The organism is Pseudomonas sp. E1MeOHC2, assembly GCF_058745025.1.
Genome location: NZ_CP196675.1, coordinates 2,920,602 through 2,976,992, shown reverse-complemented (window position 1 = coordinate 2,976,992; position 56,391 = coordinate 2,920,602). Strand labels below are relative to the sequence as shown.

Sequence of the window (56,391 nt, the reverse complement as noted above, 5' to 3'; positions counted from 1 at the left end):
AATCCTCGACACCGAAAAAATCGCCGATGCGCTTGAGGTTGAAAGCCGTCGGACGGCTCTGGCCGCTGAGGTACTTGTTGAACTGCGCGCGGTTGATCGACAGCTGTCGGCAAACTTCCGAGATAGAGCGGTAGTGGCTGCAGGCCAGTTTGAGGTTGGTAGCGAAATGATCGCTCATGCGGGACTTCCAGGTGACGCGAATGACGCAAGTGTAGCATCAAGTCGCATCAACTCAGAACAAAACGCGAAATTGTAACCACTCTTGTCATGGCCAACCATGCGCCCCAACGAATAGCGGTGCGCCTGCCGCCCGCTGTCTTTCCACACGAAGAATAAGAATCGAGGTCATTTCCCAATGCTCGAAGCACTCAACGATTTCCTCTCGGGGAAACTACTCATCGTGCTGATCGTCGGACTCGGCAGCTACTTCACCATTCGCTCGCGGTTCGTGCAATTCCGTCATTTCGCCCACATGTTCAGCGTGTTCAAGGAATCGCTGCACGGCCAGGCAGGCCAGTTGAGCTCGTTCCAGGCCCTGATGCTGAGCCTTGCCGGCCGCGTGGGCGCGGGTAACATCGCCGGTGTCGGCATCGCCGTGACCCTCGGCGGCCCAGGCGCGGTGTTCTGGATGTGGGTCACCGCACTGGTGGGCATGTCCAGCAGCTTCTTCGAATGTACCCTGGCCCAGGTCTACAAGCGCGCCGATGGCGATGGCCTGTACCGTGGTGGCCCGGCCTACTACATTCTGCACGGCCTGAAGCTGAAAAGCATGGCAGTGGTGTTCTCCATTCTGCTGCTGGTCACCTACGGCTTCGCCTTCATGGGCCTGCAGTCGTACACCGTGACCCACTCGCTGCAAAACGCTTTCGGCTTTGCCCCGAGCCACACCGGTATCGCCCTGGCGGTGCTGCTGGCAGTCGTGTTCATCGGCGGCATCAAGCGTATCGCCGCAGTGTCCGACCTGCTGGTTCCGATCAAGACCCTGGCCTACATCGGCGTGACCCTGTACGTGATCGGCACCCAGATCGAGCACGTGCCGGCCATGCTGGAAACCATCTTCAAGAGCGCCTTCGGCCTTGACCCAGCCTTCGCCGGCCTGCTTGGCAGCGCCATCGTCATGGGCGTGAAGCGTGGCGTGTTCGCCAACGAAGCAGGCCTTGGCAGCGCACCGAACGTTGCGGCTGTGGCTGCGGTGAAACACCCGGGCGCCCAAGGCGTGGTACAGGCCTTCAGTGTGTTCCTCGACACCTTCGTGATCTGCACCTGCACCGCGCTGCTGATCTTGCTGTCGGGCTTCTACACCCCAGGCTTTGAAGGGGACGGCATCGTCCTGACCCAGAACTCGCTGGCCGCCGTGGTCGGTGACTGGGGCCGCCTGTTCGTCAGCGTCGCCCTGTCGTTGTTCGTGTTCACCTGCATCCTCTACAACTACTACCTGGGCGAAAACAGCCTGCAGTTCCTCAGCCGCAACCGCGTGGTCCTGCTGGCCTTCCGCGCTGCAGTACTGGCACTGGTGGTATGGGGTTCGGTACAGGACCTGTCGACCGTGTTCGCCTTCGCCGACATCACCATGACTTGCCTGGCCTTCGTCAACCTGGTCGCCCTGGCCTTGCTGTTCAAGGTCGGCCTGCGCGTAATGCGCGACTACGACGAGCAGCGCAAAGCAGGCATCAAGCAGCCTGTGTTCGATTCTGCGAAGTTCGCCGACCTGGACCTAGACCGCGATGCCTGGCCTGCCAATCCGCAGGCGGAAACAGCCACTGACAAAGCCGTTGGCCAAGCCCAGCCGCAGCGCTGATATCCTCCCCTGCCCAGCCGCCCCACCCGTGGGCGGCTCTTCTTTCTCCGCTCACCGCTACGGATGTTCTCCATGCGCGCAGTAAAGAATCTTCTCGTCCTGTACACCGGCGGCACCATCGGCATGCTCGAAACCCCTGAAGGCCTGGCGCCAGCGGGCGGTTTTGATGCGCGGATGCGCGAGCACTTCGCCCAACTGACCGATGCACCACAACTGCACTGGACACTGCAGGAAATGAACCCGCTGCTCGACAGCGCCAACATGCAGCAGCACAACTGGCTGGCCATGCGCGATGCCATCGTCCAGGCAGTGGACGTTGCCGGCCATGATGGCGTGCTGGTTCTGCATGGCACCGACACCCTGGCGCACAGTGCCGCAGCGTTGTCGTTCCTGCTGCTTGGCTTGCCGGCACCGGTGCTGCTGACCGGCTCAATGTTGCCGGCCGGTGCACCGGGCAGTGATGCCTGGGACAACCTGTGCGGCGCCCTGCGCCAGTTCGAGCAGGGCCTGGAAGACGGCGTGCAGCTGTACTTTCACGGGCAGTTGCTGCACGGCTGCCGGGCTTCGAAACTGCGCAGCGAGGCCTTCGATGCCTTTGCTGCCCTGCCGCGTCATCGCGACAGTGAGCGTGCCAGCGCCCTTCCCGCCGAGCTTGGCTACACGCACCCGCGCCAGCCGGTCAACCTGGCGGTGATGCCGGTGTTTCCTGGCTTGCAGGCCGAGCATCTGCGGGCACTGCTCGACAGCGGCGTGCAAGGGTTGCTGCTGGAGTGCTACGGCAGCGGCACCGGCCCATCGGATGACCAGGCATTGCTGGACGTGCTGCAGGCCGCTCGCCAGCGGGGTGTGGTGCTGGTTGCAATCAGCCAGTGCCCGGAAGGGTCGGTGGTGTTCGATACCTATGCAGCAGGTAACCGCCTGCGTGGCGCTGGCCTTGTCAGTGGCGGCGGCATGACCCGTGAGGCGGCGCTGGGCAAATTGTTTGCGCTGCTGGGGGCTGGGTTGGGGGCAGAAGCTGCAGAGCAGTGGTTTGCACTGGATCTGTGTGGTGAGCGGGCTTAAGCGTCGCGCTTTCGGGCCTCTTCGCGGGCAAGCCCGCTCCCACAATGTGGGTGTCGCAGTTCATCCTTGAAAAGAGAGGCCTGGACTGCGGCAGGAAGTGGCGGAAGGCAGCGGGAGTCGAACCTGCCCGGGAACGGCTGCCGTCCCCAACCGGGTTTGAAGCCCGGCCGCGCCACCGGGCGCGATTGCCTTCCTTGAACTCAGTGCCTGGCCTGCTGCTGGGCCAGGGCGCTGTCGGCGCGGATGTAACGCTGATCGGCAACCCTGCGGGTCAGGCCGATGCGGTCGAAGTACTCGAGAATCTGCACACTGCGCTTGCGACCGATGCCCAACATATCGCGAAACGCTGCCACCTGCACTACCGACGCTTCACTTGCCTGGCCAAGCAACAACGCGGCCATGTGCTGCACCGTCGCTGCAGGGTAGAACAGATCACGCACCACCTGGTGCACCACCCCCAGCCTGGCCAACTTGCGCAACAGCAGGCGGATATCCGCCTCGGCGCAGCCCGCTTCGTTCGCCAAGGTCCTGACCCAGGGTGGATCGTACTGCCCCTCCAGCAAACGTGGCTCCAATCGCGCCCACAAGGCGTTATCGGCCTCACTCAACTGCACCTTGTGATCGGGTAGATGCAACCAAGGGCCGCTGCTGGAAACCTGCCCCTCATCGAGCAACTCATCCAACAGGCTGACGAACGCCGGACGCTCCAGCGCCAAGGCCGCAAAGCGTCGCAAGCGGTCGCGATCCGGGCCGAGCTGGTCGGGTTCCTGCTGGTGAAACAGCGCCAGTTGCTCCAGCAACTGTTGCTTCAGCGCGCCCCACGTCGCGCGAGCAAACAACAACGGCCCCTGACGCGTGGCAATCACCACGACATTCGCCGGCAACTGCCAGCCCGCACGCAAGCGATTGAACTGCCGCTCCAGCCGCTGCGGGTCGAGCCCGGCGGGCGCGGTGTCCAGCAAGGCGGGTAACGCCTGCTCCAGGTCCTCGGCATCACGCAGCACCTGGAGCTGACACAACCGCGCCTCACTACGGCGCTGCCGACTCGGCGCAAACGGGTCAAGCACCCGCCCGCCCCCCAGCGTGCGCTGGGCGCGCTGATCGCGCAGCACTAGCCGGTCGCCATGCACGGCTTGCAGCGGCGCGTTGAGTAACAACTGGGCAAACATGCGCTGGCCTGCCAGCAGCACCTCACCTTCGAGCAACGCCACGCGGGCGGTCACATCCTGGGTGCCAAGATGGACGTGCACAGCGCTGAAGTGCTCGAACGGGCGGGGTTCACCGGCAAGCAGCGTCAGTTCGATATCGACCCGAACGCTGGGCGCGTGCAGCCACTCGGGCACCAGCCAGTCACCCCGGTGCACCTGCTCGACCGCCAACCGCTCGGCGGCGATGTTCAACGCCACCCGCTGGCCCGCTTCGGCCATCAGCGCTGCTTGGTTCTGCGCATGCAGGCCGCGCACCCGCACAGGTTTGCCTGCCTTGCCCAACAACAAGGTATCGCCCGCACGGACCTGGCCGGCCAATGCCGTGCCGGTGACCACCACGCCGGCACCGGATACGGCAAAGGCGCGGTCGATGGCCAAACGAAAACCGCCGCGCACGCTGCGCTGCCGCACGCGCCCTTGAGCCTGCAACAGCGCCTGGCGTAACGCATCCACCCCCTCGCCCGTGATGCTGGACAGTGCAAATTGCGAGGCCCCTGCATAAGGCCCCGGCGCCAGCAGCGCGGCAATCTGCGCCTGCACCTCGGCCAAGCGCGACGGCTCTACCCGGTCGCACTTACTGACTGCCACCAGCGCCTGAGGGATGCCGAGTAACTCGATGATCGCCAGGTGCTCACGGGTCTGCGGCATGACGCCGTCGTCCGCCGCCACCACCAGTAACACCAGGTCGATGCCGTGGGCCCCCGCCAGCATGTTGTGGATAAAACGCTCGTGGCCAGGCACATCGATAAAGCCAGTCAGTGGCGCGCCTGTGGCCAGCGCTGCATAGCGGTAGCCCAGATCGATGGTCATGCCGCGCTCGCGCTCTTCCTGGCGATGGTCGCCAGCCTGCCCGGTCAAGGCCCGGAGCAGAGCGGTCTTGCCGTGGTCGATATGGCCCGCAGTGCCGACAATCACTGCACAGGCCCCAGCTGCAGGGCCGGCAGTTGCGCCAGCCACTGGGCTTCGTCATCCAACTGGCGCAGGTCGAGCCACAGCGCATCGCCGTCGATACGCCCCAGCACCGGCACCGGCAACTCGCGCAAGGCGCGCTCCAGCACATGCAGGCTACGCCCGCGCAGCTTCTTCGATACCTGCGGGCGCAGGCACAGCGCGGCGCTCGGCAGGCGAGCTACCGGCTGGCTGCCGCTGCCGATCATGCCCAGCGCCGGCTCCACGCTGACGGCCCATTGAGTGTCGAGATGGGCCCTGAGTTCGGGTGCCAGGCGCTCGGCCTGGGCCTGGATATCGGCCTGGCTGCGGGTCAGCAGGCGCAGGCTGGGCAGGCGCTCGGCCAGCCGGTCCGGGTTGCGGTACAACGCCAGCACCGCTTCGAGGGCGGCAAGGGTGAGCTTGTCGACGCGCAGTGCGCGTTTGAGCGGGTTCTTCTTGATCTTGGCGATCAGGTCTTTGCGCCCAACGATGATCCCAGCCTGCGGCCCGCCAAGCAGCTTGTCGGCGCTGAAGGTCACGATATCGGCGCCGTCGGCCAGCGCCTGGCGCACGGTCGGCTCGGCCGGCAGGCCCCAGCGGGTCAGGTCGAGCAAGCTGCCGCTGCCCAGGTCTTCGAGCAGCGGCAGTTCATGTTGATGGGCGATGCACGCCAACTCGGCGGTAGGCACCTGGGTGGTGAAGCCCTGGATGCTGTAGTTGCTGCAATGCACGCGCATCAACAGGCCAGTGCGCGGGCCGATGGCGGCTTCGTAGTCACGGGCGTGAGTGCGGTTGGTCGTGCCGATTTCGTGCAGGCGCACCCCAGCGCGGGCCATGATGTCGGGGATGCGAAAAGCACCGCCGATCTCGATCAGCTCGCCACGGGAGATGATGCCCTCCTTGCGCGCGCCCAGGCTGTTCAGCGCCAGCAGCACGGCCGCTGCGTTGTTGTTGACCACGGTGACGGCTTCGGCGCCGGTCAGCTCGCGGATCAGGCCTTCGATCAGGTCGTCACGGTCGCCGCGCTTGCCGGTGGCCAGGTCGAACTCCAGATTGAGCGGGTAACGGGCGGCGGTCTGCATGGCTTCGATGGCCTCTTCCGGCAACAGCGCGCGGCCGAGGTTGGTGTGCAATACAGTGCCGGTGAGGTTGAACACGCGGCGGACCTGGCTGCGTTGCTGGCTGGCCAGGCGCTCGCCGGTGCGGCCGAGCAGCACTTCGGCGGCCAGTTCGGCGGAGCTGAGTTGGCCCTGGCGGGTGGGTTCGCGCAGGTCGTCGAGCAGTTGGCGCAGGGTGGCGAGCACGGCGTCGCGGCCATGGCGGTCGATCAGCGGGAGGCAGGCTGGGTGGCGCAGGAGGGTGTCGATGGAAGGCAGGCGTGGGGTGTCGTTGGCGAGGCTTGAAGACATCAGGTACTACCCTTCAGCTGATCCGTTGTCTGTTCTGGCCCTTTCGCGGGCAAGCCCGCTGCCACAGGCTTTGCACAGGCCTTGAAGCTGGTGTACCTGTGGGAGCGGGCTTGCCCCGCGAAGGGCGCGACTCGACTTGCAGTGTAGACACTCACCCGCCACCCGGCGCCAGCATCAGGTTCGGCGCCAGCCGGTGAAACCCCTCCTCATCCAGCCGGATATCCAGCGCCAGGCTGGCCAGGTCATCAGCCAACGGCTCGGCTGCCGCATCGTTCTCCAGGTAACTCTGCTTCAGGTAGCTGTCGCACTCCGGGCAGCACTCCGCCCGCAGCGGCGCCTTGCCCGGCGCATGGCGGTCATCCTCCAGGCTGGTATAGCGCAGCCCCTTGCTCGACGCGCAGTACACGCACTTGACCCGCACCACGTGCCATTCGCAGGCACACAGCGAGCAGGCCAGATACCGTAGGCCGTTGTGCTTGCCGCGGTTACGTACCACCCCGGCCATGGCCTGCGAGCCGCAGGCCGGGCACTGGGCAAGGCTGCCGGAGGGCTTGAGCTCGGTTGCCGGCAGCGCCAGCAGCCAGCTGAACCACGCGGCCTGTAGTGCGGCGCCAAGAAACGGCACCAACGCCGCCGGCACGGCGTCGAACTGCCCGGCGAGCAGCGCGATACCCCATACCTTGCGCTGGCTGTCGTCGCTGTCGCGCAGTGCCTGTAACGCCGTACCTAGTGGGCCGCTGGCCTCTTCATCGAACTGCTCGATCAACGCCTGCATCCAGACCAGCCATGGCCCTTCGCGCACCAGGCTGTCGGCCGCAAGGGGAGGCAAACCATGGCTTATGCACAGGCGCTGACGCGCTTCGGCCACCGGCAAACCACTCGGCGGGTTATCCACAAGTTGCTGCTGGCAGCGACACAGCCACGCGATAAGCCGCAAGTAATCGCCAAGGGCATTGCCCTCGGCCAACCGCTCCAGCCGCTCGGCACGCAGGGTGAACAGGTCTTTGGGCGGTAGGTGCAGAAACGGCGGCGCCACCGCCGACGCTTCGATCTGCCCGGGTTGGAGTATCGTGCTCACGCGCTCATCCTTTTTTACGTCCGTGATCGCCCGGCGTTTTGTCACCGGTCACTTCGCGGTACCACAACTCATGGTGCTTGCGCGCCCAGGCGCGGCTGACCCAGCCATGCAGCATGGCGCCGATCGAACCCTTGATCCAGATACCGGCGTAGATGTGCACAATAATGCTGAGGATGAGCACAAATCCCGCCAGCGCATGGAGCAAGGTGGCCAGGCGAATGGAACCGATATCGAAGAAATGGCTGAAATACGCGCGCCAGATCACCACACCACTGAGCAACAACACCAGCATGCACAACAGCAGCGTCCAGAACAGCAGCTTCTGCCCCGCGTTGTACTTGCCAATGGGCGGCACACCGTCTTCCCGGTTGACCATCACCCGATCGATGCGGCGCAGCCACAGCCGGTCATTGGCGGTAATGAAGTTGGCGCGCCAGAAGCGCACCACCAGGCCGAGGAAGAACACGAACATCGCCACGCCCATGAACGGGTGCAGGATGCGCGTCCACGGCCCGCCGCCGAACAGGTGGCTGAGCCAGAACAGCGCCGGGTGAAACAGCGCCAGCCCGGAAAGCCCGGCCATGACGAACAGAATGGCAACGATCCAGTGGTTGGTCCGCTCGTTGGCGTTGTACCGCAAGATGGGTTTGTTGTCGTTCATGGCCGCTGCTCCCCTTGCCCACCGGGCTGCTTCGGATCGTAGACATGCACCGCCGGGTCCACCTGGTGCACGCTGTCATCAGGCGGTGTGGGGTGCTCATCCTCTTCGACCCGCTGCGGGCCAACTCGCACATAGTGGAAGAACCCGGCCAGCACCGCCGCGCCCATGGCCAGCAACGCCAGCGGCTTGGTAAAGCCCTTCCACAAGCCCACCAGCGGGCTGATCACCGGCTGGTCCGGCAGGCCGGCGTACAACCTGGGCGTGTCAGCATGGTGCAGCACGTACATCACGTGGGTGCCGCCGACGCCATCGGGGTCGTACAGCCCGGCGTTGTCGTAGCCGCGCGACTTGAGGTCGACGATACGTTCGGCGGCATGCACCTTCATCTCATCCTTGCTGCCGAACACAATCGCCCCGGTCGGGCAGGTCTTCACGCAGGCCGGCTCCAGGCCCACGGTCACCCGGTCGGAGCACAGCGTGCATTTGTACGCCTTGTGATCCTTCTGCGAGATGCGCGGGATGTTGAACGGGCAACCGGTGATGCAGTAGCCGCAGCCGATGCAGTGGTCCTGGTTGAAATCGACGATGCCGTTGGCGTGCTTGATGATCGCCCCCGGGCTTGGGCAGGCCTTCAGGCAACCGGGGTCGGCGCAGTGCATGCAGCCATCCTTGCGGATCAGCCACTCCAGGTTGCCGTCGTCGCGCTCGTGCTCGGTGAAGCGCATCAGGGTCCAGGTCTCGGCCGTGAGGTCCTGGGGGTTGTCGTAAGTACCGTGGTTGTGGCCGACCTCGTCACGCAGTTCGTTCCACTCCGAACACGCCACCTGGCAGGCCTTGCAGCCGATGCACTTGGTGGTGTCGATCAGCTTGGCGACTTCCTGCTGCTGGCGTACCGAGGGCGGCACGGTGGTGGTGGCCGAGCGGGCAATGATGTCTTGGCTGGCCATCAGAGTTTCTCCACTTTGACGAGGAACGACTTGGACTCCGGCGTCTGGGTATTGCCATCACCCAGGAACGGCACCAGGGTGTTGGTCAGGTAGCCGTGCCGGGTCGCCCCGGTGAAGCCCCAGTGCAGCGGGATGCCGATCTGGTGAACGGTCTGGTTGTTGACCTGCAGCGGGCGAATCCGCTTGGTCACCACCGCCACTGCATCGATATGCCCACGCTTGCTCGACACCCGCACCCGGTCACCCGCCTTGATGCCCTTCTCGTTCGCCAGCACCTCGCCGATCTCGACAAACTGCTCGGGCTGGGCGATGGCGTTGAGCCGGCAATGCTTGCTCCAGAAGTGGAAGTGCTCGGTCAGCCGGTAGGTGGTCGCCGCGTAGGGGAATTCATCATGGGTGCCGAGGGTGTCCCACACCGAATCGAAGATCCGCCCGGCCGGGTTGCTGGTGGCCTTCTTGTTCTGCGGGTGCAGCGGGTTGATGCCGATCGGTGTTTCGAACGGCTCGTAATGCTCGGGGAACGGGCCTTCGGCCATCTTGTCGATGGCGAAGAACCGCGCCACGCCCTCGGGGTTCATGATGAACGGGTTCATCCCGGCTTCCGGTGGCGAATCGACCTTGAAGTCGGGCACGTCGGTGCCGGTCCAGGCCTTGCCGCTCCACCACACCAGGCGCTTTTTCTCTGGGTCCCAGGGCTTGCCTTGTGGGTCGCAGGAGGCACGGTTGTAGAGAATGCGGCGGTTGGCCGGCCAGGCCCAGGCCCAGTTCTGCACCTGGTGCATGCCGTACGGGTCGCTGTTGTCACGGCGGGCCATCTGGTTGCCCTGCTCGGTCCAGCTGCCGGCGAAAATCCAGCAGCCCGACGCGGTGCTGCCGTCATCCTTGAGCTGGCCGAAGCCCGACAGCTGTTGCCCAGCCTTGAGCACCGCCCCCGTTGGGTCGGTGACGTCGGTCACGGCCCAGCCGTTCATTTCTTTGGCCAGCTCCTCCGGAGACGGCTCTTCAGGGATCTTGTACGGCCAGCTGATGTTCATCAGGGCATCGGGGTAGGCGCCACCCTCGGCCTGGTAGCGTTGGCGCAGGCGCAGGAACAGCTCGCTCATGATGTGCACGTCGGTGCGGGTCTGGCCCGGGCCGTCAGCGCCCTTCCAGTGCCACTGCAGCCAGCGGCTGCTGTTGACCAGCGAACCATCCTCCTCGGCGAAGCAGGTGGTGGGCAGGCGGATCACTTCGGTCTGGATGTTGGCCGTGTCGACATCGTTGAACGGCCCGGCGTTGCGCCAGAACTCCGAGGTTTCGGTGGCCAGCGGGTCCATGATCACCAGCCACTTGAGCTTGCCCAGCGCCGCGGTGACGCGGTTCTTGTCCGGCAGCGCGGCAATCGGGTTGAAGCCCTGGCAGACGTAACCGTTGACCTTGCCCTGGCTCATCATCTCGAACATGCGCAGCACGTCGTAGGCCGGCACATCGAGCTTGGGCAGCCAGTCGTAGCCCCAGTTGTTTTCCGCCGTGGCATTGGCGCCATACCAGGCCTTCATCAGGCTGACGTGGAACTTGCCGTAGTTCTGCCAGTAGGAAAGTTGCCCAGGCCGCAGGGGCTTGGAGGCGCGTTTGTCGATGAAGGCGGCGTAGTCCTGCTCGGCATCGCCGGCCAGGGTCAGGTAGCCCGGCAGCGAGTTGGACAGCAGGCCGAGGTCGGTCAGGCCCTGGATGTTGGAGTGCCCACGCAAGGCGTTGACCCCGCCGCCCGGCATGCCAACGTTACCCAGCAGCAGCTGGACCATCGCCGCACTGCGGATAATCTGCGCACCGATCGAATGCTGGGTCCAGCCCAGCGCGTAGAGGATCGTCATGGTCTTGCCCGGTACCGAGCACGTGGCGATCTCTTCCCAGATCTTCATCATGGCGTCCTGCGGCATGCCACAGGTCATACTGGCGAGTTCCGGGGTGTAGCGGCTGTAGTGCTGTTTCATCAACTGGAACACGCAACGCGGGTGCTGCAGGGTCGGGTCGACCTTGGCGAAGCCGTCCTCACCCAACTCGTAGCCCCAGCCGGACTTGTCGGCGTACACGCGCTTGGCCGCGTCGTAGCCGCTGAACAGCCCGTCCTCGAAGCCGTAGCTTTCTTTGACGATGAACGACACGTCGGTGTAGTTGCGCACGTACTCGTGCTGGATCTTGTCAGTGCTGAGCAGGTAGTTGATCAGCCCGCCCATGAAGGCGATGTCGCTGCCGGTGCGGATGGGCGCGTAGTAGTCCGCCACCGAGGCGGTACGGGTAAACCGCGGGTCGACCACGATCAGCCGCGCCTTGTTGTGCGCCTTGGCCTCGGTCACCCACTTGAAGCCGCACGGATGCGCTTCTGCTGCGTTGCCCCCCATCACCAGGACCAGATTCGCGTTGGCGATATCGGACCAATGGTTGGTCATGGCACCACGGCCGTACGTCGGGGCAAGACTTGCCACCGTCGGGCCATGTCAGACACGTGCTTGGTTATCGAACCCCAGCATGCCGGTTGCGCGGACGACCTTGTGGGTCAGGTAGCCAGCCTCGCTGGAGGCGGCGGAGGCAGCGAGAAAACCGGTGGTGAGCCAACGGTTGACGGTGTGCCCCTGGGCGTTTTTCTCGATGAAGTTGGCGTCGCGGTCCTGCTTCATCAGATCAGCGATGCGGTCGAGCGCTTCGTCCCACTCCACCCGCACCCACTCGTTGCTGCCTGGCTTGCGCACTTGTGGGTACTGCAGGCGGCTCGGGCTGTGGATAAAGTCCAGCAGGCCCGCGCCTTTCGGGCACAGGGTGCCGCGGTTGACGGGGTGGTCAGCGTCGCCTTCGATATGGATGATGCTCTGCTTGACGTTCTTGCCCGCATCGCCCTGGCTGTACATGATCAGGCCGCAGCCGACCGAGCAGTAGGGGCAGGTGTTGCGGGTTTCGAGGGTGTGCGCCAGCTTGAAGTGACGCACCTGCTCGGCGAATGCCGGCGTCGGGGCCATGCCCAACGCCGCCAGGCTCGAGCCTCCAAGGCCGACGGCGGCGACCTTGAAGAATTGCCGACGGTTAAGGTCCATCGTGCACTCCTGATCAGGTTTTGAGCACCTGGCACGTGGCCGGCGCCTCTAAGTCATCACGGCGGTGGCACAGAAGCTGGCCACCAATGAATAACTGTAGTCAAAGAATCCCGATCAGGAGTGACGCCCACACCTGCCTATCCGGCGGACGCCCCTTCTCGCGGCAGATTGCGCACCACATTCAGCGCCCCACTGCTTTGCGCCACCGGCATGATCTCGATGGTATTGATGTTCACATGCGCGGGCTGGTCTGCAATCCACGCCACCGTGGCAGCGATATCCTCCGGCAGGATGGCCTCTACGTCACGGTACAGCGCCTGCACTGCCTCCAGATCGCCTTTGAGGCGCACCACCGAGAAGTCAGTGCCCGAACACAGGCCCGGTTCGATATTGCTCACCCGAACGCGAGTACCGGCCAGGTCGGCACGCAGGTTCAGGCTGAACTGGCGAACGAAAGCCTTGCTGGCGCCATACACGTTGCCGCCTGGGTAGGGGTAAGTGCCGGCGATGGAGCCTATGTTGATGATCATCCCGCAGTCCGCCGCCACCATCTGCGGCAGGATCTTGTGGGTGACCATGGCCAGGCCGGTGACGTTGGTGTCGATCATCCGCTGCCAGTTTTCGGCGCTGCTGGCCTGGGCGCGATCGACGCCCAGCGCCAGCCCGGCGTTGTTGACCAGCAAGTCGATCTGCAGCGAAGCATCACGGATCTGCTCGACCGCCGCCTCAAGCGACACAGGGTCGGTGACATCGAGGGCCAGGGGGATGAAATTGACCCCAAGTTCACCTTCCAGTGCCAGCAGTTTGTCCATGCGCCGGGCGCCGCCGATCACGCGGTAGCCCTTGGCAACCAGGGTACGACAAATGGCACGGCCGAACCCCGAGGAGGCGCCGGTTACGAATGCGGTTTTCATCAGTTATCTCCGGTTGGGTAAGTCAGACCAGGTACTTCACGCCCAGGCTGGTGAACAGGCACAGCATCGAGAACACCAACACTTTGCGCACCACGTCGTTGCCTTTGCGCAAGGCCAGGGCACTGCCCATGTGGTTGCCGAGAATGTTGCAGGCCACCAGTGGCAGGGCGAGCAGGTACACAACCTTGCCAGCCATGATGAAAGCCACCAGCGCGCCGATGTTGGAGGCGAAGTTGAAGGTCTTGGAGTTGGCCGAGCTGGAGACCAGGTCCATGCGCAGCAGGTAGTGGAAGGCGATGATGAACATGCTGCCGGTGCCGGGGCCGAAGAAGCCGTCATAGAAGCCGATGGTCAGGCAGGTCAGCGGCACCACGGTGTACAGCATGCGCGGTGACAGCTCGCGCTCCTCGACCGGACGGTCCTTGGGGGTGAGGAAGATCAGGATGCCGAACGGGATCAGCGCCAGGATGATCTTGCCCACGGTCTCCTGGGAGATCGACACGATCAGGTGCGCCCCCAGGTAGGCGCCGAGCAACGAGAACGGCACCCCGACCAGCGCCACTTTCCAGACCATCTTGCTGTTGGCCAGGAAGTTGCGAATGGCCGCCAGCGTGCCGAGGGTGCTGACCAGTTTTTCCTGACCAAGGGCCACCTGGGGCGGCATGCCTACCAGCAGAAAACCAGGTACCAGAAACAGCCCGCCGCCGCCGGCAATACTGTCGACGAAACCTGCAATGAACGCGATCGCCCCCAGCATCAGGATCGCCAGCAGCCAGTGTTCCGCCCAGAAAGCGCCTAACAGTTCCATATCGTTACTTCCATCGAGTCATTGAGTGAGATCAGGAGCGCACTTCGTAGAGGTGATCGGCGCGAGCGAAATGCACACGGTTCAGGTCGTTGACCGCGAACAGGCGCAACAACCAGCGGTCGGCACCGTCGTTCTGCGGCTCGAAGCCATCCCGGGCATGCAACACGCGCTGATTCTTGAAAATCATGAAATCGCCCGGCAGCAGCAGGTGCGGCTCATCGAAGCGGCGGGTCTCAAGCACGCCGCGCAGGCTAGCCAGGGCTTGCTCGGCACGCAGGTTCAGGCCGTGGGTGTTCTCGCTGTCGAAACGGCACAACCACTCGCCCGCATTGCCACGTGCCAGCACGGGCAGTTCGGCGGTGCATCGCCGATTGGCGGTGAACGAGTCGGGGCGACGGATTTCGAACTGTGGCAGGCAAAGTTCGCGCACGGTGGCAGAGGGCAGCGACGCCACTACCGCATCGAGGTTGACCAGCGTTGTGCTGATACGTGGGTCGCAGCGCATACCGAAGAACGACAGGTACTCCGGGCAGCAGGATGCCGTGCCCAGGGGTTCGGATGACAACGGCAAGTCCGGGTTGTCGACGTGGTAGGAAAAACGCAGCCGCGAGCCGTGGGAGCTCTTGTGGCTGGACGAGGTGCGCGCCGGGATGACATGGCGGAACAGGCGCCCGTCGTTCTCCCCTTCATAAACGATCGGGTTTATCCCCATCAGGCTCTGCATGGTCAGGCTGACCAGGCAAGCTATTGGCGTGCTGCGCGGGCTGAGTACCCCGGAGTACGGCGTGGGGGGAACGTCACGGTCGCGTGGGCAGTTGCGCACGATCATGCAGGTCAACTGCGGGTCTTCGACGAAACCACGGATCTGCTGACAGAGTGCCTTGCCCAGCACCTCCTGTGCCTGATCCTTGAGCTGAGGGTAGAGCTCTTTGCTGGTTTCGAAATCGAGGGGGGTATTGTTCAGTAAGGTTTGCCAGGCACTTGAGGTAACCCAAGGCAGGCGGATCTCCAGTGAGGTCTGAGGCTCGGCTCCTTGTTGCAGGTGTGCGCTTTCCATTTCGAGTGATATTCCATTGAGCTAGCTTGAGGCCATTCGGTGTCGTGCTAAGCCGGGCAGAGGCGGCAGACGTTGTCTTTTTTTGAAGCCGTTCACAGCTGTGCGATGGGAATGGCGGGGGCATCTCAGGCACCCGCGAATTGCATCGACTCAATCATTGTAATTACAAAAATAGAATCGACTCAATCCATTTCATCAAGAAGGAAGATCATCGATTGAATCGATTCAATCAACTCATTGATTTCAAAAGATTTCTAACAATCAGAATCTGGATACTGGAGGAACAGGCCAAAATCTGCAGAAAACAACACCTTTAGCCCCCTGAGCTTGCGAGCGAAAATCATCTAAATCGATGCAATTTGCCTACAAGAAAACACAATTACTCCTATCCGACCTTTCGTGCTAGGCTTCCGCGTTCTTGCAGCTTTTGGTGCCATTTCTATGTGGGTTCCTCACTACAGCGACCTGGCGCAGCCGGTCTATCTGATGATCGCCGACGCCCTTGAACAGGACATCGGCAGTGGCCGGCTGGTCGCTGGCGAACGCCTGCCGACCCTCAAGGACCTGGCCGAGTCATTGAACGTGACGCCTGGCACCATCGGGCGAGCCTATGACGAAGCAGCCAAACGTGGCCTGGTGGTGGGCGAGGTCGGGCGCGGAACCTTCGTGCTGCAGCAACGCCAGGCACATGCCCCAGCCTCGGCAGCCCGCCCCGCGCCTGCGCCAGCTGAGCGCGAGAGTGGGCAGATCGACCTTTCGATCATCAAACCCAATGACGCTCACATGACTGACTGGTTGCGCGGGGCGATAAACGAGCTGGCCGATTCACCCGATCTGGGCCAGGTGCTCGACTACGTCACCGAGGGTGGCCATGCGACGCACAAGCAGGCCGGAGCGGCGTGGATTCAACGCTGGTTACCCGAAGCCAACTGGCAGCAGGTGGTACTGACCTCAGGTGCCCAGCACGGCCTGTTGGTGGCCATCAGCAGCCTGTCCAAAAGCGACGACGTCATACTGTGCGAGTCATTCTGCTACCCAGGCATCATTTCGCTGGCCCATAGCATGGGGCGCCGACTGCGCGGCGTGGCCATGGACGAACATGGCCTGATTCCAGAGGCCCTGCGCGCGGCGTGCCTGGAGCACCGCCCTTCCCTGCTGGTGTGCGTGACCACCCACCAGAACCCGACCAACTCGATCATGCCCCACGCGCGCCGTGAAGCCATCGCTGCCATTGCCCGCGAGTTCGACCTGTTCATCGTCGATGACGATATCTATGGTTTTCTTGAGCCGGCACCTGGCTACAAGCCTTTGGCGGCCTATGCACCTGAGCGCTCGGTGTACCTGACCAGCCTGTCCAAGAGCGTGCTCCCAGCGTTGCGGATCGGTTACCTGTATGCCCCGCCACAGACCCTCTCGCGGCTCTCGTCGATGGTGCGCAGCAGCGTCTGGATGCCATCGCCGTTGATGGCGCAACTGGCCAGCAACCTGATCAACAGCGGCATGGCCGACCAACTGGTGCAGGTGCAGCAGGACGAAGCAGCCGCGCGCCAGCAAATGGCCCGCGAAATCCTCGGCAAGTACAAGATCCGCAGCCAGCCCAACAGTTTCCATATCTGGCTGGAGCTGCCCGAGGCCTGGACCAGCGACGAATTTGCCAACCTGGCCCGCAACAATGGCGTTACGGTGGTCAGTGGTAGCCAGTTCTTGCCGGAGCGCAGCCATGCCACCTGCGGCGTGCGCATCGCCCTGATGACGCCAAGCCGCGCGGAACTAGGCTTTGCCCTGACCAAGCTGGTCAGCCTGCTGGACTCGCCGGAGCCTCGGCTTTTTTACTAGCGACGGTGATATCCAACACCGGATTCTTGATAGCTGATGACGCCATGCCCGCTTACTGGCGTAGCGGCATCAGCCGTCTGTCTCGGGTCGGCATTAATTTCAGAAGCGGACTACATCCACAAACAACAATCGCCTGCTAGGTTGCCGAAAAATCCTCGACTTCCGCCCGCTTCCCGCTTTCGTCCAGCACGCTTGCAGAACGAAGCGCCGCCCTTCCAGCAACCCCCTATGCGTCACTGCCAGGCTTCACATTACTGGGGGGTGGCCTGCCCATCATGGATGCTAACGGCCAGCATATCGGCGGCATTGGTATCAGCGGCGCAACGCCGGAACTCGACGCGCAATTTGCCCAGGCAGCGCTGGATGGCGATGCATGAACCTGCAACATCAACGCCTCCGTCTCCCGACCATGATCATGTCTTGCACATAAAAAAACCCAGAGCAAATGCCCTGGGTTTCGGTGTAGCAACAACGTTTACCGCTCTGGTCAGAACGGAATATCGTCATCAAAGCTGTCAAAGTCAGCAGCCGGCTGCGGCGCTGGCTGCTGCGGCGCAGGACGCTGTGGCGCCTGCTGCGGGCGCTGGGCCTGCTGACGTGGCGGGGCCTGGTTGTACTGTTGCTGCTGGCCACCCTGGTTGTAGTTGTTGCCACCACCCTGGTTGTACTGGTCGCCGCCACCTTGCTGGTTCTGCGGACGGCCGCCCAGCAGCTGCATGGTGCCGTTGATGTCGACGATGATTTCGGTGGTGTAACGCTTGATGCCGTCTTTTTCCCACTCGCGGGTCTGCAGCTTGCCTTCGATGTACACCTGCGAACCCTTGCGCAGGTATTCACCGGCGATTTCGGCAACCTTGCCGAACAGCGACACACGGTGCCACTCGGTACGCTCGACCTTCTGGCCCGACTGCTTGTCGGTCCACTGCTCGCTGGTAGCCAGGCTCAGGTTGGTCACGGCGTTACCGTTGGGCAGGTAGCGGACTTCGGGATCCTGGCCACAGGTGCCGACCAGAATGACTTTGTTAACCCCACGGGCCATAACGTTCTCCTAGGCTTCGCACGCCGATGAGGCTGGGTTTACCAGACGCTCGAGGGTCGTACGGTCCAAAATTTTCGTATCCAGTTTGATATAGATGGCGGCTTCTTCTGCCACCACAACGGCGTCGGTTACACCCGGCACGGCCATCAGGCGTTCGGTCAACCCGGCTTCCCGGACTGCCTCGGGCGTCAGCGGCATGCGCAGGCTGGTCACATAGGGCGGCTCGTTCATGCGCAATGCGACGACCAGCCAAACGGCACACAGCACCGCGCAACCCAGGAACACCGTGTTCAGCCCACCGTGCTGGAACAACCAGCCGCCAAGGATTCCTCCAAGGGCAGCACCCAGGAACTGGCTAGTGGAGTACACCCCCATTGCCGTTCCCTTGCCGCCCGCAGGCGACACCTTGCTCACCAGCGAAGGCAGCGAGGCTTCCAGCAGGTTGAATGCAGTAAAGAATACCACGGTGCCAATCACCAGTCCGCGCAAGTTGTCAGCCCACTGCCAGAAGAACACCTCGACCAGCAGCAACACACTGACCGCTCCAGCCAGCACGCGTTTCATCTTGCGCTTTTTTTCGCCGTAGATGATGAACGGGACCATTGCAAAAAATGAGATGAATAGCGCGGTCAGGTACACCCACCAATGCTCTTCCTTGGGCAGGCCGCCCCGCTCGACGAAGGCCAGGGGTAACGCGACGAAGCTGGCCATGAGGATGGCATGAAGGATGAAGATACCGATGTCCAGGCGCAGAAGGTCGGGATGACGCAGCGTTGGGCCGAGCGCCTGGCGTGCGACACCCGATTCGCGATGCTGCAAGGTGCTATGGGTGTTGGGTACGACGAAGGCGATCAGCAGAATACCGACCAGGGCAAGTCCTGCCGTGGCCAGGAACAATCCTGACAAGCCGAAGGCACTGGTCAACAGCGGGCCGACGACCATGGCTACGGCGAACGACAGGCCGATGCTCATGCCGATCATGGCCATGGCCTTGGTGCGGTGCTGTTCGCGGGTAAGGTCGGACAGCAGCGCCATGACGGCGGCGGAAATCGCCCCCGCGCCCTGCAGAATCCGCCCGGCGATTACCCCCCAGATAGAGTCGGCCTGTGCCGCCAGCACGCTGCCCAGCGCGAAGATCACCAGCCCCAGGTAGATCACCGGACGGCGGCCAATGCGGTCGGACACCATCCCGAACGGGATCTGCAAGAACGCCTGGGTCAGGCCATAGGCGCCAATGGCCAGGCCGATCAGCGCGGGCGTGGCGCCGGCCAGGTCCATGCCGTAGGTGGCCAGCACCGGCAAGACCATGAACATGCCCAGCATACGAAAAGCAAAGACCAGGGCCAGGCCGCCTGCGGCGCGGGTTTCGCTGCCACTCATGCGCTCGTTGTGGGTGTCGTGCATGGATTAACCTCGTGTGAACCGGCGGCGATTCTATCAGTCCGACAGCTTGACGGCATATACGCGACGCTTTGCCGCGTAATGGCAGCGCGCCGTATACTTCCTTGTTTATGCCCGCCGAGCGAGGCCGCAGTGGACAAGATCCTGATTCGTGGGGCACGTACCCACAACCTGAAGAACATCGACCTGACCCTGCCGCGGGACAAGCTGATCGTGATCACCGGCCTGTCCGGATCCGGCAAGTCCTCCCTGGCGTTCGACACGCTGTACGCCGAAGGCCAGCGCCGCTATGTGGAATCCCTGTCGGCCTATGCCCGGCAGTTCCTGTCGATGATGGAAAAGCCCGACGTCGATACTATCGAAGGCCTCTCCCCGGCCATTTCCATCGAGCAGAAGTCGACGTCGCACAACCCGCGCTCCACCGTCGGTACCATCACCGAGATCTACGACTACCTGCGTCTGCTTTACGCCCGCGTCGGCACCCCGCGCTGCCCGGACCACGACATCCCGCTGGAGGCGCAGACCATCAGCCAGATGGTCGACCTGGTACTGGAACGCCCCGAAGGCAGCAAGCTGATGTTGCTGGCCCCGGTTATCCGCGAGCGCAAGGGCGAGCACCTGGCGGTGTTCGACGAACTGCGCGCCCAGGGCTTCGTCCGCGCGCGGGTCAACGGCAAGCTCTACGAGCTCGATGAGCTGCCCAAGCTGGATAAACAGAAGAAGCACAGCATCGATGTGGTGGTAGACCGTTTCAAGGTCCGCGCCGACCTGCAACAGCGTCTGGCCGAGTCGTTCGAGACCGCACTCAAGCTGGCCGACGGCATCGCCCTGGTGGCGCCGATGGACGATGAAGAAGGCGAAGAAATGATCTTCTCCGCCCGCTTCGCCTGCCCGGTCTGTGGCCATGCGATCAGTGAGCTGGAACCCAAGCTGTTCTCCTTCAACAACCCGGCAGGTGCCTGCCCGACCTGTGATGGCCTGGGGGTCAAGCAGTTCTTCGATACCAAACGCCTGGTCAACACTGAGCTGACCCTGGCCGAGGGAGCGATACGCGGCTGGGACCGGCGCAACGTCTATTACTTCCAGATGCTCGGTTCGCTGGCTGCGCATTATGGGTTCAGCCTGGAGGAGCCGTTCGGCGAGCTGTCGGCCGAACACCAGAAAGTGATCCTGCAAGGCAGCGGCAAGCAGAGCGTCGACTTCAAGTACCTCAACGACCGCGGCGACATCGTCAAACGCTCGCACCCGTTCGAGGGCATCGTGCCGAACCTGGAGCGGCGCTACCGTGAGACCGAGTCGGCCACCGTGCGTGAAGAACTGGCCAAGCTGCTCGGCACCCAGCCCTGCCCCGACTGCCGCGGCACCCGCCTGCGGCGCGAAGCGCGTCACGTGTGGGTGGGCGAGAAAACGCTGCCGGCGGTCACCAACCTGCCCATCGGTGAGGCCAGCAGCTACTTTGGCGAGCTGACCCTGACCGGGCGCCGTGGCGAAATTGCGTCGAAAATTCTCAAGGAAATCTGCGAGCGCCTGCAGTTTTTGGTCAACGTTGGCCTGGATTACCTCACGCTGGACCGCAGCGCCGACACCCTGTCGGGGGGTGAAGCCCAGCGCATCCGCCTCGCCAGCCAGATCGGCGCGGGCCTGGTCGGGGTGATGTATATCCTCGATGAACCGTCCATCGGTCTTCATCAACGCGACAACGACCGCCTGCTGGCCACCCTCAACCACCTGCGCGATCTGGGCAACACGGTGATCGTGGTCGAGCATGACGAGGACGCTATCCGCCTGGCCGACTATGTGGTGGACATCGGCCCGGGTGCAGGCGTGCATGGCGGCCAGATCGTCGCAGAGGGCACGCCCGAGGAGGTCATGGCGCATCCCGACTCGCTGACCGGCAAGTACCTGTCCGGGCGCAAGAAGATCGTCGTGCCGGCCAAACGCACACCGCGTGACAAGAAACTCTCGCTGAAGCTCAAGGGCGCCCGCGGCAACAACCTGCAAAACGTCGACCTGGAAATCCCGATCGGCCTGCTGACCTGCGTCACGGGCGTATCCGGGTCGGGCAAATCGACCCTGATCAACAACACCCTGTACCCCCTCGCCGCTACCGCGCTCAACGGTGCGAGCAGCCTGGAAGCCGCGCCGCACAGCAGCATGGATGGCATGCAGCACTTGGACAAAGTGGTGGATATCGACCAGAGCCCGATCGGTCGTACCCCCCGCTCCAACCCGGCGACCTATACCGGCATTTTCACGCCGATCCGCGAACTGTTCTCGGGGGTTCCAGAATCGCGCTCACGCGGCTATGGCCCCGGTCGTTTCTCGTTCAACGTCAAGGGTGGCCGTTGCGAGGCCTGCCAGGGTGACGGCCTGATCAAGGTCGAGATGCACTTCCTGCCGGACATCTACGTGCCGTGCGATGTGTGCAAGAGCAAGCGCTACAACCGCGAAACCCTGGAGATCAAGTACAAGGGCAAGAACATCCACGAGGTCCTGGAAATGACCATTGAGGATGCCCGCGAGTTCTTCGACGCGGTCCCGGCGCTGGCGCGCAAGCTGCAAACCCTGATGGACGTGGGCCTGTCGTACATCAAGCTGGGGCAGTCGGCGACTACCTTGTCTGGGGGTGAGGCACAGCGGGTGAAGCTGTCTCGCGAGTTGTCCAAGCGCGATACCGGCAAGACCCTGTATATCCTCGACGAGCCGACCACCGGCCTGCACTTCGCCGATATCCAGCAGTTGCTCGACGTGCTGCACCGTCTGCGCGACCACGGCAATACCGTGGTGGTGATCGAGCACAACCTGGACGTGATCAAGACGGCGGACTGGCTGGTGGACCTGGGGCCGGAGGGTGGCTCCAAGGGTGGCCAGATCATTGCCAGTGGTACGCCGGAAGAACTGGCCAAGATGAAGCAGTCTTACACCGGGCACTACCTCAAGCCGTTGTTGGAGCGTGACCGGGCCTGATCTGCCTGTGCATGAAAAAGCCCCTGGTACCGTAAGGTGCCAGGGGCTTTTTCGTGGACTGTGGATAACTTACATCTGCGACTGCAGGTAGTTTTCCAGGCCGATGGCCTTGATCAGACCCTGCTGCTTCTCCAGCCAGTAGGTGTGATCTTCTTCAGTGTCGGCCAATTGCACGCGCAGGATGTCGCGGCTGATGTAGTCCTTGTGCAGTTCGCACAGCTCGATGCCTTTGCACAGCGCGGCACGCACCTTGTATTCGAGCTTGAGGTCAGCTTCGATCATTTCCGGCACGGTGCTACCCACTTCGAGGTCATCCGCACGCATGTCGGGGGTGCCTTCGAGCATGAGGATACGCCGCATCAGCGCATCGGCGTGCTGCGTTTCCTCTTCCATCTCGTGGTTAATGCGCTCATAGAGCTTGGACAGGCCCCAGTCTTCATACATACGCGAGTGAATGAAGTACTGGTCGCGCGCTGCCAGTTCGCCCTTCAGCAACGTGACGAGGTAGTTGATTACGTCCGGGTGACCTTGCATCGCCCTGCTTCTCCATGTGAAAACATCAATGGACATAGTGTGAACCACGATTTGCTCGCGGTCACTGAAAAACGCGCAATTAGATGCAAAAAATCGGTTAAACAGTAGTGATATTCATTGAAAAACCGCCCAAATGAGGGCGGTTCTTCTTATCACTTCGACTTAGGCGAGATAGACGCCCAGCGCCTTGGCAATGCCCTCACCGTAGGCCGGGTCGGCCTTGAAGAAGTACTGCAACTGGCGCTGGATCACATCTTCGCTCACACCGGCCATGGCGCCGGCGATGTTACTGATCAGCAACGCCTTCTGTTGTTCGTCCATCAGGCGGAACAGTGCACCGGCGTGGCTGAAGTAGTCGTTGTCCTCGCGGTGATCGTAGCGATCCGCCGAACCATTCAGGGCCAGCCCAGGCTCGGCATGGCGTGGAGACTGCTTGGGTGCGTCAACGTAGCTGTTTGGCTCGTAGTTAGGCGCGCTGCCGTAGCTGCCAATGGCCATCGAACCATCACGCTGGTAGCTGTTGACCGGGCAGCGCGGTGCGTTGACCGGCAACTGCTGGTGATTGGTGCCCACGCGGTAGCGGTGCGCATCGGCGTAGGCGAACACCCGGCCCTGCAGCATGCGGTCAGGCGACAGCCCGACACCAGGGACCATGTTGCTCGGGCCGAACGCCGCTTGCTCGACCTCAGCGAAGTAGTTGAGCGGGTTGCGGTTGAGCTCCAGTACGCCCACCTCGATCAGTGGATAATCCTTCTGCGACCAGGTCTTGGTCACATCGAACGGGTTCTCGTCACGGCTGGCCGCCTCGGCCTCACTCATCACTTGGATGCATACGGTCCAACGTGGGTAGTCGCCACGCCCGATGGCTTCGAAGAGGTCGCGCTGGGCGTAATCCGGGTCCGTGCCGGCCAGACGCGCAGCGTCGGCAGGGGCGAGGTTCTTGATGCCTTGCTGGGTCTTGAAGTGCCATTTGACCCAGGTGCGCTCACCCGCAGCGCTGAGCAGGCTGTAGGTGTGGCTGCCAAAGCCGTGCATGTGACGGTAGCCGTCCGGAATGCCGCGGTCGGAGAACAGGATGGTAACCTGGTGCAGCGCCTCAGGCGAGTGCGACCAGAAGTCCCACATCATTTGCGCGTTCTTCAGGTTGGACTGCGGGTGGCGCTTCTGGGTGTGGATAAAGTCCGGGAACTTGAGCGGGTCACGGATGAAGAACACCGGCGTGTTGTTGCCAACGATGTCCCAGTTGCCTTCCTCTGTGTAGAACTTGACTGCAAAACCACGAGGGTCACGCTCGGTGTCGGCCGAGCCACGCTCGCCGCCGACCGTGGAGAAGCGCAGGAACGTTTCGGTCTGCTTGCCGACCTGCTCGAACAGCTTGGCGCTGGTGTAAGCGGTAATGTCCCGGGTGACGGTGAAGGTGCCATACGCGCCCGAACCCTTGGCGTGAACACGACGCTCTGGAATGTTTTCGCGGTTGAAGTGGGCGAGCTTCTCGATCAGGTGGAAATCGTCGAGCAGCAGCGGGCCGCGCGGGCCGGCAGAACGGGAGTTCTGATTGTCAGCTACAGGTGCACCGCTGGCGGTGGTGAGAATCTTGCTCATGGGCTCTCCTTATCGGTCTTGAACTGCCGGCTAATCGGCTTGGATAGGAGTATTGACCAGCGGTTGTTTCAGAACAAATTCATTACATGACTTGTATCAATAGAAATTAACAATACCTGCAGACACAAAAAACCGGGCACAAGGCCCGGTTCTTTGTAGCAGACAGAACGTCTTACTCGGCAGCTTCTACAGCACCACCGACTGGACGATCAACCAGCTCGACGTACGCCATAGGCGCGTTGTCGCCAGCGCGGAAACCGCACTTCAGGATGCGCAGGTAGCCGCCCTGACGGGTGGCGTAGCGCTTGCCCAGATCGTTGAACAGTTTGCCAACAGCGGACTTCGAACGGGTACGGTCGAAGGCCAGACGACGGTTAGCAACGCTGTCTTCCTTGGCCAGGGTGATCAGCGGCTCGGCAACGCGGCGCAGTTCCTTGGCTTTCGGCAGGGTGGTTTTGATCAGCTCGTGCTCGATCAGCGACACAGCCATGTTCTGGAACATAGCTTTGCGGTGAGAGCTGGTACGGCTCAGGTGACGTCCACTTTTACGATGACGCATGATTCATTCCTTACCAAACACTACGTTCGGTGATTACGACGATCAGGCGGTCGCCTTGTCGTCTTTCTTAAGACTTGCAGGCGGCCAGTTGTCGAGGCGCATGCCGAGAGACAGACCACGAGAGGCCAGGACGTCCTTGATTTCGGTCAGGGACTTCTTGCCCAGGTTAGGAGTCTTCAACAACTCTACTTCGGTACGCTGAATCAGGTCGCCGATGTAGTAGATGTTCTCCGCCTTGAGGCAGTTGGCCGAACGTACAGTCAGTTCCAGGTCGTCAACCGGACGCAGCAGGATCGGATCGATCTCGTCTTCCTGCTCGACTACGACAGGCTCACTGTCACCTTTGAGGTCGACGAACGCGGCCAGCTGCTGTTGCAGGATGGTCGCAGCGCGGCGGATAGCCTCTTCAGGATCCAGGGTGCCGTTGGTTTCCAGATCAATGACCAGCTTGTCCAAGTTGGTACGCTGTTCAACACGGGCGTTTTCGACCACATAGGCGATACGACGCACCGGGCTGAACGAAGCGTCCAACTGCAGACGGCCAATGCTACGGCTTTCGTCTTCGTCGGTCTGACGGGAGTCGGCCGGCTCGTAACCGCGACCACGAGCTACAGTGAGCTTCATGTTCAGGGCGCCATTCGACGCCAGGTTCGCGATTACGTGATCGGGGTTGACGATCTCGACATCGTGATCCAGCTGAATATCGGCAGCGGTAACCACCCCCGAACCCTTTTTCGACAAGGTCAGCGTAACTTCGTCACGACCGTGCAGTTTGATAGCCAGGCCTTTCAGGTTCAACAGGATTTCAATTACGTCTTCCTGAACACCTTCGATCGCGGAGTACTCATGGAGTACGCCATCGATCTCGGCCTCGACTACTGCACAGCCAGGCATGGAGGACAACAGGATGCGGCGCAGCGCGTTGCCCAGGGTGTGGCCGAAGCCACGCTCGAGAGGCTCGAGCGTGATCTTGGCGCGGGTCGGACTGACTACCTGCACATCAATGTGGCGGGGAGTCAGGAACTCATTTACCGAAATCTGCATGGATGCACCTATTTTCTAGCCCTTACTTGGAGTAGAGCTCGACAATCAGGTTTTCGTTGATGTCGGCAGACAGATCGCCACGAGCAGGAACGTTCTTGAAAACGCCCGACTTCTTAGCAGTATCAACGTCTACCCACTCAACGCGGCCACGCTGGGCGCACAGTTCAAGGGCTTGAACAATGCGCAGCTGGCTCAGCGACTTCTCGCGAACCGCGACCACGTCACCCGGACGAACTTGGTAGGATGGAATGTTTACAGTCTTACCGTTGACGCTGATCGCTTTGTGCGAAACCAGCTGACGGGACTCGGAACGAGTCGAGCCGAAGCCCATACGGTAAACGACGTTATCGAGACGGCACTCGAGCAGTTGCAGCAGGTTCTCACCGGTTGCGCCTTTTTTCGAGGCAGCAGCTTGGTAGTAACCGCGGAACTGACGCTCCAGAACACCGTAGATACGACGGACTTTTTGTTTCTCGCGCAGCTGGGTACCGTAGTCGGACTGACGGCCACGGCGCTGGCCGTGGATACCTGGGGCTGCTTCGATGTTGCACTTCGATTCCAGAGCGCGAACGCCGCTCTTCAGGAACAGATCGGTGCCTTCACGACGAGACAGTTTGCATTTTGGACCAATGTAACGTGCCATTCTTCTGTCTCCTGATTACACGCGGCGCTTCTTCGGCGGACGGCACCCGTTATGCGGGATTGGCGTCACGTCGGTGATGCTGGCGATCTTGTAGCCGCAGCTGTTCAATGCACGAACGGCGGACTCACGACCTGGACCTGGACCCTTGACGTTAACGTCGAGGTTTTTCAGACCGTATTCCAGCGCAGCTTGACCAGCACGCTCAGCAGCGATCTGGGCTGCGAACGGGGTGGATTTGCGCGAACCACGGAAACCCGAACCACCGGAGGTCGCCCAGGACAAAGCATTGCCCTGACGGTCGGTGATGGTCACGATGGTGTTGTTGAAAGACGCATGGATGTGGGCGATGCCATCAACCACTGTCTTTTTGACTTTCTTACGAGGACGAGCAGCAGGTTTTGCCATGTCTATATTCCTGGGCGGTTACTTGCGGATCGGCTTACGCGGGCCCTTACGGGTGCGTGCGTTGGTCTTGGTGCGCTGACCGCGAACCGGCAGACCTTTACGATGACGCAGGCCGCGGTAGCAACCCAGGTCCATCAAGCGTTTGATCTTCATGTTGATGTCACGACGCAGGTCACCTTCGGTGGTGAACTTCGCGACTTCCCCACGCAGGGTTTCGATTTGCTCGTCGCTCAGATCCTTGATCTTAGCGGCTGGGTTTACACCAGCGTCTGCACAGATCTTCTGTGCAGTTGTGCGACCGACACCATAGATGTAGGTCAGCGAGATAACAGTATGCTTGTTATCTGGAATGTTGACGCCTGCAATACGGGCCATTCAGTGGGACTCCAATTGACAGCTACCTACGCCCCGGAAGCCAAGAAATAGGGCGCGAGATAATATCGCTGTAGAAACGAATAATCAACCCAGCAGCACACTAGCTGCTGGGTTTGAAGCAACGATCACACTCAGCCTTGGCGCTGTTTGTGACGCGGTTCTGCGCTGCAGATCACTCGAACGACGCCTTCGCGACGGATGATCTTGCAGTTACGGCACAGCTTTTTCACCGATGCACGAACTTTCATTACCGACTCCTCGAACCTTAGGGGCGTATCAGCGCAGCAAACCGCTGCCACCGTAGCCTTTCAGGTTGGCTTTCTTCATCAGGGATTCGTACTGGTGCGAAACGAGGTGCGATTGTACTTGGGACATGAAGTCCATCACAACCACTACCACAATCAGCAACGAGGTCCCGCCAAGGTAGAACGGCACATTTGCTGCCACCACCAAGAACTGGGGCAGAAGGCAGACGGCCATCATGTAAAGAGCACCGAACATGGTCAAACGGGTCAGAACGCCATCAATGTAGCGCGCCGACTGTTCGCCAGGACGGATACCCGGAATAAAGGCACCGGACTTCTTCAGGTTTTCCGCTACGTCTTTCGGATTGAACATCAGCGCTGTGTAGAAGAAGCAGAAGAAAATGATCCCTGCACTAAACAGCAAGATGTTCAACGGCTGACCAGGAGCGATCGACTGCGAGATGTCCTGCAGCCAGCCCATACCTTCGGACTGACCGAACCAGGCACCCAGCGAAGCCGGGAACAGCAAAATGCTGCTGGCGAAAATGGCCGGGATTACCCCTGCCATGTTCACCTTCAACGGCAAGTGGCTGGTCTGCGCAGCGAAGACCTTGCGGCCCTGCTGACGCTTGGCGTAGTGAACGGCGATACGACGCTGACCACGCTCAATGAACACCACGAAACCGATAATCGCTACTGCCAGCAAACCGATAGCGACCAGGGCGAAAATGTTGATATCGCCTGTGCGCGCAGACTCGAAAGACTGCCCGATTGCTCTCGGAAGACCGGCAACGATACCTGCGAAGATCAACATCGAGATACCGTTGCCCACACCGCGCTCGGTGATCTGCTCGCCCAGCCACATCATGAACATCGCGCCGGCCACGAACGTGGAAACCGCGACGACATGGAAGCCCAGGCCGACAGAAAACGCCACGCCCTGGTTGGCCAGACCAATGGACATGCCAATGGCTTGGACCAGCGCCAGAATAACGGTGCCGTAGCGGGTGTACTGGCTGATCTTGCGACGGCCAGCTTCACCTTCCTTCTTCAACTGCTCCAGTTGCGGGCTGACCGCCGTCATCAGCTGCATGATGATCGATGCCGAAATGTACGGCATGATCCCCAGTGCAAAGATGCTCATGCGCTCAAGCGCGCCACCGGAAAACATGTTGAACAAGCTAAGAATGGTCCCCTCATTCTGCCGAAACAGATCCGCCAGACGGTCCGGATTGATGCCTGGAACCGGGATATGCGCACCTATCCGATAGACGATGATCGCCATGAACAGAAAGCGCAGACGAGCCCAGAGTTCCGACATCCCGCCCTTACCGAGCGAAGAGAGAGCACCTTGCTTAGCCATTTATTCCTCGAATTTGCCGCCAGCTGCTTCGATAGCCGCACGCGCACCCTTGGTGGCTGCGATGCCCTTGATGGTGACTGCGCGAGTAACTTCGCCAGACAGCATGATTTTCACACGCTGAATGTGCTGGTTGATCACGTTGGCATCCTTCAGGGACTGCACGGAGATCACGTCGCCTTCCACTTTGGCCAGCTCGGACAGACGCACTTCTGCGCGGTCCATGGCTTTCAGGGAAACGAAGCCGAACTTCGGCAGACGACGGTGCAGCGGCTGTTGACCGCCTTCGAAGCCCGGAGCGATCGAACCACCCGAACGGGAGGTCTGACCTTTGTGGCCACGGCCGCCGGTCTTACCCAGACCGCTACCGATACCACGACCCGGACGATGCTTTTCGCGACGGGAACCCGGCGCTGGACTCAGATCATTGAGTTTCATCGATTAACCCTCGACGCGCAGCATGTAGTAAGCCTTGTTGATCATCCCGCGATTCTCGGGAGTATCCTGGACTTCTACAGTGTGACCGATGCGACGCAGACCCAGACCTTTAACGCACAGTTTGTGGTTAGGAATGCGGCCCGAGACGGACTTGATCAGCGTTACTTTAACGGTTGCCATGATCAGAAGATCTCCTCAACGCTCTTGCCGCGCTTGGCAGCAATGGACTCAGGAGATTGCATGGCTTTCAGACCCTTGAAGGTGGCGTAAACCACGTTCACTGGGTTGGTCGAACCGTAGCACTTGGCCAGGACGTTCTGAACACCAGCAACTTCCAGGACAGCACGCATGGCGCCGCCGGCGATGATACCGGTACCTTCCGAAGCAGGCTGCATGTAAACCTTCGAGGCGCCGTGGGCAGCCTTGGTGGCGTACTGCAGGGTGGTGCCCTTCAGGTCAACCTGGATCATGTTGCGACGAGCAGCTTCCATGGCTTTCTGGATCGCGGCAGGTACTTCGCGCGACTTGCCACGGCCGAAGCCGACACGACCTTTACCATCACCAACCACGGTCAACGCGGTGAAGGTGAAGATACGGCCGCCTTTTACGGTCTTGGCAACGCGGTTAACTTGAACCAGCTTCTCGATGTAGCCTTCGTCGCGCTTTTGATCGTTATTTGCCATAACTTAGAACTCCAGCCCGCCTTCACGAGCAGCATCAGCCAGCGCTTTGACGCGGCCATGGTACTTGAAGCCGGAACGGTCAAAGGCAACTTGAGATACACCGGCGGCTTTCGCACGCTCAGCTACCAGCTTGCCAACCTTAGTGGCCGCGTCGATGTTGCCAGTGGCGCCATCACGCAGGTCTTTGTCCAAGGTCGAGGCGCTTGCCAGAACCTTGCTGCCGTCGGCCGAAATGACCTGGGCATAGATGTGCTGCGAGGAGCGGAACACGCACAGGCGCACGACTTCGAGTTCGTGCATCTTGAGGCGTGCTTTGCGAGCGCGACGCAGTCGAGTAACTTTTTTGTCGGTCATTTGCTAGGCCCTACTTCTTCTTGGCTTCTTTACGACGGACTACTTCGTCCGCGTAACGCACACCTTTACCTTTGTAAGGCTCTGGCGGACGGAAGTCGCGGATTTCAGCGGCCACCTGACCTACCAGCTGCTTGTCGATACCCTTGATCAGGATGTCGGTCTGGCTAGGCGTTTCAGCGGTGATACCGGCTGGCAGTTCGTAGTCCACTGGGTGCGAGAAGCCCAGGGCCAGGTTCAGGATGGTGCCCTTGGCCTGTGCCTTGTAACCAACACCGACCAGCTGGAGCTTGCGCTCGAAGCCTTGGCTTACGCCCTGGACCATGTTGTTGACCAGAGCGCGGGTAGTACCGGCCATGGCGCGAGCTTGCTGGTCACCATTGCGAGCGACGAAACGCAGCTCACCAGACTCTTCGGTAACTTCAACAGACGAGTGAACGTTCAGTTCGAGAGTGCCTTTAGCACCCTTCACCGAAAGCTGCTGGCCGGCGAATTTGACTTCGACACCGGATGGCAGCTTAACGGGGTTCTTAGCGACGCGAGACATGTCTATCCCCCCTTAGAACACTGTGCAGAGAACTTCGCCGCCGACACCGGCAGCGCGCGCAGCGCGATCAGTCATCACACCTTTGTTGGTGGAGACAATAGACACGCCCAGACCGCCACGAACTTTCGGCAGATCGGTGACGGCCTTGTACTGGCGCAGGCCTGGACGGCTGGAGCGCTTCAGTTCCTCGATGACCGGACGGCCTTCGAAGTACTTCAGTTCGATCGACAGGGAGGGCTTGGCTTCGCCACTGACTTGGTAGCCAGCGATGTAACCTTCATCCTTCAGAACTTTGGCAACCGCGACCTTCAGGGTAGAGGAAGGCATGCTTACGACGGACTTTTCAGCCATCTGGGCATTACGGATGCGAGTTAGCATGTCCGCTAACGGGTCCTGCATACTCATGGGCTAGATGCTCCTGATACAAGAATTATTAGCCTTGCGGCTATCACAACCACCCGAGCGGATTGGGTAAAAAACCCAGGCTCAGGTGAGCCGGTCATTCTAGACACAAGGCAGAAACGAAACAAGCCCCATATAGGGGCTTGTTTGTTGGTGAGGTCACCGGCGGTCGGAAGATTGCTCCCCTTGCGCCGGGATCACACCTGCAGCGATTACCAGGAGGCCTTGACCAGACCTGGTACGTCACCACGCATTGCCGCTTGACGCAGCATGTTACGGCCCAGGCCGAACTTACGGTATACACCGTGAGGACGACCGGTCAGGCGGCAACGGTTGCGCAGACGCGCAGCGCTGGCATCACGTGGCTGCTTCTGCAGAGCGACAACGGCAGCGAAACGCTCTTCTGGAGAGGCGTTCAGGTTGACGATGGTCGCTTTCAGCTCAGCACGCTTTTTGGCGAACTTGGCTACCGTGAGCTGACGCTTCAGCTCGCGGTTTTTCATGCTCTTCTTGGCCATTTTCCTACTCCAATCAGTTGCGGAACGGGAATTTGAAAGCACGCAGCAGAGCGCGGCCTTCGTCATCCGAACGAGCAGTGGTGGTCAGGGTGATGTCCAAACCGCGCAGAGCATCGATCTTGTCGTAATCGATTTCCGGGAAGATGATCTGCTCTTTCACGCCCATGCTGTAGTTGCCACGGCCATCGAAGGACTTGGCATTCAGGCCGCGGAAGTCGCGAACCCGAGGCAGGGAGATCGCCAGCAGGCGGTCCAGGAATTCGTACATCTTGTCGCTACGCAGGGTCACCTTGACGCCGATCGGCCATCCTTCACGGACTTTGAAGCCCGCGATGGATTTACGAGCGAAAGTCACGACCGGCTTTTGACCGGTGATCTTTTCCAGGTCGGCAACAGCGTGCTCGATGACTTTTTTGTCGCCGATCGCTTCGCCCAGACCCATGTTCAGGGTGATTTTGGTAACGCGCGGAACTTCCATCACGTTCGACAGCTTAAGTTCTTCCTTAAGCTTGGGAGCGATTTCGTTCCGGTAAATCTCTTTCAGTCGTGCCATGGTCTTCTACCTAGCAGTGTTCAAGCATCAACCGCTTTTTGGGTCGACTTGAAGACACGAATTTTCTTACCGTCTTCTACTTTGAAACCAACGCGGTCAGCCTTGTTGGTTTCGCCGTTGAAGATGGCAACGTTGGAAGCGTGCAGAGGCGCTTCTTTCTCGACGATACCGCCCTGAACGCCCGCCATCGGGTTAGGCTTGGTATGACGCTTGACCAGGTTCACGCCACCGATAACCAGACGGTCATCAGCGAGAACCTTCAGCACCTTACCGCGCTTACCTTTGTCTTTGCCGGCGATCACGATGATCTCGTCGTCACGACGAATCTTTTGCATGTCGGATCTCCTTACAGCACTTCAGGGGCGAGCGAGACGATCTTCATGAACTTCTCAGTACGAAGTTCACGGGTCACTGGCCCGAAGATGCGAGTGCCGATCGGCTCTTGCTTGTTGTTCAGCAGAACAGCAGCGTTGCCGTCGAAACGAATGATGGAACCGTCAGCGCGACGTACACCGTGACGGGTACGGACGACAACAGCAGTCATCACCTGGCCTTTTTTGACCTTACCGCGCGGAATTGCTTCCTTGACGGTTACTTTGATGATGTCACCGATGCCGGCGTAACGGCGGTGCGAACCGCCGAGTACCTTGATGCACATGACGCGACGAGCGCCGCTGTTATCGGCCACATCGAGCATGGATTGAGTCTGAATCATAAAATTTCTCCGACCCCTAGCCCTTAGACTTCAACAGCGCGTTCGAGGACTTCAACCAGTGCCCAGGACTTGGTCTTGGCCAGCGGACGGGTTTCGGTAATCGAAACCTTGTCGCCGATCTTGCACTGGTTGGTTTCGTCGTGCGCGTGCAGCTTAGTCGAACGCTTAACGTATTTACCGTAGATCGGGTGCTTTACGCGACGCTCGATCAGAACGGTGATGGTCTTGTCCATTTTGTCGCTGACGACACGGCCAGTCAGCGTACGGACGGTTTTTTCAGCTTCAGCCATGATCACTTACCTGCCTGCTGGTTGAGCACAGTTTTCACGCGAGCGATGTCACGCTTAACTTGCGAGAGCAGGTGCGACTGCCCCAACTGGCCAGTTGCTTTCTGCATACGCAGATTGAACTGGTCGCGCAGCAAGCCGAGCAGTTGCTCGTTCAGCTGCTGTGCCGATTTTTCACGAAGTTCATTCGCTTTCATCACATCACCGTCCGCTTAACAAAGGAGGTGGCGAGAGGCAGCTTTGCAGCAGCCAGGGCGAAAGCTTCGCGCGCCAGCTCTTCAGAAACACCCTCGATCTCGTACAGGACTTTGCCTGGCTGGATCTGGGCAACCCAGTATTCCACGGAGCCCTTACCTTTACCCATACGAACCTCGAGAGGTTTTTTGGAGATCGGCTTGTCCGGGAAGACACGGATCCAGATCTTGCCGCCACGTTTAACGTGACGGGTCAGAGCACGACGTGCCGACTCGATCTGGCGGGCGGTGAGGCGACCGCGAGCAACAGCTTTCAGGGCGAACTCGCCGAAGCTGACTTTGCTACCGCGCAGTGCCAGACCACGGTTGTGGCCAGTCATCTGCTTGCGGAATTTTGTACGCTTTGGTTGCAACATTTGGCGTACCCCTTACTTAGCAGCTTTTTTACGAGGCGCTGGTGCTTGTGGTTTCAGTTCTTCTTGGCGACCACCAATAACTTCGCCTTTGAAGATCCAAACCTTCACACCGATCACACCGTAAGTGGTGTGAGCTTCGTAGGTGTTGTAGTCGATATCGGCACGCAGGGTGTGCAGAGGCACACGACCTTCGCGATACCACTCGGTACGAGCAATCTCGGCGCCGCCGAGACGACCGCTCACCTGGATCTTGATGCCCTTGGCACCAATACGCATGGCGTTCTGTACGGCGCGCTTCATGGCGCGACGGAACATTACGCGGCGTTCCAGCTGCTGAGCTACGCTCTGCGCAACCAGCATAGCGTCGAGTTCCGGCTTGCGGATCTCTTCGATGTTGATGTGCACAGGCACACCCATCTGCTTGGTCAGGTCCTGACGCAGCTTCTCGACATCCTCACCTTTCTTACCGATAACGATACCGGGACGAGCAGTGTGGATGGTGATGCGTGCTGTTTGAGCCGGACGATGAATATCGATACGGCTTACGGACGCGCTTTTTAGTTTGTCTTGGAGGTACTCACGCGTTTTCAGATCCTTCAACAGGTAATCTGCGTAAGTAGCACCGTCTGCGTACCAGACGGAGGTGTGCTCCTTGACGATTCCCAGGCGAATGCCAGTGGGATGTACTTTCTGACCCATCTGATCGACTCCGTTACTTGTCCGCAACCTTGACAGTGATATGGCAAGACCGCTTGACGATGCGATCAGCACGGCCTTTGGCACGTGGCATGATGCGCTTCAGCGAACGCCCTTCGTTGACGAAGACGGTGGAGACCTTCAGGTCATCAACGTCTGCGCCTTCGTTGTGTTCGGCGTTGGCAACGGCCGACTCGAGGACTTTCTTCATGATTTCAGCGGCTTTTTTGCTGCTGAAGGCCAACAGGTTGAGCGCTTCGCCCACCTTCTTCCCGCGGATCTGGTCGGCGACCAAGCGGGCTTTCTGGGCGGAGATGCGAGCGCCCGACAACTTAGCGGCTACTTCCATTTCCTTACCCCTTAACGCTTGGCTTTCTTGTCAGCCACGTGCCCGCGATAGGTGCGGGTACCGGCGAACTCGCCCAGTTTGTGGCCGACCATGTCTTCGTTCACGAGAACTGGAACATGTTGGCGACCGTTGTGAACCGCGATGGTCAGACCGACCATTTGTGGCAGGATCATCGAGCGACGCGACCAGGTTTTAACTGGCTTGCGATCGTTCTTCTCCACCGCCACTTCGACCTTCTTCAACAGGTGAAGATCGATAAAAGGACCTTTTTTCAGAGAACGTGGCACTGTCGTATCCCTCTAGTTACTTGCGACGACGGACGATCATGTTGTCGGTACGCTTATTACCACGGGTTTTAGCACCCTTGGTTGGGAAGCCCCATGGCGATACCGGATGACGACCACCGGAGGTACGACCTTCACCACCACCATGTGGGTGGTCAACCGGGTTCATGGCAACACCACGAACGGTTGGGCGAACGCCGCGCCAGCGTTTGGCACCAGCTTTACCCAGCGAGCGCAGGCTGTGCTCGGAGTTCGAGACTTCGCCCAGGGTCGCACGGCACTCAGCCAGTACTTTACGCATCTCACCGGAGCGCAGACGCAGAGTCACGTAGACGCCGTCACGAGCGATCAGCTGAGCCGAAGCACCAGCGGAACGAGCGATCTGAGCACCTTTACCCGGCTTCAGTTCGACGCCGTGAATGGTGCTACCTACTGGAATGTTGCGCAGCTGCAGGGAGTTACCGGCCTTGATTGGGGCCAGTGCGCCTGCGATCAGCTGGTCGCCAGCGCTCACGCCTTTAGGGGCGATGATGTAGCGACGCTCACCGTCTGCGTAGCACAGCAGGGCGATGTGAGCAGTACGGTTTGGATCGTATTCGATACGCTCGACAGTGGCTGGGATGCCATCTTTGTCGTTGCGACGGAAGTCGACCAGACGGTAATGCTGCTTGTGACCACCACCAACGTGACGAGTGGTAATGCGGCCATTGTTGTTACGACCACCAGACTTCGATTTCTTCTCGAGCAGCGGTGCGTGAGGAGCGCCCTTGTGGAGCTCCTTGTTGACCACCTTGACCACGAAACGGCGGCCAGGGGAAGTCGGTTTGCATTTAACGATTGCCATGATGCACCCCTTCCTTACTCAGCACTGCTGCTGAAATCGAGATCTTGGCCTGGCTGAAGGGAGACAATCGCCTTCTTCCAGTCATTACGCTTGCCCAGACCACGTGCGGTACGCTTGGTTTTACCCAGAACGTTAACAGTCGACACGTTTTCAACTTTTACGTTGAACAGGCCTTCGACAGCTTTCTTGATTTCCAGCTTGGTTGCGTCGGTAGCAACCTTGAATACGAACTGGCCTTTTTTCTCAGCCAGAACGGTAGCCTTCTCGGAAACGTGCGGGCCAAGGAGGACTTTGAATACGCGTTCCTGGTTCATCCCAGCAGCTCCTCGAATTTCTTCACGGCCGAGACAGTGATCAACACTTTCTCGTATGCGATCAGACTGACCGGGTCGGAACCTTGAACGTCACGTACATCGACGTGCGGCAGGTTGCGAGCAGCCAGGTACAGGTTCTGATCAACAGCGTCCGAAACGATCAGAACGTCGCTCAGACCCATGCCGTTCAGCTTGTTCAGCAGATCTTTGGTTTTCGGTGCTTCAACAGCGAAGTCCTGAACCACGACCAGACGGTCGCTACGCACCAGCTCAGCGAGGATGGAGCGCAGAGCTGCGCGATACATCTTCTTGTTGAGCTTCTGCGAGTGATCTTGAGGGCGAGCTGCGAAGGTAACACCACCGCCACGCCAGATCGGACCACGAGTGGTACCAGCACGAGCACGGCCAGTACCCTTCTGACGCCATGGGCGCTTACCGCCACCAGCCACGTCGGAACGGGTCTTTTGCTGCTTGGTGCCCTGACGGCCGCCGGCCATGTAGGCCACGACTGCTTGGTGAACCAGCGTCTCGTTGAATTCGCCACCGAAAGTCAGTTCGGAAACTTCGATCGCCTGAGCGTCATTTACATTAAGTTGCATGTCAGTTTCCCCTTAACCGCGAGCCTTGACAGCCGGACGTACAACCACGTCGCCGCCAGTAGCGCCAGGAACGGCACCCTTGATCAGCAGCAGGTTGCGTTCAGCGTCTACGCGAACTACTTCCAGGGACTGAACAGTCACGCGCTCGGCGCCCATGTGACCGGACATTTTCTTGCCCTTGAACACACGACCAGGAGTCTGGCACTGGCCGATGGAGCCTGGGACACGGTGCGACACGGAGTTACCGTGGGTGTTGTCCTGACCACGGAAGTTCCAGCGCTTGATGGTACCGGCGAAGCCTTTACCTTTGGACTGACCAGTAACGTCTACCAGCTGGCCTGCAGTGAAGAGTTCAGCTTTGATCGAGTCGCCAGCCTGGAACTCGCCTTCTTCAAGGCGGAACTCCCAGACACCGCGACCAGCGGCAACGTTCGCTTTAGCGAAGTGACCAGCTTGAGCAGCAGTCACACGCGAAGCACGACGCTCGCCGACAGTGACTTGCACTGCACGGTAGCCATCGGTTTCTTCAGTCTTGAACTGGGTGACGCGATTCGGCTCGATCTCAATGACCGTGACCGGAATGGAGACACCTTCTTCGGTGAAAACGCGGGTCATACCGCATTTACGACCGACTACACCAATAGTCATGTTGTAACCTCATGAGTGTACGGGGCTTTCACCCGCTATGGCCGCCCATTTCAGAGCGTTACACGGACAAGACCGAAGTCTTAGCCGAGGCTGATCTGCACTTCCACACCTGCCGCGAGATCAAGCTTCATCAGCGCGTCAACGGTTTTATCCGTTGGCTGGACGATGTCCAGAACACGCTTATGAGTGCGAATCTCGTACTGGTCACGCGCGTCTTTGTTGACGTGCGGGGAGACCAGAACGGTGAAACGCTCTTTGCGGGTAGGCAGTGGAATTGGACCACGCACTTGTGCACCAGTACGTTTCGCGGTTTCCACGATTTCCTGGGTGGATTGGTCGATCAGGCGATGGTCGAAAGCCTTCAACCTGATTCGGATTTGCTGATTTTGCATTGGATTTCAGACTCCAGGCTGTTCCCAACGGACGCACTACGCCCGCTAAAAGGAGGCGTGATTCTATAGACGGCTCAATTTAGTGTCAACCCAATAAAAAAAACCCCCGCTGAGCGGGGGTTTTTTCAATCGATCGAGTGATTACTCGATGATTTTGGCTACGACGCCGGCGCCGACGGTACGACCGCCTTCACGGATAGCGAAGCGCAGACCGTCTTCCATTGCGATGGTCTTGATCAGGGTGACTTCCATCTGGATGTTGTCACCTGGCATTACCATCTCAACGCCTTCCGGCAGCTGGCAGTTACCGGTCACGTCAGTGGTACGGAAGTAGAACTGAGGACGGTAGCCTTTGAAGAACGGAGTGTGACGACCGCCTTCTTCTTTCGACAGAACGTAGACTTCTGCGGTGAACTTGGTGTGCGGCTTGACCGAACCTGGCTTGACCAGAACCTGGCCACGCTCAACGTCGTCACGCTTGGTACCACGCAGCAGGACGCCGCAGTTCTCGCCAGCACGACCTTCGTCCAGCAGCTTGCGGAACATCTCAACGCCGGTGCAGGTGGTGGTGGTGGTGTCACGCAGACCAACGATTTCCAGCGGATCCTGAACGCGGACGATGCCACGCTCGATACGGCCGGTAACAACAGTACCACGACCCGAGATCGAGAATACGTCTTCGATTGGCATCAGGAACGGCTTGTCGATAGCACGCTCTGGCTCTGGGATGTAGCTGTCCAGAGTTTCAACCAGACGCTTGACAGCGGTGGTGCCCATTTCGTTGTCGTCTTTGCCTTCCAGCGCCATACGAGCCGAACCGATGATGATCGGGGTGTCGTCGCCTGGGAAGTCGTAGGTGGACAGCAGGTCGCGAACTTCCATCTCGACCAGTTCCAGCAGCTCAGCGTCGTCTACCAGGTCAGCCTTGTTCAGGAAGACCACGATGTACGGAACGCCAACCTGACGGGACAGCAGGATGTGCTCACGGGTTTGTGGCATCGGACCATCGGCGGCCGAGCAAACCAGGATCGCGCCGTCCATCTGGGCAGCACCGGTGATCATGTTCTTCACGTAGTCAGCGTGACCTGGGCAGTCGACGTGAGCGTAGTGACGGATCTTCGAGTTGTACTCGACGTGTGCGGTGTTGATGGTGATACCGCGCGCTTTTTCTTCCGGAGCCGAGTCGATCTTGTCGAAATCAACGACTGCCGAACCGAAAACTTCGGAGCAGACGCGAGTCAGAGCTGCGGTCAGAGTGGTCTTACCGTGGTCAACGTGGCCGATGGTGCCGACGTTAACGTGGGGAAGGGAACGATCAAATTTTTCTTTAGCCACGACAGTGAACCTCTTGCCTAAAGGGGATTAGCCTTGTTTTTTAACGAGTGCTTCGACGATGTTCGACGGAGCTTCGGCGTATTTGGAGAATTCCATGGAGTAGCTTGCGCGACCCTGAGACATGGAACGAACGTCGGTTGCGTAACCGAACATCTCTCCGAGCGGTACCTCAGCAGTGATTACCTTGCCGGACACCGAGTCTTCATTACCCTGGATCATCCCGCGACGACGGCTCAGGTCACCCATCACGTCACCCAGGTAGTCTTCCGGGGTTACAACTTCGACCTTCATGATCGGCTCAAGCACCACGCCACCACCCTTCTGGGCCAGTTGCTTGGTCGCCATCGAAGCGGCGATCTTGAACGCCATTTCGTTGGAGTCGACGTCGTGGTACGAACCGTCGAATACCGTGGCCTTCAGGCCGAGCAGCGGATAGCCGGCAACAACGCCGTTCTTCATCTGCTCTTCGATACCCTTCTGGATCGGGGCGATGAATTCCTTAGGAATCACACCACCAACGACTTCGTTGGTGAACACCAGACCTTCGGTGATGTTGCCCTTCTCGTCGACGTCCGGCTCCGAGAAACGGATCCAGCAGTGACCGAACTGACCACGACCGCCCGACTGACGAACGAACTTGCCTTCGATCTCGACGTTGGACTTGGTGATCTTCTCGCGGTACGAAACCTGAGGCTTACCGATGTTGGCTTCGACGTTGAACTCGCGCTTCATGCGGTCAACGAGGATGTCCAGGTGCAGCTCACCCATACCGGAGATGATGGTCTGGCCGGTTTCTTCGTCGGTCTTGACGCGGAACGACGGGTCTTCCTGAGCCAGCTTGCCCAGTGCGATACCCATCTTTTCCTGGTCTTGCTTGGTCTTCGGTTCTACAGCTACCGAGATCACAGGCTCCGGGAAGTCCATACGCTCGAGGATGATCGGCTTGTCGGCGTTGCAGAGGGTGTCACCGGTGGTGACGTCCTTCATACCGATCAGAGCAGCGATGTCGCCTGCCAGTACTTCTTTGATTTCTTCACGCTGGTTGGCGTGCATCTGCACCATACGACCAACGCGCTCTTTCTTGCCTTTGACCGAGTTGATCACCGAGTCGCCGGACTGCAGCATACCCGAGTAAACACGGACGAAAGTCAGAGTACCAACGAACGGGTCGGTGGCAATCTTGAACGCCAGAGCCGAGAACGGCTCGTTGTCGTCGGCATGACGCTCGTCGAAGTCAGCGTCAACCAACTCTTCCTTCGGCTTCTCGATCAGGTCAGGGTGGATACCCTTGATCGCAGGAATCTCGGTAGGAGCAGGCAGGAAGTCGATGACGGCGTCGAGAACCAGGGGAACGCCCTTGTTCTTGAACGACGAACCGCAGACGGCCGGAACGATCTCGCTGGCCAGGGTGCGCGCGCGCAGACCGGCTTTGATCTCTTCGACGGTCAGCTCTTCGCCTTCCAGGTACTTGTTCATCAGCTCTTCGCTGGCCTCGGCAGCCGCCTCAACCATGTTGGAGCGCCACTCTTCAGCCAGCTCCAGCATATCGGCAGGAATTTCTTCCTCGCGATAGGTGGTACCTTTGTCGTCGTCGTTCCAGTAGATAGCCTTCATCTTGATCAGGTCGACCTGACCCTGGAAGTTATCTTCCGAACCGATGGCCAGCTGAACAGGAACCGGGGTGTGACCCAGACGGTTCTTGATCTGACCTACGACGCGCAGGAAGTTTGCACCGGCACGGTCCATCTTGTTCACGTAAACAACACGTGGAACACCGTACTTGTTGGCCTGACGCCATACGGTTTCGGACTGCGGCTCAACGCCGGAAGTACCGCAGAACACAACGACCGCGCCATCGAGTACACGCAGCGAACGCTCTACTTCAATGGTGAAGTCAACGTGGCCGGGGGTATCGATGACGTTTACGCGGTAGTTGTCGTACTGACCAACGGAACCTTTCCAGAAGGTGGTAACGGCAGCGGAGGTAATGGTGATACCCCGCTCCTGCTCCTGCACCATCCAGTCGGTGGTCGCGGCGCCGTCGTGCACCTCGCCCATCTTGTGGCTCAGGCCTGTATAGAACAGGATCCGCTCGGTAGTGGTGGTCTTGCCCGCGTCAACGTGGGCACAGATACCAATGTTACGGTAGCGGTTAATTGCTGTAGTACGAGCCATAAAGCCCTCGCAAAATGATTGATGCTTGAATTAGAAGCGGTAGTGCGAGAACGCTTTGTTGGCTTCAGCCATACGGTGAACGTCTTCACGCTTCTTGACTGCAGCACCTTTGCCTTCAGCAGCATCCAGCAGCTCGCCAGCCAGGCGCAGAGCCATCGACTTCTCGCCACGCTTGCGGGCGTAGTCTACGAGCCAGCGCATTGCCAGAGCATTACGACGGGATGGACGAACTTCAACCGGAACCTGGTAAGTGGCACCGCCGACACGACGGGACTTTACTTCGACCAGCGGAGCGATGGCGTCGAGAGCTTTCTCGAAGATTTCCAGGGGGTCGCTGTTCTTGCGCTCTTTGACCTTGTCCAGTGCACCGTAAACGATGCGCTCGGCGACGGCCTTTTTGCCGCTTTCCATCACGTGGTTCATGAACTTGGCGAGGATTTGGGATCCGTATTTAGGATCGTCCAGAATCTCACGTTTTGCTGCTACACGACGTCTTGGCATGATAAGCCCTCAAACGGTCTTCAGGTTAGCCCGGGACGTGGGTCTTCGACCCCTGCCCGACCTTACTCTTATCGACTCAAAAAAATGGATGTGTGCAAACGACCGATTACTTCGGACGCTTGGTACCGTACTTCGAACGACCCTGGTTACGGCCTTTAACGCCCGAAGTATCCAGAGAGCCGCGAACGGTGTGGTAACGAACACCTGGCAAGTCTTTTACACGGCCGCCACGGATCAGGACGACGCTGTGCTCTTGCAGGTTGTGGCCTTCACCGCCGATGTACGAGGAAACCTCGAAACCGTTGGTCAGACGCACACGGCAAACTTTACGCAGTGCCGAGTTAGGTTTTTTCGGCGTGGTGGTGTACACGCGGGTGCACACGCCACGACGTTGCGGGCAGTTCTGCAGCGCAGGAACGTCGGACTTCTCGACCGAACGCTTACGCGGCTGACGTACCAGCTGGTTGATAGTTGCCATCTACTAGCTCCACTGATTGTCTTGCGACTCTATTGTCTTGCAAGAAAGCCAAAAATTGACGAGACGGAGCCTCACCAAATTTAAGGGTACAAAAGTCTACGGAGGATCTTGCACCCAGTCAAGACGAGGCCCCGGCCCTCCCCGCCCGGTCATCGGCAACAATTCATGTCACCGATGGCCGTTCGGGGCTTGCCGGGGCCCTGCCCTGTACTTAGTTACCGCTGGAATTCAGCGCTTCGGTCAGTGCGGCTTCCACCTCACTGGCGCTTACACGCAGCGGTTTGTCGGCATCACGGCGACGCTTGCGCTCGCTGTGGTAGGCCAGACCGGTACCGGCCGGGATCAGACGACCCACGACCACGTTCTCTTTCAGGCCGCGCAGGTAATCGCGCTTGCCGGTGACGGCCGCTTCGGTCAGTACGCGGGTGGTTTCCTGGAAGGAAGCCGCGGAGATGAACGATTCGGTCGACAGCGACGCCTTGGTGATACCCAACAGCACACGCGAGAACTTCGAGATGAACTTGTCTTCGCTGGCGAGACGCTCGTTCTCGACCAGTACGTGAGTCAGTTCCATCTGGTCGCCCTTGATGAAGCTGGAATCACCCGACTCGGCGATCTCGACCTTACGCAGCATCTGACGCAGGATGGTCTCGATGTGCTTGTCGTTGATCTTAACGCCTTGCAGGCGGTAAACGTCCTGGATCTCGTTGACGATGTACTTGGCCAGCGCGCTCACACCCAGCAGACGCAGGATGTCGTGCGGATCGCTCGGGCCGTCGGAGATAACTTCGCCGCGGTTTACCTGTTCGCCTTCGAAGACGTTCAGGTGGCGCCACTTCGGAATCAGCTCTTCGTACGGATCGCTACCGTCGGTCGGCGTAATGACCAGACGGCGCTTGCCTTTGGTCTCTTTACCGAACGCGATGGTGCCGCTGACTTCAGCCAGAATCGAGGCTTCTTTCGGACGACGTGCTTCGAACAAGTCGGCAACACGTGGCAGACCACCGGTGATGTCACGGGTCTTGGACGTTTCTTGCGGGATACGCGCGATAACGTCACCAACACCGATCTGAGCACCGTCAGCCACACCGACAAGGGCGTTGGCCGGCAGGAAGTACTGAGCCGGCACGTCGGTACCTGGCAGGTACAGATCCTTGCCATTGGCATCGACCATCTTGATTGCCGGACGGATTTCCTTGCCTGCGGCAGGGCGATCCTTGACGTCCAGAACTTCGATGTTGGTCAAACCAGTCAGTTCGTCGGTCTGACGCTTGATGGTGATGTTTTCTTCCATGCCCACGAAGGTCACGGTACCTTTCAGCTCGGTAACGATCGGGTGGGTGTGCGGGTCCCACTTGGCGACGATGGCGCCAGCTTCGACCTTGTCACCTTCCTTGACCGAAATGACCGCACCGTAAGGCAGCTTGTAACGCTCACGCTCACGACCGAATTCATCGGCAATGGCCAGCTCGCCGGAACGCGATACGGCAACCAGGTTGCCATCGGCGCGCACGACCTGCTTCAGGTTGTGCAGACGTACCATACCGCCGTTCTTCACCTGGACGCTGTCGGCAGCCGAGGTCCGGCTTGCAGCACCACCGATGTGGAACGTACGCATGGTCAGCTGGGTACCCGGCTCACCGATCGACTGCGCAGCGATAACGCCGACAGCTTCACCGATGTTCACCTGGTGACCGCGAGCCAGGTCGCGACCGTAGCACTTGGCGCAGATGCCGTAGCGAGTTTCGCAGTTGATCGGCGAACGCACGATAACTTCGTCGATGCTGTTCAGCTCGATGAACTCGACCCACTGCTCGTCAACCAGGGTACCGGCAGGAACGATGACGTCCTCGGTGCCTGGCTTGAACACGTCACGGGCAATGACACGACCCAATACGCGCTCACCCAACGGCTCGACAACGTCACCGCCTTCGATGTGCGGTGTCATCAGCAGGCCGTGGTCGGTGCCGCAGTCGATCTCGGTCACGACCAGATCCTGCGCAACGTCTACCAGACGACGCGTCAGATAACCGGAGTTCGCAGTCTTCAGTGCGGTATCCGCCAGACCCTTACGAGCACCGTGAGTCGAGATGAAGTACTGCAGTACGCTCAGACCTTCACGGAAGTTCGCGGTGATCGGCGTCTCGATGATCGAGCCGTCCGGCTTGGCCATCAGACCACGCATACCGGCCAGCTGACGGATCTGTGCAGCGGAACCCCGCGCACCCGAGTCAGCCATCATGTACATCGAGTTGAAGGACTCTTGCTCGACTTCCTTGCCCTCGCGGTCGATGACCTTCTCTTTCGAGAGGTTGGCCATCATCGCCTTGGACACTTCGTCGTTCGCCTTCGACCACAAGTCGATGACCTTGTTGTACTTCTCGCCCTGGGTTACCAGGCCGGAGGCGTACTGGCTCTCGATTTCCTTCACTTCATCGGTAGCAGTACCAATGATGCGGGCTTTCTCGTCCGGGATAACGAAGTCGTTAACACCGATCGAAACGCCGGAAATGGTCGAGTAGGCAAAACCGGTGTACATCAGCTGGTCAGCGAAGATCACGGTCTCTTTCAGACCAACCACGCGGTAGCATTGGTTGATCAGCTTGGAGATCGCCTTCTTCTTCATCGGCTGGTTGACCACGTCGTACGGCAGACCTGCCGGCACAACCTGGAACAACAGCGCACGGCCGACGGTGGTGTCGACAATACGGGTGTTCTTGGTGGAGCTGCCATCACGGTCGTTCACGGTCTCGTTGATACGGACCTTGATTTTCGCGTGCAGGGCAGCTTCGCCGGCGCGGAATACGCGGTCGACTTCCTGCAGGTCGGCGAATACGCGACCTTCGCCCTTGGCGTTGATGGCTTCACGGGTCATGTAGTACAGACCCAGTACAACGTCCTGCGACGGAACGATGATTGGCTCACCGTTGGCTGGCGACAGAATGTTGTTGGTCGACATCATCAGCGCGCGCGCTTCGAGCTGGGCTTCCAGCGTCAGCGGCACGTGAACGGCCATCTGGTCACCGTCGAAGTCGGCGTTGTACGCCGCACAGACCAACGGGTGCAGCTGGATCGCCTTACCTTCGATGAGCACAGGCTCGAACGCCTGGATACCCAGACGGTGAAGGGTCGGTGCACGGTTGAGCAGTACGGGGTGTTCGCGGATTACCTCGGCGAGAACGTCCCATACCTCTGGCAGCTCACGCTCGACCATCTTCTTGGCAGCTTTGATGGTGGTCGCCAGACCACGCATTTCGAGCTTGCCGAAAATGAACGGCTTGAACAGCTCGAGGGCCATTTTCTTAGGCAGACCGCACTGGTGCAGACGCAGGGTCGGGCCTACGGTAATTACCGAACGACCGGAGTAGTCCACGCGCTTACCGAGCAAGTTCTGACGGAAACGACCTTGCTTACCTTTGATCATGTCAGCCAGGGACTTCAGCGGACGCTTGTTCGAGCCAGTGATGGCGCGACCGCGACGGCCGTTGTCCAGCAGGGCGTCGACCGCTTCCTGCAGCATGCGCTTTTCGTTGCGCACGATGATGTCCGGCGCCGACAGATCGAGCAGGCGCTTCAGACGGTTGTTACGGTTGATCACCCGACGATACAGGTCGTTCAGGTCGGAGGTCGCAAAGCGGCCGCCATCCAGCGGTACCAGCGGACGCAGGTCCGGCGGCAATACTGGTAGGACGGTCAGGACCATCCACTCAGGCAAGTTACCCGAGCCCTGGAAAGCTTCCATCAGCTTCAGGCGCTTGGACAGCTTCTTGATCTTGGTTTCCGAGTTGGTCTGCGGAATTTCTTCGCGCAGGCGGCCAATCTCGTGCTCCAGGTCGATAGCGTGCAGCAGCTCGCGGACAGCCTCGGCACCCATGCGGGCGTCGAAGTCGTCACCGAACTCTTCCAGCGCTTCGAAGTACTGCTCGTCGTTCAGCAGCTGACCCTTTTCCAGGGTGGTCATGCCTGGGTCGATAACGACGTAGCTCTCGAAGTAGAGAACGCGCTCGATATCACGCAGGGTCATGTCCATCAGCAGGCCGATACGGGACGGCAGCGACTTCAGGAACCAGATGTGGGCAACCGGCGAGGCCAGTTCGATGTGCGCCATGCGCTCACGACGAACCTTGGCCAGGGCAACTTCAACGCCGCACTTCTCGCAGATCACACCGCGGTGCTTGAGGCGCTTGTACTTGCCGCACAGGCACTCGTAGTCCTTGACTGGGCCAAAGATCTTGGCGCAGAACAGGCCGTCACGCTCAGGCTTGAACGTACGGTAGTTGATGGTTTCCGGCTTCTTAACTTCACCGAACGACCACGAACGGATCATTTCAGGCGACGCCAGACCGATGCGGATGGCGTCGAACTCTTCGACTTGACCCTGGTTTTTCAGCAAATTCAGTAGGTCTTTCAAGGCCTTTCCTCCTGGCGGAGCAGGAAGCGGGCAATACCTGCCCCGCTCCCCTTCGCGTCACGTGTTATTCGGTTTCCAGATCGATATCGATACCGAGCGAACGAATCTCTTTGATCAACACGTTGAAGGACTCGGGCATGCCCGGCTCCATACGGTGATCGCCATCCACGATGTTTTTGTACATCTTGGTACGGCCGTTCACGTCGTCCGACTTCACTGTGAGCATTTCTTGCAGGGTGTATGCCGCGCCGTATGCTTCCAGCGCCCACACTTCCATCTCCCCGAAACGCTGACCACCGAACTGCGCCTTACCACCCAGCGGCTGCTGGGTAACCAGGCTGTAGGAACCAGTGGAACGCGCGTGCATCTTGTCGTCCACCAAGTGGTTCAGCTTGAGCATGTACATGTAACCAACGGTCACAGGACGCTCGAACTTGTTGCCGGTACGGCCATCGAACAGCACCATCTGGCCGCTTTCTGGCATGTCTGCCAGTTTCAGCATGGCCTTGATCTCGCTTTCCTTGGCACCATCGAAGACCGGGGTAGCCATAGGCACGCCTTTCTTCAGGTTGTTCGCCAGGGCGAGAATCTCTTCGTCGGTGAACTCTTCCAGGCTTTCCTGACGACCGCCGATCTCGTTGTAGATCTCGGTCAGGAACACGCGCAGCTCAGCGGCTTTGCGCTGCTCTTCGATCATCCGGTCGATCTTCTCGCCCAGGCCCTTGGCCGCGAGGCCCAGGTGGGTTTCAAGGATCTGACCGACGTTCATACGCGAAGGTACGCCCAGCGGGTTCAGTACGACGTCGACCGGAGTACCGTTGGCGTCGTGCGGCATGTCTTCGACCGGCATGATCACCGAGACCACACCTTTGTTACCGTGACGGCCGGCCATCTTGTCGCCCGGCTGAATGCGGCGGCGGATAGCCAGGTAGACCTTGACGATCTTCAGTACGCCCGGTGCCAGGTCGTCGCCCTGCTGCAGCTTGCGCTTCTTGTCTTCGAACTTGTCATCCAGCAGACGACGGCGATCGACGATGTAAGCCTGGGCCTTTTCCAGCTGCTCGTTCAGAGCATCTTCGGCCATACGCAGTTTGAACCACTGGCCGTGCTCCAGACCGTCCAGTACTTCGTCAGTGATCACGGTGCCTTTCTTCAGGCCCGCACCACCGTCGACCACTTGGCCGTTCAGGGCGGAACGCAGACGCTCGAAGGTTGCACCTTCGACGATGCGGAACTCTTCGTTGAGGTCCTTGCGGATCTCGTCCAGCTGCATCTTCTCGATGGCCAGGGCGCGGGTGTCGCGCTCGACGCCGTCACGGGTGAAGACCTGGACGTCGATGACAGTACCTTTGGTGCCGGTTGGCACACGCAGGGAGGTGTCTTTAACGTCGCTGGCCTTCTCACCGAAGATGGCGCGCAGCAGCTTCTCTTCCGGCGTCAGCTGGGTCTCGCCTTTCGGAGTGACCTTACCGACCAGAATGTCGCCAGCGCCGACTTCGGCACCCACGTAGACGATACCGGCTTCGTCCAGCTTGTTCAGCGCAGCTTCACCCACGTTCGGGATGTCCGCGGTGATTTCCTCTGGGCCAAGCTTGGTGTCACGCGCCACACAGGTCAGTTCCTGGATGTGGATCGTGGTGAAGCGGTCTTCTTGAACCACACGCTCGGACAGGCAGATGGAGTCTTCGAAGTTGAAGCCGTTCCACGCCATGAACGCGATGCGCATGTTCTGACCCAGTGCCAGTTCACCCATATCGGTGGACGGGCCGTCGGCCATGATGTCGTGACGCTTGACCACATCACCTTTGCTGACCAGCGGACGCTGGTTGATGCAGGTGTTCTGGTTCGAGCGGGTGTACTTGGTCAGGTTGTAGATATCTACACCTGCTTCACCGGTCTCGACTTCGTCATCGGCAACACGCACGACGATACGGCTGGCATCGACCGAGTCGATCACGCCGCCACGACGGGCCACGACGCAGACGCCGGAGTCACGGGCTACGTTGCGCTCCATGCCGGTACCTACCAGCGGCTTGTCGGCACGCAGGGTGGGTACAGCCTGACGCTGCATGTTCGAACCCATCAACGCACGGTTGGCGTCGTCGTGCTCGAGGAACGGAATCAGCGACGCGGCGACCGAAACAACCTGCTTCGGCGAAACGTCCATCAGGGTGACGTCTTCCGGCGCCTTGACGGTGAATTCGTTCAGGTGACGAACCGCTACCAGCTCATCGATCAGTTGCTTCTTCTCGTTCATCGCGGCCGAAGCCTGGGCGATGACGTGATCCGCTTCTTCAATGGCCGACAGGAACACGATGTCGTCGCTGACCACGCCTTCCTTCACCACGCGGTACGGGCTTTCCAGGAAGCCGTACTGGTTGGTGCGGGCATAGGCTGCCAGGGAGTTGATCAGACCGATGTTCGGACCTTCAGGGGTCTCGATCGGGCACACACGGCCGTAGTGGGTCGGGTGTACGTCACGGACTTCGAAGCCAGCACGCTCACGGGTCAGACCGCCAGGGCCGAGTGCAGAAACACGGCGCTTGTGGGTGATCTCGGAGAGCGGGTTGTTCTGGTCCATGAACTGCGACAGCTGGCTAGAACCGAAGAACTCTTTCACCGCCGCCGCAACCGGCTTGGCGTTGATCAGGTCTTGCGGCATCAGGCCTTCGCTTTCAGCCATCGACAGACGTTCCTTGACCGCACGCTCGACGCGCACCAGGCCAACACGGAACTGGTTCTCGGCCATCTCACCGACGCAACGTACACGACGGTTACCCAGGTGGTCGATGTCGTCGACGATGCCTTTGCCGTTACGGATATCGACCAGGGTCTTGAGGACCTCGACGATGTCTTCCTTGCTCAGCACGCCCGAACCTTCGATCTCGGTACGACCGATACGACGGTTGAACTTCATGCGGCCTACGGCAGACAGGTCGTAACGCTCGGCACTGAAGAACAGGTTGTTGAACAGGGTCTCGGCAGCATCCTTGGTTGGCGGCTCGCCTGGACGCATCATGCGATAGATCTCGACCAGCGCTTCCAGTTGGTTGCTGGTGGTGTCGATCTTCAGGGTGTCGGAGATGAACGGACCGCAATCGATGTCGTTGGTGTACAGGGTCTCGATACGGACGACCTGCGCCTTGGCGACCTTGATCAGCAGCTCGGTGGTCATCTCGGTGTTGCACTCGGCGAGGATCTCGCCGGTAGCCGGATGCACGATAGCCTTGGCGGTGGTGCGGCCCAGGACGTATTCCATTGGAACGTCGAGCTGCTTGACGCCGGCTTTTTCGAGCTGGTTGATGTGGCGCGCAGTGATACGGCGACCCTGCTCGACAATGACCTTGCCGTTTTCGTCATGGATGTCCATGACCGCGACTTCACCACGCAGACGCTGCGGTACCAGTTCCAGGCTCAGTTTTTCGCCGGAAACGTGGAACACGTTGGTGGTGTAGAAGGTGTTCAGAACTTCTTCGGTGCTGTAACCCAGTGCGCGCAGCAGTACCGAGGCCGGCAGTTTGCGGCGACGGTCGATACGCACGAACACGCAGTCCTTCGGGTCGAACTCGAAGTCCAGCCAGGAACCGCGGTAAGGGATGATGCGAGCGGAGTACAGCAGCTTGCCGGAGCTGTGCGTCTTGCCACGGTCGTGGTCGAAGAACACACCAGGCGAACGGTGCAGCTGGGAAACGATCACACGCTCGGTACCGTTGATTACGAAGGTACCGTTCTCAGTCATCAGGGGAATTTCACCCATGTAGACTTCTTGCTCTTTGATGTCCTTGATCGCTTTGTTCGACGATTCCTTGTCGAAGATGATCAGGCGCACCTTGACCCGCAGTGGGACCGCGAAGGTCACGCCACGCAGGACACATTCCTTCACATCGAAGGCGGGTTCGCCCAGGCGATAGCCTACGTACTCCAGGGCAGCATTGCCGGAGTAGCTGATGATCGGGAATACCGATTTGAAGGCCGCGTGCAGGCCGACGTCGCGGAACTGATCCTTGGATGCTCCCGCTTGCAGGAATTCGCGATACGAATCCAGCTGGATGGCCAGGAGGTAAGGCACATCCATGACGTCCGGCAACTTGCTAAAGTCCTTGCGGATACGTTTTTTCTCAGTGTATGAGTAAGCCATCAGCGTTCCCCAGCTTGGTCACCTGCTTGTTTGGCTTCTCCCGGCGGGAGCAGCCAGAAAATCGTGCAAACCCCTTGGTTTGCGCCACCCACATGGGTGTCTTGCAGCTCGTTATCGGGGCCGTTCTGATCGGCCACCAATAACGGAAAAAGGCCGGTGGCATAAGCCACCAGCCATCAGCCTTTTGCTCAACGCTCAGGCTGGCATCGCAAAGTCGAAATTACTTCAGCTCGACTTTAGCGCCTGCTTCTTCCAGCTTCTTCTTAGCGTCTTCAGCGGCTTCTTTCGAAACGCCTTCAGCTACGACCTGAGGAGCGCCGTCGACTTTCTCTTTGGCTTCTTTCAGGCCCAGACCGGTCAGTTCACGAACGGCCTTGATCACGTTTACTTTCTTCTCGCCGGCTTCAACCAGAACAACGTTGAACTCGGTTTGCTCTTCAACAACGGCAGCAGCAGCAGCTGGGCCAGCAGCGGCAACAGCAGCGGTAACGCCGAAGGTTTCTTCCATAGCTTTGATCAGCTCAACAACTTCCAGAACGGTTTTCTGGCCGATTGCTTCGATGATTTGCTCGTTAGTCAGGGACATGACTTAAATCCTGTATTGGGGTGACAGCCTTCGCAGCCATCAAATTAAACAAATGATTTTGAAAGAGGTTACGCCGCCTTAGGCAGCAGCAGCTTCTTTCTGGTCGCGAACGGCCGCCAGAGTACGAGCCAGCTTGCTGGTAGCGCCTTGAATCACGCTCATCAGACGTGCAATAGCTTCGTCACGGGTCGGCAAGGTAGCCAGTACATCGATCTGGTTGGCGGCAATGAACTTGCCGTCAAACGCAGCTGCCTTGATCTCGAACTTGTCCTGACCCTTGGCGAACTCTTTGAACAGACGAGCAGCAGCGCCCGGGTGTTCGTTGGAGAAAGCGATCAGGGTCGGGCCAGTGAACACGTCGTTGAGGACACTGAATTCAGTATCAGCAACGGCGCGCTTGAGCAGGGTGTTACGTACGACACGTACGTAAACGCCAGCTTCACGAGCCTCTTTACGGAGTCCGGTCATTGCGCCTACAGTCACACCACGGGCATCAGCCACGACAGCGGACAGAGCGACTTTGGCAGCCTCGTTGACTTCAGCGACGATGGCCTTCTTGTCTTCGAGTTTAATTGCCACGGGTTTACTCCTGGTTTCTACCGTTTCATCTGGCCGAGGCCGGATGTCGTTTTGGTGTCTGATTCGATAACGAATCGGGAGCACCATCTGCGTAGGCTTATGGTTTAAGGCTTGCGCCGCCTACGGTCTTGGATAGCCCCCGCCAGGCAGGGACCCCAATTTTTGCTGGCAGCACGACGAATCGTGCCGCCATGGTCTTACGCGTTCAGCGAACCCTGGTCGATGACCAGGCCTGGGCCCATGGTGGTGCTCAGGGTAACGCGCTTGACGTAAATACCTTTCGAAGAAGCTGGCTTGATACGCTTCAGATCAGCGATCAGGGCTTCAACGTTTTCCTTCAGCTTGCCAGCTTCGAAGCCGACTTTGCCAACGGAGGTGTGAATGATACCGTTCTTGTCGGTACGGTAGCGAACCTGACCAGCCTTGGCGTTTTTGACAGCGCCGGCTACGTCTGGAGTCACGGTACCCACTTTCGGGTTAGGCATCAGGCCGCGAGGACCCAGTACCTGACCCAGCTGACCAACAACGCGCATGGCATCAGGCGATGCGATGACAACGTCATAGTTCAGGTCGCCGGCTTTCATTTCAGCAGCCAGATCGTCCATACCTACACGGTCAGCGCCGGCAGCCAAAGCGGCCTCAGCAGCTGGACCCTGGGTGAAGACGGCAACGCGTACGGTCTTGCCAGTGCCGTGTGGCAGCACGGTAGCGCTACGAACGACCTGGTCGGATTTACGCGGGTCAACGCCGAGGTTGACGGCAACGTCGAAGGATTCGCTGAACTTCACGGTGGACAGTTCGGCCAGCAGCACTGCTGCTTCTTCGAAGTTGTAAACTTTGCCAGCTTCGATTTTCGAAGCAATAGCCTTTTGGCGCTTGGTCAGCTTAGCCATTACACACCCTCCACGTTCAGGCCCATGCTGCGGGCAGAGCCAGCGATGGTGCGTACAGCAGCGTCCAGGTCAGCAGCGGTCAGATCAGCCTGTTTGGTCTTGGCGATCTCTTCGAGCTGAGCGCGGGTCACGGTACCGACTTTGACGGTGTTCGGGCGAGCCGAACCACTGGTCAGGCCAGCAGCTTTCTTCAGCAGAACCGAGGCAGGGGTGCTCTTGGTCTCGAAAGTGAAGCTACGGTCGCTGTAGACAGTGATGATCACAGGAGTCGGCAGGCCGGCTTCTTGACCCTGAGTACGGGCGTTGAAGGCCTTGCAGAATTCCATGATGTTCACACCGTGTTGGCCCAGTGCTGGACCAACGGGTGGGCTTGGGTTGGCCTGGCCGGCCTTAACTTGCAGCTTGATGTAAGCCTGAATCTTCTTAGCCATGAGCTACTCCAAAATCGGGTACGAACGCCAGATGGCTCCCCGGATGACTTGCGTTTTATCCCAGTGACGACAAAACCCCGCAGCACACAGGGCTGCGGGGTATGGGATGCTTCGTTCGCCTAGACCTTTTCGACCTGACTGAACTCGAGCTCTACCGGGGTAGAGCGACCGAAAATGAGCACCGCCACCTGGAGGCGACTCTTTTCGTAGTTAACCTCTTCGACACTGCCATTGAAGTCAGCGAACGGACCATCAATAACTCGAACCACTTCACCGGGCTCGAACAGCGTCTTAGGCTTCGGCTTGTCGCTACCGTCGGCAACGCGACGCAGGATAGCTTCAGCTTCCTTATCGGTGATTGGCGCAGGCTTGTCTGCGGTACCACCAATAAAGCCCATCACACGAGGGGTGTCCTTGACCAAGTGCCAAGTCCCTTCGTTCATCTCCATCTGGACCAGAACATAGCCAGGGAAGAATTTACGCTCACTTTTGCGCTTCTGGCCGTTACGCATTTCAACGACTTCTTCGGTCGGAACCAGAATTTCGCCGAAACCGTCTTCCATGCCAGCCAGCTTGACGCGCTCGATCAGCGAGCGCATCACATGCTTCTCGTAACCCGAGTAAGCATGCACTACGTACCAACGCTTAGCCACGGGACACCCTTAGCCAACAATCAAGGAGACCGCCCAACCGAGCAGGGAATCAAGACCCCACAACAGCAGCGCCATAACCAGAACAACAGCCACGACAATCAGCGTGGTCTGAGTGGTTTCTTGGCGGGTCGGCCACACGACTTTACGGATCTCGGTACGAGCTTCCTTCGCCAGCGTAAAGAACGACTTACCCTTCGCAGTCTGCAAGGCAACAAAGCCAGCAGCCGCAGCCAGGGCGAGCAGTGCAAGTACGCGATACAGGATTGGGGAGGCGGAGTAATACTGATTACCCACGACGCCAACAACCACCAAAGCAACTACAGCCAGCCACTTGAATAGATCAAAACGCGATTCTTGGGCTTCAGTTTTGGGAGTCATCGGGGAGGATCCTGTGAGAAGAAAGCCAATCACACCGAGGTGAATGGCAGGTCAGGAGGGAATCGAACCCCCAACCTACGGTTTTGGAGACCGTCGCTCTGCCAATTGAGCTACTGACCTGTAACGCTGTATCAGGCCGGCCATTATACCGGCCTGATCAAGTAAATCAACTACTTATTCAATAATTTTTGCTACGACGCCGGCGCCGACGGTACGACCGCCTTCACGGATAGCGAAGCGCAGACCGTCTTCCATTGCGATGGTCTTGATCAGGGTGACTTCCATCTGGATGTTGTCACCTGGCATTACCATCTCAACGCCTTCCGGCAGCTGGCAGTTACCGGTCACGTCAGTGGTACGGAAGTAGAACTGAGGACGGTAGCCTTTGAAGAACGGAGTATGACGACCGCCTTCTTCTTTCGACAGAACGTAGACTTCTGCGGTGAACTTGGTGTGCGGCTTGACCGAACCTGGCTTGACCAGAACCTGGCCACGCTCAACGTCGTCACGCTTGGTACCACGCAGCAGGACGCCGCAGTTCTCGCCAGCACGACCTTCGTCCAGCAGCTTGCGGAACATCTCAACGCCGGTGCAGGTGGTGGTGGTGGTGTCACGCAGACCAACGATTTCCAGCGGATCCTGAACGCGGACGATGCCACGCTCGATACGGCCGGTAACAACAGTACCACGACCCGAGATCGAGAATACGTCTTCGATTGGCATCAGGAACGGCTTGTCGATAGCACGCTCTGGCTCTGGGATGTAGCTGTCCAGAGTTTCAACCAGACGCTTGACAGCGGTGGTGCCCATTTCGTTGTCGTCTTTGCCTTCCAGCGCCATACGAGCCGAACCGATGATGATCGGGGTGTCGTCGCCTGGGAAGTCGTAGGTGGACAGCAGGTCGCGAACTTCCATCTCGACCAGTTCCAGCAGCTCAGCGTCGTCTACCAGGTCAGCCTTGTTCAGGAAGACCACGATGTACGGAACGCCAACCTGACGGGACAGCAGGATGTGCTCACGGGTTTGTGGCATCGGACCATCGGCGGCCGAGCAAACCAGGATCGCGCCGTCCATCTGGGCAGCACCGGTGATCATGTTCTTCACGTAGTCAGCGTGACCTGGGCAGTCGACGTGAGCGTAGTGACGGATCTTCGAGTTGTACTCGACGTGCGCGGTGTTGATGGTGATACCGCGCGCTTTTTCTTCCGGAGCCGAGTCGATCTTGTCGAAATCAACGACTGCCGAACCGAAAACTTCGGAGCAGACGCGAGTCAGAGCTGCAGTCAGAGTGGTTTTACCATGGTCAACGTGGCCGATAGTGCCAACGTTCACGTGTGGTAGGGAACGATCAAACTTTTCCTTAGCCATCGATACAGTCCTCCGCAGAAGAAATAGTCTTACGCTGATAAAGCTGATAAAACAAAGGCAGATATTTTCATATCTGCCTTGTTTATATGGAGCTCTTGAGCGGACTTGAACCGCTGACCTCACCCTTACCAAGGGTGTGCTCTACCAACTGAGCTACAAGAGCGAAACACATTGCGCAAAACCCAGCAAACTTGGAGCGGGTAGCGGGAATCGAACCCGCATCATCAGCTTGGAAGGCTGAGGTTCTACCACTAAACTATACCCGCGGAGCTTGCGGCTCTCGCT

Annotated in this window: 59 protein-coding genes, 4 tRNA genes and 1 pseudogene (1 of these 64 cut by a window edge); 5 read left to right on the top strand and 59 right to left on the bottom strand. The window is 59.6% G+C overall.

Going from position 1 to position 56,391, the window contains the following annotated elements; translation table 11 throughout:
• Positions 1–178 carry the beginning of a helix-turn-helix domain-containing protein gene (locus tag ACSSU5_RS13320; protein WP_264310503.1) on the bottom strand. It extends 632 nt beyond the left edge of the window, so 178 of the gene's 810 nt are visible here — the first part of the coding sequence; the start codon lies at positions 176–178; its stop codon lies off the left edge, out of view.
• 177 nt (positions 179–355) lie between these two features.
• On the opposite strand from ACSSU5_RS13320, the gene ACSSU5_RS13315 reads away from it, so the two are divergent.
• Complete coding sequence (locus ACSSU5_RS13315) at positions 356–1,798, top strand: alanine/glycine:cation symporter family protein (RefSeq protein WP_264310504.1); 1,443 nt, start codon at positions 356–358, stop codon at positions 1,796–1,798.
• Between the two features lie 72 nt (positions 1,799–1,870).
• Positions 1,871–2,860: an asparaginase gene (locus tag ACSSU5_RS13310; RefSeq protein ID WP_492559076.1), complete on the top strand. Its 990-nt coding sequence runs from the start codon at positions 1,871–1,873 to the stop codon at positions 2,858–2,860.
• A 98-nt stretch (positions 2,861–2,958) separates the two neighbouring features.
• On the opposite strand, the gene ACSSU5_RS13305 is transcribed toward ACSSU5_RS13310, so the two are convergent.
• From ACSSU5_RS13305 to ACSSU5_RS13260, 10 genes are all read right to left on the bottom strand, one after another.
• Positions 2,959–3,054 (bottom strand) — tRNA-Sec (locus ACSSU5_RS13305).
• A gap of 6 nt (positions 3,055–3,060) precedes the next feature.
• Positions 3,061–4,983: a selenocysteine-specific translation elongation factor gene (gene selB, locus ACSSU5_RS13300; RefSeq protein WP_492559075.1), complete on the bottom strand. Its 1,923-nt coding sequence runs from the start codon at positions 4,981–4,983 to the stop codon at positions 3,061–3,063.
• A complete protein-coding gene (gene selA / locus ACSSU5_RS13295; RefSeq protein ID WP_492559074.1) occupies positions 4,980–6,407 on the bottom strand; it encodes an L-seryl-tRNA(Sec) selenium transferase in 1,428 nt (475 codons plus the stop codon). Before selA ends, selB begins: the two co-directional genes overlap by 4 nt.
• A 151-nt stretch (positions 6,408–6,558) precedes the next feature.
• Entirely contained in the window at positions 6,559–7,485 is a 927-nt protein-coding gene (gene fdhE / locus ACSSU5_RS13290) for a formate dehydrogenase accessory protein FdhE (protein ID WP_264310508.1), read from the bottom strand.
• A gap of 4 nt (positions 7,486–7,489) precedes the next feature.
• A complete protein-coding gene (locus tag ACSSU5_RS13285; protein WP_492559073.1) occupies positions 7,490–8,146 on the bottom strand; it encodes a formate dehydrogenase subunit gamma in 657 nt (218 codons plus the stop codon).
• Entirely contained in the window at positions 8,143–9,093 is a 951-nt protein-coding gene (gene fdxH / locus ACSSU5_RS13280) for a formate dehydrogenase subunit beta (RefSeq protein ID WP_264310510.1), read from the bottom strand. Before fdxH ends, ACSSU5_RS13285 begins: the two co-directional genes overlap by 4 nt.
• Entirely contained in the window at positions 9,093–12,161 is a 3,069-nt protein-coding gene (fdnG, locus tag ACSSU5_RS13275; protein ID WP_492559072.1) for a formate dehydrogenase-N subunit alpha, read from the bottom strand. Before fdnG ends, fdxH begins: the two co-directional genes overlap by 1 nt.
• A gap of 137 nt (positions 12,162–12,298) precedes the next feature.
• Complete coding sequence (locus tag ACSSU5_RS13270; RefSeq protein WP_492559071.1) at positions 12,299–13,075, bottom strand: SDR family NAD(P)-dependent oxidoreductase; 777 nt, start codon at positions 13,073–13,075, stop codon at positions 12,299–12,301.
• Between the two features lie 22 nt (positions 13,076–13,097).
• Positions 13,098–13,883, bottom strand: coding sequence for a sulfite exporter TauE/SafE family protein (locus ACSSU5_RS13265; protein ID WP_264310513.1), 786 nt, complete (start codon positions 13,881–13,883; stop codon positions 13,098–13,100).
• A 31-nt stretch (positions 13,884–13,914) separates the two neighbouring features.
• Positions 13,915–14,940 (bottom strand): TauD/TfdA family dioxygenase, encoded by a 1,026-nt coding sequence (locus ACSSU5_RS13260; protein ID WP_264310514.1) that lies wholly within the window; start codon positions 14,938–14,940, stop codon positions 13,915–13,917.
• A 441-nt stretch (positions 14,941–15,381) separates the two neighbouring features.
• Between ACSSU5_RS13260 and ACSSU5_RS13255 the strand changes: the two genes are divergently transcribed.
• Both ACSSU5_RS13255 and ACSSU5_RS13250 read left to right on the top strand, forming a co-directional pair.
• Positions 15,382–16,776 (top strand): aminotransferase-like domain-containing protein, encoded by a 1,395-nt coding sequence (locus tag ACSSU5_RS13255; RefSeq protein WP_264310515.1) that lies wholly within the window; start codon positions 15,382–15,384, stop codon positions 16,774–16,776.
• A gap of 155 nt (positions 16,777–16,931) precedes the next feature.
• Positions 16,932–17,153 (top strand): annotated as a pseudogene (locus tag ACSSU5_RS13250) (GlcG/HbpS family heme-binding protein); the annotation flags it as partial.
• Positions 17,154–17,263: 110 nt separating this feature from the next.
• Here ACSSU5_RS13250 and ACSSU5_RS13245 read toward each other — a convergent pair.
• Both ACSSU5_RS13245 and ACSSU5_RS13240 read right to left on the bottom strand, forming a co-directional pair.
• Positions 17,264–17,815, bottom strand: a complete 552-nt coding sequence (locus tag ACSSU5_RS13245; RefSeq protein WP_027594878.1) for a single-stranded DNA-binding protein — start codon at positions 17,813–17,815, stop codon at positions 17,264–17,266.
• Between the two features lie 9 nt (positions 17,816–17,824).
• Entirely contained in the window at positions 17,825–19,219 is a 1,395-nt protein-coding gene (locus ACSSU5_RS13240) for an MFS transporter (protein WP_264310516.1), read from the bottom strand.
• 129 nt (positions 19,220–19,348) lie between these two features.
• On the opposite strand from ACSSU5_RS13240, the gene uvrA reads away from it, so the two are divergent.
• Positions 19,349–22,183, top strand: coding sequence for an excinuclease ABC subunit UvrA (gene uvrA, locus ACSSU5_RS13235; RefSeq protein WP_264310517.1), 2,835 nt, complete (start codon positions 19,349–19,351; stop codon positions 22,181–22,183).
• Positions 22,184–22,252: 69 nt separating this feature from the next.
• Here uvrA and bfr read toward each other — a convergent pair whose 3' ends face one another.
• The 46 genes from bfr to ACSSU5_RS13005 all read right to left on the bottom strand — a co-directional run bounded on the left by bfr (position 22,253) and on the right by ACSSU5_RS13005 (position 56,372).
• Positions 22,253–22,717, bottom strand: coding sequence for a bacterioferritin (bfr, locus tag ACSSU5_RS13230; protein ID WP_264310518.1), 465 nt, complete (start codon positions 22,715–22,717; stop codon positions 22,253–22,255).
• A gap of 162 nt (positions 22,718–22,879) precedes the next feature.
• Entirely contained in the window at positions 22,880–24,319 is a 1,440-nt protein-coding gene (locus tag ACSSU5_RS13225; RefSeq protein WP_492559070.1) for a catalase, read from the bottom strand.
• A 172-nt stretch (positions 24,320–24,491) separates the two neighbouring features.
• Positions 24,492–24,878 carry a 50S ribosomal protein L17 gene (rplQ, locus tag ACSSU5_RS13220; RefSeq protein ID WP_003255451.1) on the bottom strand — a complete coding sequence of 129 codons (387 nt, stop codon included), beginning with the start codon at positions 24,876–24,878 and terminating at the stop codon, positions 24,492–24,494.
• A 42-nt stretch (positions 24,879–24,920) separates the two neighbouring features.
• On the bottom strand, positions 24,921–25,922 hold the full coding sequence (locus ACSSU5_RS13215) for a DNA-directed RNA polymerase subunit alpha (RefSeq protein ID WP_003255452.1): 1,002 nt from the start codon (positions 25,920–25,922) through the stop codon (positions 24,921–24,923).
• Between the two features lie 22 nt (positions 25,923–25,944).
• On the bottom strand, positions 25,945–26,565 hold the full coding sequence (rpsD, locus tag ACSSU5_RS13210; protein WP_079226347.1) for a 30S ribosomal protein S4: 621 nt from the start codon (positions 26,563–26,565) through the stop codon (positions 25,945–25,947).
• 15 nt (positions 26,566–26,580) lie between these two features.
• Positions 26,581–26,970: a 30S ribosomal protein S11 gene (gene rpsK, locus ACSSU5_RS13205; protein ID WP_003255454.1), complete on the bottom strand. Its 390-nt coding sequence runs from the start codon at positions 26,968–26,970 to the stop codon at positions 26,581–26,583.
• A gap of 18 nt (positions 26,971–26,988) precedes the next feature.
• Positions 26,989–27,345: a 30S ribosomal protein S13 gene (gene rpsM / locus ACSSU5_RS13200; RefSeq protein WP_003255457.1), complete on the bottom strand. Its 357-nt coding sequence runs from the start codon at positions 27,343–27,345 to the stop codon at positions 26,989–26,991.
• Between the two features lie 131 nt (positions 27,346–27,476).
• The gene (gene rpmJ / locus ACSSU5_RS13195) at positions 27,477–27,593 is read right to left on the bottom strand and encodes a 50S ribosomal protein L36 (RefSeq protein WP_002555468.1); all 117 of its coding nucleotides are present in this window, start codon (positions 27,591–27,593) and stop codon (positions 27,477–27,479) included.
• A 28-nt stretch (positions 27,594–27,621) separates the two neighbouring features.
• Positions 27,622–28,953 carry a preprotein translocase subunit SecY gene (secY, locus tag ACSSU5_RS13190; protein ID WP_003257108.1) on the bottom strand — a complete coding sequence of 444 codons (1,332 nt, stop codon included), beginning with the start codon at positions 28,951–28,953 and terminating at the stop codon, positions 27,622–27,624.
• Entirely contained in the window at positions 28,954–29,388 is a 435-nt protein-coding gene (rplO, locus tag ACSSU5_RS13185) for a 50S ribosomal protein L15 (RefSeq protein WP_003255461.1), read from the bottom strand.
• A gap of 3 nt (positions 29,389–29,391) precedes the next feature.
• Positions 29,392–29,568 (bottom strand): 50S ribosomal protein L30, encoded by a 177-nt coding sequence (gene rpmD, locus ACSSU5_RS13180; protein WP_008089798.1) that lies wholly within the window; start codon positions 29,566–29,568, stop codon positions 29,392–29,394.
• A gap of 2 nt (positions 29,569–29,570) precedes the next feature.
• Positions 29,571–30,071, bottom strand: coding sequence for a 30S ribosomal protein S5 (gene rpsE / locus ACSSU5_RS13175; protein WP_003255465.1), 501 nt, complete (start codon positions 30,069–30,071; stop codon positions 29,571–29,573).
• Positions 30,072–30,074: 3 nt separating this feature from the next.
• Positions 30,075–30,425, bottom strand: coding sequence for a 50S ribosomal protein L18 (rplR, locus tag ACSSU5_RS13170; RefSeq protein WP_008089801.1), 351 nt, complete (start codon positions 30,423–30,425; stop codon positions 30,075–30,077).
• Between the two features lie 10 nt (positions 30,426–30,435).
• A complete protein-coding gene (gene rplF, locus ACSSU5_RS13165; RefSeq protein ID WP_027594874.1) occupies positions 30,436–30,969 on the bottom strand; it encodes a 50S ribosomal protein L6 in 534 nt (177 codons plus the stop codon).
• A 12-nt stretch (positions 30,970–30,981) separates the two neighbouring features.
• Positions 30,982–31,374 carry a 30S ribosomal protein S8 gene (gene rpsH, locus ACSSU5_RS13160; RefSeq protein ID WP_027594873.1) on the bottom strand — a complete coding sequence of 131 codons (393 nt, stop codon included), beginning with the start codon at positions 31,372–31,374 and terminating at the stop codon, positions 30,982–30,984.
• A 209-nt stretch (positions 31,375–31,583) separates the two neighbouring features.
• Positions 31,584–31,889, bottom strand: coding sequence for a 30S ribosomal protein S14 (rpsN, locus tag ACSSU5_RS13155; protein WP_012316516.1), 306 nt, complete (start codon positions 31,887–31,889; stop codon positions 31,584–31,586).
• Between the two features lie 13 nt (positions 31,890–31,902).
• Positions 31,903–32,442 (bottom strand): 50S ribosomal protein L5, encoded by a 540-nt coding sequence (rplE, locus tag ACSSU5_RS13150; protein ID WP_003255474.1) that lies wholly within the window; start codon positions 32,440–32,442, stop codon positions 31,903–31,905.
• Positions 32,443–32,462: 20 nt separating this feature from the next.
• Complete coding sequence (gene rplX, locus ACSSU5_RS13145) at positions 32,463–32,777, bottom strand: 50S ribosomal protein L24 (protein WP_003255476.1); 315 nt, start codon at positions 32,775–32,777, stop codon at positions 32,463–32,465.
• Positions 32,778–32,788: 11 nt separating this feature from the next.
• Entirely contained in the window at positions 32,789–33,157 is a 369-nt protein-coding gene (gene rplN / locus ACSSU5_RS13140; RefSeq protein WP_002555479.1) for a 50S ribosomal protein L14, read from the bottom strand.
• 23 nt (positions 33,158–33,180) lie between these two features.
• The gene (gene rpsQ / locus ACSSU5_RS13135) at positions 33,181–33,447 is read right to left on the bottom strand and encodes a 30S ribosomal protein S17 (protein ID WP_023534981.1); all 267 of its coding nucleotides are present in this window, start codon (positions 33,445–33,447) and stop codon (positions 33,181–33,183) included.
• Positions 33,448–33,449: 2 nt separating this feature from the next.
• Entirely contained in the window at positions 33,450–33,641 is a 192-nt protein-coding gene (gene rpmC, locus ACSSU5_RS13130; RefSeq protein WP_002555481.1) for a 50S ribosomal protein L29, read from the bottom strand.
• Entirely contained in the window at positions 33,641–34,054 is a 414-nt protein-coding gene (gene rplP, locus ACSSU5_RS13125; protein WP_003255479.1) for a 50S ribosomal protein L16, read from the bottom strand. The genes rpmC and rplP overlap by 1 nt, the downstream gene beginning before the upstream one ends.
• A gap of 12 nt (positions 34,055–34,066) precedes the next feature.
• Positions 34,067–34,753: a 30S ribosomal protein S3 gene (gene rpsC / locus ACSSU5_RS13120; RefSeq protein WP_003255481.1), complete on the bottom strand. Its 687-nt coding sequence runs from the start codon at positions 34,751–34,753 to the stop codon at positions 34,067–34,069.
• A 13-nt stretch (positions 34,754–34,766) separates the two neighbouring features.
• Positions 34,767–35,099: a 50S ribosomal protein L22 gene (gene rplV, locus ACSSU5_RS13115; RefSeq protein ID WP_003103908.1), complete on the bottom strand. Its 333-nt coding sequence runs from the start codon at positions 35,097–35,099 to the stop codon at positions 34,767–34,769.
• Between the two features lie 11 nt (positions 35,100–35,110).
• Positions 35,111–35,386 carry a 30S ribosomal protein S19 gene (gene rpsS, locus ACSSU5_RS13110; RefSeq protein ID WP_003255482.1) on the bottom strand — a complete coding sequence of 92 codons (276 nt, stop codon included), beginning with the start codon at positions 35,384–35,386 and terminating at the stop codon, positions 35,111–35,113.
• 16 nt (positions 35,387–35,402) lie between these two features.
• Positions 35,403–36,227: a 50S ribosomal protein L2 gene (gene rplB, locus ACSSU5_RS13105; RefSeq protein WP_008089816.1), complete on the bottom strand. Its 825-nt coding sequence runs from the start codon at positions 36,225–36,227 to the stop codon at positions 35,403–35,405.
• A 14-nt stretch (positions 36,228–36,241) separates the two neighbouring features.
• Entirely contained in the window at positions 36,242–36,541 is a 300-nt protein-coding gene (rplW, locus tag ACSSU5_RS13100; protein WP_003255484.1) for a 50S ribosomal protein L23, read from the bottom strand.
• Entirely contained in the window at positions 36,538–37,140 is a 603-nt protein-coding gene (gene rplD, locus ACSSU5_RS13095) for a 50S ribosomal protein L4 (RefSeq protein WP_003255485.1), read from the bottom strand. Before rplD ends, rplW begins: the two co-directional genes overlap by 4 nt.
• A 12-nt stretch (positions 37,141–37,152) precedes the next feature.
• Entirely contained in the window at positions 37,153–37,788 is a 636-nt protein-coding gene (gene rplC / locus ACSSU5_RS13090; RefSeq protein ID WP_027594871.1) for a 50S ribosomal protein L3, read from the bottom strand.
• Positions 37,789–37,868: 80 nt separating this feature from the next.
• Positions 37,869–38,180 (bottom strand): 30S ribosomal protein S10, encoded by a 312-nt coding sequence (gene rpsJ / locus ACSSU5_RS13085; protein WP_003186070.1) that lies wholly within the window; start codon positions 38,178–38,180, stop codon positions 37,869–37,871.
• A gap of 141 nt (positions 38,181–38,321) precedes the next feature.
• Positions 38,322–39,515 (bottom strand): elongation factor Tu, encoded by a 1,194-nt coding sequence (gene tuf, locus ACSSU5_RS13080; RefSeq protein WP_264310520.1) that lies wholly within the window; start codon positions 39,513–39,515, stop codon positions 38,322–38,324.
• A 27-nt stretch (positions 39,516–39,542) separates the two neighbouring features.
• Positions 39,543–41,690, bottom strand: a complete 2,148-nt coding sequence (gene fusA, locus ACSSU5_RS13075) for an elongation factor G (protein ID WP_264310521.1) — start codon at positions 41,688–41,690, stop codon at positions 39,543–39,545.
• Between the two features lie 30 nt (positions 41,691–41,720).
• A complete protein-coding gene (rpsG, locus tag ACSSU5_RS13070; RefSeq protein WP_008089143.1) occupies positions 41,721–42,191 on the bottom strand; it encodes a 30S ribosomal protein S7 in 471 nt (156 codons plus the stop codon).
• A 106-nt stretch (positions 42,192–42,297) separates the two neighbouring features.
• Positions 42,298–42,669: a 30S ribosomal protein S12 gene (rpsL, locus tag ACSSU5_RS13065; RefSeq protein WP_003255492.1), complete on the bottom strand. Its 372-nt coding sequence runs from the start codon at positions 42,667–42,669 to the stop codon at positions 42,298–42,300.
• A 211-nt stretch (positions 42,670–42,880) separates the two neighbouring features.
• Positions 42,881–47,080 carry a DNA-directed RNA polymerase subunit beta' gene (gene rpoC / locus ACSSU5_RS13060; protein WP_264310522.1) on the bottom strand — a complete coding sequence of 1,400 codons (4,200 nt, stop codon included), beginning with the start codon at positions 47,078–47,080 and terminating at the stop codon, positions 42,881–42,883.
• A gap of 64 nt (positions 47,081–47,144) precedes the next feature.
• Complete coding sequence (rpoB, locus tag ACSSU5_RS13055; protein WP_264310523.1) at positions 47,145–51,218, bottom strand: DNA-directed RNA polymerase subunit beta; 4,074 nt, start codon at positions 51,216–51,218, stop codon at positions 47,145–47,147.
• A 220-nt stretch (positions 51,219–51,438) separates the two neighbouring features.
• Positions 51,439–51,804 (bottom strand): 50S ribosomal protein L7/L12, encoded by a 366-nt coding sequence (gene rplL, locus ACSSU5_RS13050; protein ID WP_007957596.1) that lies wholly within the window; start codon positions 51,802–51,804, stop codon positions 51,439–51,441.
• Positions 51,805–51,882: 78 nt separating this feature from the next.
• Positions 51,883–52,383: a 50S ribosomal protein L10 gene (rplJ, locus tag ACSSU5_RS13045; RefSeq protein ID WP_264310525.1), complete on the bottom strand. Its 501-nt coding sequence runs from the start codon at positions 52,381–52,383 to the stop codon at positions 51,883–51,885.
• A gap of 197 nt (positions 52,384–52,580) precedes the next feature.
• Positions 52,581–53,276 (bottom strand): 50S ribosomal protein L1, encoded by a 696-nt coding sequence (gene rplA / locus ACSSU5_RS13040; RefSeq protein ID WP_027595467.1) that lies wholly within the window; start codon positions 53,274–53,276, stop codon positions 52,581–52,583.
• Complete coding sequence (rplK, locus tag ACSSU5_RS13035; protein ID WP_027595466.1) at positions 53,276–53,707, bottom strand: 50S ribosomal protein L11; 432 nt, start codon at positions 53,705–53,707, stop codon at positions 53,276–53,278. The genes rplA and rplK overlap by 1 nt, the downstream gene beginning before the upstream one ends.
• Positions 53,708–53,826: 119 nt before the next feature.
• Positions 53,827–54,360, bottom strand: coding sequence for a transcription termination/antitermination protein NusG (nusG, locus tag ACSSU5_RS13030; protein WP_003255501.1), 534 nt, complete (start codon positions 54,358–54,360; stop codon positions 53,827–53,829).
• Between the two features lie 9 nt (positions 54,361–54,369).
• The gene (secE, locus tag ACSSU5_RS13025; RefSeq protein ID WP_099452743.1) at positions 54,370–54,738 is read right to left on the bottom strand and encodes a preprotein translocase subunit SecE; all 369 of its coding nucleotides are present in this window, start codon (positions 54,736–54,738) and stop codon (positions 54,370–54,372) included.
• A gap of 44 nt (positions 54,739–54,782) precedes the next feature.
• Positions 54,783–54,858, bottom strand: a tRNA-Trp gene (locus ACSSU5_RS13020).
• A gap of 54 nt (positions 54,859–54,912) precedes the next feature.
• Positions 54,913–56,106 carry an elongation factor Tu gene (gene tuf, locus ACSSU5_RS13015; protein ID WP_264310520.1) on the bottom strand — a complete coding sequence of 398 codons (1,194 nt, stop codon included), beginning with the start codon at positions 56,104–56,106 and terminating at the stop codon, positions 54,913–54,915.
• A gap of 87 nt (positions 56,107–56,193) precedes the next feature.
• Positions 56,194–56,269, bottom strand: a tRNA-Thr gene (locus tag ACSSU5_RS13010).
• 29 nt (positions 56,270–56,298) lie between these two features.
• Positions 56,299–56,372, bottom strand: a tRNA-Gly gene (locus ACSSU5_RS13005).
• Positions 56,373–56,391 lie beyond the last annotated feature (19 nt).

Coding starts and splice junctions, on each gene's coding strand:
- ACSSU5_RS13315 (WP_264310504.1), top strand. CDS start 356: ATGCTCGAAGCACTCAACGATTTCCTCTCGGGGAAACTACTCATCGTG.
- ACSSU5_RS13310 (WP_492559076.1), top strand. CDS start 1,871: ATGCGCGCAGTAAAGAATCTTCTCGTCCTGTACACCGGCGGCACCATC.
- selA (WP_492559074.1), bottom strand. CDS start 6,407: ATGTCTTCAAGCCTCGCCAACGACACCCCACGCCTGCCTTCCATCGAC.
- ACSSU5_RS13285 (WP_492559073.1), bottom strand. CDS start 8,146: ATGAACGACAACAAACCCATCTTGCGGTACAACGCCAACGAGCGGACC.
- fdxH (WP_264310510.1), bottom strand. CDS start 9,093: ATGGCCAGCCAAGACATCATTGCCCGCTCGGCCACCACCACCGTGCCG.
- ACSSU5_RS13270 (WP_492559071.1), bottom strand. CDS start 13,075: ATGAAAACCGCATTCGTAACCGGCGCCTCCTCGGGGTTCGGCCGTGCC.
- ACSSU5_RS13265 (WP_264310513.1), bottom strand. CDS start 13,883: ATGGAACTGTTAGGCGCTTTCTGGGCGGAACACTGGCTGCTGGCGATC.
- ACSSU5_RS13260 (WP_264310514.1), bottom strand. CDS start 14,940: ATGGAAAGCGCACACCTGCAACAAGGAGCCGAGCCTCAGACCTCACTG.
- ACSSU5_RS13255 (WP_264310515.1), top strand. CDS start 15,382: ATGTGGGTTCCTCACTACAGCGACCTGGCGCAGCCGGTCTATCTGATG.
- ACSSU5_RS13245 (WP_027594878.1), bottom strand. CDS start 17,815: ATGGCCCGTGGGGTTAACAAAGTCATTCTGGTCGGCACCTGTGGCCAG.
- ACSSU5_RS13240 (WP_264310516.1), bottom strand. CDS start 19,219: ATGCACGACACCCACAACGAGCGCATGAGTGGCAGCGAAACCCGCGCC.
- bfr (WP_264310518.1), bottom strand. CDS start 22,717: ATGCAAGGTCACCCGGACGTAATCAACTACCTCGTCACGTTGCTGAAG.
- ACSSU5_RS13225 (WP_492559070.1), bottom strand. CDS start 24,319: ATGAGCAAGATTCTCACCACCGCCAGCGGTGCACCTGTAGCTGACAAT.
- rplQ (WP_003255451.1), bottom strand. CDS start 24,878: ATGCGTCATCGTAAAAGTGGACGTCACCTGAGCCGTACCAGCTCTCAC.
- ACSSU5_RS13215 (WP_003255452.1), bottom strand. CDS start 25,922: ATGCAGATTTCGGTAAATGAGTTCCTGACTCCCCGCCACATTGATGTG.
- rpsD (WP_079226347.1), bottom strand. CDS start 26,565: ATGGCACGTTACATTGGTCCAAAATGCAAACTGTCTCGTCGTGAAGGC.
- rpsK (WP_003255454.1), bottom strand. CDS start 26,970: ATGGCAAAACCTGCTGCTCGTCCTCGTAAGAAAGTCAAAAAGACAGTG.
- rpsM (WP_003255457.1), bottom strand. CDS start 27,345: ATGGCCCGTATTGCAGGCGTCAACATTCCAGATAACAAGCATACTGTT.
- rpmJ (WP_002555468.1), bottom strand. CDS start 27,593: ATGAAAGTTCGTGCATCGGTGAAAAAGCTGTGCCGTAACTGCAAGATC.
- secY (WP_003257108.1), bottom strand. CDS start 28,953: ATGGCTAAGCAAGGTGCTCTCTCTTCGCTCGGTAAGGGCGGGATGTCG.
- rplO (WP_003255461.1), bottom strand. CDS start 29,388: ATGAAACTCAATGATCTGAGTCCAGCGCCGGGTTCCCGTCGCGAAAAG.
- rpmD (WP_008089798.1), bottom strand. CDS start 29,568: ATGGCAACCGTTAAAGTAACGCTGATCAAGTCCGTCTCGGGCCGCATT.
- rpsE (WP_003255465.1), bottom strand. CDS start 30,071: ATGGCAAATAACGATCAAAAGCGCGACGAAGGCTACATCGAGAAGCTG.
- rplR (WP_008089801.1), bottom strand. CDS start 30,425: ATGACCGACAAAAAAGTTACTCGACTGCGTCGCGCTCGCAAAGCACGC.
- rplF (WP_027594874.1), bottom strand. CDS start 30,969: ATGTCTCGCGTCGCTAAGAACCCCGTTAAGCTGCCATCCGGTGTCGAA.
- rpsH (WP_027594873.1), bottom strand. CDS start 31,374: ATGAGTATGCAGGACCCGTTAGCGGACATGCTAACTCGCATCCGTAAT.
- rpsN (WP_012316516.1), bottom strand. CDS start 31,889: ATGGCCAAGAAGAGCATGAAAAACCGCGAGCTGAAGCGTCAGCTCACG.
- rplE (WP_003255474.1), bottom strand. CDS start 32,442: ATGGCACGACTGAAAGAGATTTACCGGAACGAAATCGCTCCCAAGCTT.
- rplX (WP_003255476.1), bottom strand. CDS start 32,777: ATGCAAAAGATTCGTCGTGACGACGAGATCATCGTGATCGCCGGCAAA.
- rplN (WP_002555479.1), bottom strand. CDS start 33,157: ATGATTCAGACTCAATCCATGCTCGATGTGGCCGATAACAGCGGCGCT.
- rpsQ (WP_023534981.1), bottom strand. CDS start 33,447: ATGGCTGAAGCTGAAAAAACCGTCCGTACGCTGACTGGCCGTGTCGTC.
- rpmC (WP_002555481.1), bottom strand. CDS start 33,641: ATGAAAGCGAATGAACTTCGTGAAAAATCGGCACAGCAGCTGAACGAG.
- rplP (WP_003255479.1), bottom strand. CDS start 34,054: ATGTTGCAACCAAAGCGTACAAAATTCCGCAAGCAGATGACTGGCCAC.
- rpsC (WP_003255481.1), bottom strand. CDS start 34,753: ATGGGTCAGAAAGTACATCCCACTGGCATTCGCCTGGGAATCGTCAAG.
- rplV (WP_003103908.1), bottom strand. CDS start 35,099: ATGGAAGTAGCCGCTAAGTTGTCGGGCGCTCGCATCTCCGCCCAGAAA.
- rplB (WP_008089816.1), bottom strand. CDS start 36,227: ATGGCAATCGTTAAATGCAAACCGACTTCCCCTGGCCGCCGTTTCGTG.
- rplW (WP_003255484.1), bottom strand. CDS start 36,541: ATGAACCAGGAACGCGTATTCAAAGTCCTCCTTGGCCCGCACGTTTCC.
- rplD (WP_003255485.1), bottom strand. CDS start 37,140: ATGCAACTTAATGTAAATGACGCTCAGGCGATCGAAGTTTCCGAACTG.
- rplC (WP_027594871.1), bottom strand. CDS start 37,788: ATGACTATTGGTGTAGTCGGTCGTAAATGCGGTATGACCCGCGTTTTC.
- rpsJ (WP_003186070.1), bottom strand. CDS start 38,180: ATGCAAAATCAGCAAATCCGAATCAGGTTGAAGGCTTTCGACCATCGC.
- fusA (WP_264310521.1), bottom strand. CDS start 41,690: ATGGCTCGTACTACAGCAATTAACCGCTACCGTAACATTGGTATCTGT.
- rpsG (WP_008089143.1), bottom strand. CDS start 42,191: ATGCCAAGACGTCGTGTAGCAGCAAAACGTGAGATTCTGGACGATCCT.
- rpsL (WP_003255492.1), bottom strand. CDS start 42,669: ATGGCAACTATCAACCAGCTGGTACGTCAGCCGCGTAAGCGTTCGGTC.
- rpoB (WP_264310523.1), bottom strand. CDS start 51,218: ATGGCTTACTCATACACTGAGAAAAAACGTATCCGCAAGGACTTTAGC.
- rplL (WP_007957596.1), bottom strand. CDS start 51,804: ATGTCCCTGACTAACGAGCAAATCATCGAAGCAATCGGCCAGAAAACC.
- rplA (WP_027595467.1), bottom strand. CDS start 53,276: ATGGCTAAGCTGACCAAGCGCCAAAAGGCTATTGCTTCGAAAATCGAA.
- rplK (WP_027595466.1), bottom strand. CDS start 53,707: ATGGCTAAGAAGATTCAGGCTTACATCAAGCTGCAAGTTAAGGCCGGC.
- secE (WP_099452743.1), bottom strand. CDS start 54,738: ATGACTCCCAAAACTGAAGCCCAAGAATCGCGTTTTGATCTATTCAAG.
- tuf (WP_264310520.1), bottom strand. CDS start 56,106: ATGGCTAAGGAAAAGTTTGATCGTTCCCTACCACACGTGAACGTTGGC.